This is a genomic window from Pelatocladus sp., from assembly GCF_059505505.1.
Map to the genome: position 1 here is coordinate 1 of NZ_JCACKS010000052.1, position 57,671 is coordinate 57,671.

Genomic DNA, 57,671 nt, shown 5'->3' on the forward strand with positions numbered 1-57,671 from the left:
TCCTTTTCCTGCACCCTCTTGACAAATGTGCCATTACCTTAACCTCTCACGAGTGGAAGGATCTTGGGTTGCACGTTATCAGGTACGACAAAATACTAAGAAATATTGGTACTATAAATTACAAAGTACCCAACCTTCATTTCAAAGTGCAACATCCGAAAAGCTAATTAAATACAAGCATTTGGGCAAGGCAGGTACGGTTGCCCACATAGATGCAATGATGTCTGTTATGAGACGTAGTATTTTTGATGAGCTACAGAAAGCAATTCACGTTCTGGATGATTGTTTGGTCGATATTACTGGCTCTGAACTCCAAGAGGAGGAATCGCAAGATTAATCAGCCAATTTACTTCGCGATGGTTACTCGCGAAGCCATTTTCTCCCCCCTGTGTTTTTCAAAAATTGGGATGCTCCCTTCCCAAGGTATTTTTCCAGATCATCAAGGATGGCATAAATCGCAAAAATATCTGAATTATGCCAATGTACGCCTACAACATAAACTTTGTTTTTTTGAACAACTTCAAGTTGTGACCATAAAGAACTTTGTTTGAGCTTATTTAACGTCTTTTTATCATCTTCCCTTTCCCAAGATACAACGAAGAGAGCATCCCCATCAATATCAGATATTTTTTCTTTTGAAATTATTGTGTTGATATAGAAAAAATCCCCTCTCTGTGATTTAGGACGTTGCAAACCAATATCTTTCAAAACCGACCCAGAGAAATGCTTTTCTCCATAAGACCCAATGCCATATTCTGAAGTTATATTGGCAATAGATATCTCCATATTTTTGCAACGACTCTCTTTTGAAGAGTCTGCACCAATATCCAAAGCTTGCTTCAGTTTCTCCACTCGTTGCCAATACTGATCTATCAATTGCTTGCTAACTTCCTCTTTACCCAAAACAGTAGCAAGTTCCTCTAGGAGATCTGTCCAGGGGGGTGAAGGAAAGGAGGTATTGAGTACTACTGTGGGTGCAATATAAGACAACTGTTTGTAAATACCTTTCAACTCAGAACCAGAAATAATTAGATCTGGTTTAAGTCTCAAAATCTTTTCTATGTTCGGGTTACCATAATTGCCAACAGACTCTACTTGAGCTACTTTATCTTGAAGATATTTTGGCATAGGAGAACTCGTAGAATAAGCTGATGCAATAGGGCGGACGCCTAACGCCCAGCTATTGGCTAAATTATCTGGTGCAAGATTCACTACCCGTTGAGGGTTACGAGGAACGCAGGTGCTACCCATTATATGTTGGACGGTTCGGCAATTCTCAACAGGCTGTTTATAGCTAGTTATACTGGTGTCATGAGTTGTTTTACAAGCCAAAATCAGTATGACTATTAAGATACTCAAAAGCATCAGACGGGTGAAGCGACGCAAAGAAATAATTGTGAGCATTTAGAGTATTCCAATAAAAAAATGATCCAAAAATCAAGCAGAAGAGCTAAAGATTTCAACAAACCATTTTTTCAAGTTTGGTAAACGTTGAATCTGTTGTTCAACTTCTGCCATTGCAACTTCTGTAAGTTTGACCCCTGTGTGGTAAACCTTGTCAACCAAAGTAACTACGGGATTTTTCTGCTTGAAAGTGAGGGTTGAAGCGAACTGTAGCACAGTATCAACGCTATCTAGTAAGCTACCACTCCAATGCTGTTCAAGCCAGCCAAAAGCCCGCTCAATCGGGTTAGATTTACTGTGGTAGGGTGGATAGTAAGCTAATTGAATTGTCAGTTGAAACTTGTGGGCAAACTCAAGGATACGGTACATAAATTGAGTTCGCCGAGAATGGTTTTCTGGTCCGTTATCTTGATTAATGACGATTTTGCGGATGTGGGTAATCTGTTTTTCACATATACCCACCAATCTTCGAGTCGATCAACTATACAATCAGCAGTTAATTTCGACTGCACGAAAAACAAAAATAGTTCCCCCTCAGTTGGCAGAAAAATTCCATAAGGAGTCAGCGTTGGGCAATCTGAAAAGTCATGGTCAAATGCTGTCGTCACGACACGAGTTTTTCCTCCTCTGTCAAACTCCCCGATTTTGATTCCTACCTTGGCATCCATCGAAATTCTAAGAGGATGTTTGAAAAGTGTTGAGCGGTAAAAATTTATGCCAAACGCCTGACCATGATGCGAATCATAGCAAGATAGATAAAGGTCTCAGAAGTTTGAGGTAATAGTTCATAATCTTTGTTCAAACGCCGACATCTAGTCAGCCAGCCAAAGGTTCTTTCTACTACCCAACGTTTAGGTAACAAAACAAAACCCTTGCGTTCATGGGGTCGCAGTACAACTTGGACAATCCATCGGTACAAATCCATCACCAACTGCATAAAGGGGTTGCCGTCGTAACCACCATCAACCCAGATAGGGGATCTCCAGAAAATAAAATGTCCCGCCCTATCAAATATATTTCGGCTCAACCCAAGGACTGGTGGGCGTTGCGCCCCCAGGCGCAACGCGAGGGCGGGACATTTTATTATTTGGAAGTGCCTAGTAGAAAGACGTGAAATCCTGTTTCCCATCTGTTTAACTTTCTGGAGTACTTGTTTACCACCTGAGCATTCGTCCACACTAGCAGCGCTCACTAATACTCGCAGTACTAGACCTAATGTATCCACTGTCAAAAACCGCTTGCGTCCTTTGATCTTTTTGCCTGCATCATATCCCACATCTTGATTGACCATCGCTGCTGTTTTTACACTTTGACTATCGATTATCGCTTCTGATGGGCTAACCGCCCGTTCGTTGTCCACTCTCACCCAATCCCGTAGTTGATCGTGAATGCTCACCCACGTCCCGTCTTGCCGCCAATTCCGAAAGTATGTATATACTGTTTGCCAATTCGGGAAGTCTCCCGGCAGGTTTCGCCAAGTACACCCTTGTGTCAACACATAGAAAATCGCGTTGATAACTTGCCACATATCTGCCATTCTCGGACGACCACCTTTTTTGCCTGCTGGAATTAACGGTTCTAATAATTCCCACTCGTCTTGGGTCAAGTTACTAGAGTATGCTTTACTCATCGCTCTCAATGGTGCTGTATGTACGTATTTACAGCTTATGCCCTGAGAGCTTTTTTTACTCAACTGCCGACTTTTCAAACATCCTCTTAGGTATGCGTGACATGCACCAAGTTACTGAGGAGTCGTGTGAATCTAACGACTTCATGCACGGTTTTGTAGCCGAGTCAAGAGGGTGACTTCCTGGCTTAGGCATCCATGTAGCTGCGATTTCCAATCGCCAGAGTTGGTATTGATTTAGACTTCACAAACAGCCTCTTAAATTTTTGTTCCTCAACAACCTAAAACCTCCATGAAATCGTCCCTTGAATGGTGAAAGGTTCGCCTATACCCACCAAGGTTTCAGATCCAATAGCTCGATAATACTCTACATCAAAGAGATTACGGAAATTTAGAGCAGCGCGGAATTGGTCACGTTCATAAAAAATAGCTGCATCGGTACGGAAGTAACTTGGTACCTCGAAGGTATTCGCCAAATTTCCTGCTGTTTCTCCAACATAATAGAACCCTAAACCAAATCCCAGTCCTTGTAAATCACCTTGTTGGATTCTGTAGGTTGTCCACAGGTTGAATGAGTGTTTGGGAGCAGCAAATAATCGATTACCAACTGGAATATCATTGTCTTCTGTGACTTTGGCATCGTTGTAGGCATAGCCTGCAATAATGTTCCATCCCGGTAAAATTTCACCACTGATATCTAGCTCAATACCTCGACTTTTTTGTTCTCCCGTTTGAATCGAAAAGTTAGGATTATCAGGATCGGTTGTCGTCACATTGGTGCGAGTCAGATCGTAGAAGGCGAGGGTGGTAGAAAGTTTGCTGCTCAAGTCAGCTTTGATACCAACCTCATACTGCGTTCCTCGCTCTGGCTCGAATGCTTCTCCGCTAGCTGATGTGCCAATGGTTGGTTGAAAGGATTGAGCAAAACTGGCATACAAAGAAATGGCCTGGATCGGTTGATAAACAATCCCCACTCGTGGACTAAATGCGGTGTCTGATTGGCTTGTTTCTACGTTTGTAATTCGATTCGTTTCGCGCTCCTCAAAGAAATCCACCCGTCCGCCTAAAAGAAGCTTCAAGTTCTCTGCAAGGGTAATTTGATCTTGGAGATAAATGCCAAGCGTATCTCTGGTTGTGAACCTGCTTCTATTAGGAACACCAGTAGAAACGATGGTTTGATCATAGACTGGGCTGAAGATATCTACTGGAGCAGCGGGAATTTCATCTTCATAGCTGCTATCAACTGTAAATCGATTCAAGCTAAACCCAACCAGGAGTTGATGATTGATTGAGCCAGTGTTGAATTTACCTAGTAAGTTGGTATCTAAATAGTAGGTGTCGTAAAATTGACTGCCAATAACACCGAGTCGATTCAACGTACGATTATCAGCCTCTAGACTAGTGGGGAAAAAATAAGGTTTTCCATCTCGATCATCGTCATCGTAAAACTGATAACGGAATGCATTTCGCAACTTCCAGTTTTCATTGAATTGATGCTCTAAGCGATACCCGACGTTACCAACGATGGTTAGGTTATCTGTTACTGGTCCTGTTGAGTTAAAACTACGGCGTACTTTTCCATTAGGGTTTGGTAGTATAGTACCCACTGCTGGCGGTCCGTCAGGTTGCTGTCCATTTCTTTCCATTCTAGTAATATCACCCTCTATAAGTAGGTCTGTATTTTTACCCAGGTTCAAGCTCAAACTGGGAGCAATGGAGATCTGTGTAAACTCGTTAAAATCAACAAAAGTCTCATTACTTCGATAAGCAGTATTAAAGCGATAGAGAGCAGTTTTAGAATCATTTAAAGGTCCAGAGAAATCGATTGTCCCCTGATAGTCATTAAAACTACCAATCGTTGCACTGACTTCGTAAAACGGATCGCGCAGTGGCTGTTTAGTCACATAGTTAATAATTCCACCCAGACCACCGTATAAAATTTCTCCATACAAGACGGAAGCTGGACCCTTCAACACTTCTAGCCTTTCCACATTGATAAAGATACCATCACTAGTGATGCTACCAGGTAGTCCATTTACAAGAGCGTTGCCATAATTTGCAAAGCCTCGAATAGTAAAAACGTCTCTACTTCCAGCTGCGGTAGAAATTGAGGTGACACCGCTAACATTTTCCAATCCATCTGTGATGCTTCTGGCTTGACGATCTTGCAGCACTTGTTGCGGTACCACCTGAATCGACTGGGGAATATCCCGCAATGGCGTATCTGTTCTCGTTCCCACTGAGGTATCTGGTACGCGATAGCTGTCTTGCTCTCCTGTCACCACTAACTCAATTAGTTCATCCTGCTGCGCTGCGGGTGTTTCTTCGGGTTTCTCTGTTGCTGGCTTTTCTTCAGTTTGTGGTGTTTCCGGTTGCTGTGCAGATGTTGTTGTAGATACGACTGCAAAAATCAACCCCTCATCCCCATCAAATAACTCAATCGCAGGTAAAGCCTTCTCGCCAACTACGGTTACCCGCACGGTATTTGCGTCAATATTCGTAACTGTTATCTGAGTAATTCCCTCCAGGGGTTTTTCTGATTTAAACGTGAAAGCATCACCATTCGATAAACGCAACTGTCCACCGATGACATCGACAATAAAATTATTACCCGTACTACGATTGGCGACTTGCAGTTTATCACCCCGGACTGTCTCTAAAATTACCTCCACACCTTTATCTGTGGGATTTGTCTTGACTCCGGTAATTAGTACAATTGATTGAGTATCAGGAGTTGGTGATTGCGACAGTAAATCTTTGATACTAGTAGCTGGAAACTCGGTTTCGCGGAGTGTTTTAATTCTTGTGATAACTGTATCCTGCTCTTTTTTTGATGCTAATGCCTGTTCAGGTTGAGCAAGTATACCACCGATGATCCCGGCTGCACTCACTACCAACCAGAGATAAATCTTAAGCGATCGCCAACTTTTCATACCACTCCCTACACAACCAACAATACTACTTATTGCGTATATTTCTTAATTGCAATAAACCAAAGTGTAGAAGAATACAGTTAGTCGAGTCTATCCCAAAACAGCATTTATAGTCCCAAAACAAGATTTTTGCCCAAACAACATTCTTTTGGTGTGATACCAAACTTGCGTTTAAACGCAGCTGCGAAATGTCCTAAATGAGAGTAGCCCACAATGTTAGCAACTTCCGCAACCGTTAAATCACTATTCTGTAGCAGGTGATGGGCTTGTTCCATACGCTGATTCGTCAAATAACTAAACACAGTTGTTCCAAACTGCATCTGAAACCCTTTTTGCAGGGTAGTCTCACTCACACCTACCTGTTTTGCCAACTCTGATAACAAGGGTGGATTCTCTAAACGTGCTTGTAAAATTTCTTTAGCATAATGAATTTTGGCAATAGTGTCTCTTTTTAATCGTGGTGATAATTGCGTGAGCTTACTATCTGGCAAAAAAGGAGCTAACTGCAAAGCCATCAATTCTATGACCTTACCCTGCAAATACATCCGCTTGACTATTCCCTGATAAGGACAGTTAATCATTTGCAGCACCACATCTTGAATTGCTGGATTAGTTTTGGAATGAATTAATGTTTGCCAATCGCTTTCTTTTGCCAAAAATTCCAACTGAGGTAGCATTTCTCCATCTTTTCCAGGAAAAAAAGTCCTTAGCAACTGGGGTGGCATTTCTATGTCAACACCCATCATCCTTTGGGAATGGCGATAATATGTATCATATTTTTGTTGAACTCCACTACCAGAAATAAATGTAGGTCCTCCCCTAACCTGCTCACCAGTATCTGTATACATCCCTGAAGCTAAAGCACCAAACTGGAGAGGATGATTACTTACAGGGACTTTCATTATTGTGTCGTGCTTATATTTTTTATCAATAATAGCTAATGTAAGTTCAGGATACACTTCAATTTTTCGATAGTAACCTTTACCGAGCTGTTTGGGTATTTCCTCAAGATACTCATATACTTCTAAAGCTGGGTAGTAGGTGCTACTTTCCTTGTTTGCCTCCAAAAGTTCATCGTAGTCTTTGATTGTTAAGGTGATTGTCATCGCTAGCGATTGTCAAACTTTAATGAAAATTAGTCTCAATAATTTTACCATTAAGTTGAGTGAGGGCAAGGTTTGAGAGCGAAAACGAGGGTGGATTAGCGTAGAGGCAAATTTTACGCTTCGGTTATTTTACAGACTACATCGCAACCTCATCATGGTCAGGTACAGTCTTTTCCAAATTTCGTAGCAACGGAACATTAAACCCAGCTAACCCTACCAAAAACATACATATCGAGCAAATTACGTACAACATCGCGATTCCCCCACCAGTACCAGTCCCAAATATTTCTCCCAAAATACCCACAAGGCTACCTCCCTGACTAAATGCAGGTATAAACACCTTATCTGCTAAAGGTCCTGCAATCAAAGCCGAAACTGCTGAAGCTAATTGCAGCAGCAAAGATCGTGTAGCAAAAATCCGTCCTTGTACCTTGGGAGCAACTTTAGCTAACCAAATCGCATTATCTGCACTACCACTGGTAGTAAAACTCAAAGAAAATAGAAATTGTATGGGAATCCATACCCAGATAGTTCGACCCAAACCAAATACTATTTTCAGTAATCCAATACTTATCATCCCCAGTAAAATACCCCTAATTTTGTTTTTAAAGCCTCTCCATTTATTAACAATTAATGCTCCTATTACACCACCAAAGCCAGCTGATGTAATTAAGTTACCCAGAACTAAAGTATCATCACCGGTACGTGCGAGAATCATTGGTATGTAAAGTGAAGCTCCAAGGTCGTGGGCAAACATAAATAATAAGTTAGCTACCAACAGAAATAGAAGACTTTTATTAGTATTTAAGTAACGTAATCCATACCCGATATCTTGCCAAAAATTTTCCTGACTCTCTTCTGTTTGCACTGGTTGGGGTATCGGTATCAAAAAGATACTAGAAATGGCGACTAAAAAAGTGGAAATATCAATTAACCAAATACCAACTAGTCCAATTAATTTATAAAAATATCCTGCTAAAGCAGGTGCGATCATAATTGCACTATGACTGGATAAGAAATCAAGACTACTAGCGCGATCGTAGTGTTGCTTGGGTATCATTAATGATACTGATGCGGAATATGCCAGATATTGAAATTGACCAAAAGTACCGACTAAAGCTGCTGCCACATAAAGATGCCAAATTTGTAAATATTTATTGATATATAAAAAGAGGAGAACAATTGTTGTGAGAACGGCAACAGTGTCACCTAGCATTATCAATAGTTTCCGATTCAAACGGTCTACAATTACACCACTAATAGGGGTAATAATAAGACTGGGAAGTAAACTGAAAAAACCTACCAGCGCGAGAGTTGTTGCTTTACCAGTAATTGACCATACCCAGATTTGCAAAGCAATGGCGGTCATTTGGCTACCAATCCCAGAAACGAGTTGACCTAGCCATATAATAAGGAAATTTCGCAAACTGCTACTGATTGGTTGTTTCGACATTAATCTTATTTGGTTTTAGGGAAAATTTATATAGCTTTTAACTGCTACCTACAAATAGCTGATTATCTTTGTTGTTAGCCTAATTTGCGTGTAATCAAAGTTAGCTGATGCTGCTGATTAAACTGAAGTTCCCCCGTGCAAGTGTGCTACAAATGCCTGAATTCCTTGCTGCATAGTAAATCCAGACTTTAAACCCCGAAATACTGTACCCATGTAGGTTATGGATTAAATTGCTACTTCATATTTGATGATTTCTGTCTCAGTAAAAATGGAAGTATTTTCATGTTTGGCTGTGTCAAAACCGACATTGGAGACTGATATAAACAACACATCTATATCCAGCTTTACAGTATCAGCTAGCTGGCAACTTGAATTTTATCTGCTGCAACCTCGTCAGAATCAGTAGTCATAGATACTTCCCTCCAAGCATCCAATTCTGCTTTCATAAACTTCAATGCACCTTCAATCACTTCTACTGTATCTGATCCCAGTGCCAATCTCATTGGTGGGTTATCACTATCAACGGCTTTAATCATGGCTAGAGCAGCTTTTCTAGGGTCACCAAGTGCATTTAAATCGTGATCCCACATATCTTGACGCATATTTCCAATTGATACTTCATAATCCTCAATTTGAGTATCATTTACGACAACAGAACGTTTGATAAAATCAGTACGAAAAGCACCAGGTTCAACAATAGTAACCTTAATACCGAATGAAGCTACTTCACTCGCCAAACTTCCAGAAATTCCTTCTATTGCAAGTTTACTACTGTTGTAGAATCCCCAAGCATTAGCAGTACTAAAGCAACCTATTGATGAAATATTAAGGATATGACCACTGCGTTGCTGTCGCATATAAGGTAATACTGTCCGTTGCATGTCTAAAACACCAAAAAAGTTTGTTTCAAATAGACGACGAACCTCCTCATCGCTAACTTCCTCAATAGCTCCAATAGTTGACACTCCGGCATTATTGACAAGTACATCAATGCGTCCATATTGAGCAGTTGCCTGCTTCACTGCTTCTCGCACTTCTTCGGGTTTCGCGACATCAAGTTGCACTGCGATGGCACGGTCTGGGTATTTTGCAGCTAAATCTTCAACTTTCTGGGGATTTCGTGCTGTTAAAACCACTACTTCACCCTTTTCTAGCACCACTTCAGCTAAAGCTCGACCAAGACCACTTGAAGTACCGGTAATAAACCACACCCGTTCTTGTTGATTAAAGGATGTAACCATGAAAAATCTCCATTAAGTAATACAAAATAGTGAAATAGTTATGCTTCCACTTCATTCATAACTGAGAAATGAAAATTATTTTCAAATACTTTGTACCTTCTAAGTCAACTTCTCCACTTCCGGCCATGAATGTAATTAATTCTTGACCAAATATATAACTAATAATTGTAATGAAAAAATGTTTAAACTTTAATTTAATCAAATTATCTTGAAGGATTTCGTTGGTAATTTGAGATTGTTTTTTTGAAGTCATTTATTTACTATTAATACTTAAAAAGATTGTCATAGAAATACTGGTGGGTTACTAGCCTTTTATACAATGCATACAATTTCCACTGCCACGGCGATCGCACTACAAAATATTGTCTTCTAGGCTTACGAGCTTCTAGAGCCTTTAATATAGCTGCTGTAACTCTTTCAGGTGGTAAACCTGTGATGCGATTTCCCTCTACAGATCCTTCTATACATACTTGGAAATTATTGCCATAGATAGCTTTCATTTCGGGTGACATATTAGCTAACACTTTTTTACCATCAGCTTCTACTTTGTCAGCCTGCTCTAGAGTAATTATTCCCTCTGGCAATATAGACAATACTTCAATTCCACTGGAACGTAGCTCCATTCGTAAAGAATCTGTGATTGCCTCAATTGCAATTTTTGAAGTAGATAAAAGCGACCTATACGGTATAGCATATCTACCACAAGTTGCACTAATATTAATAATTCTACCTTTAGCCTTTCGTAGCATTGGTAAGAAGGCTTGTGTGACAGCTATTTGACCTGTAACATTGATTTCAAAATTCCGTCTTATATCATCTATCGGTATACATTCTAATGGTCCGTCAAACCCAGTATATGCATTATTTATTAACGCAAATAATCCCTCATCACCAATTGCCAATGAGACAAATTCTGAACAGGATTTTATCTCTTGGGCTTTTGTGATGTCCATGATAATCGGTGTTAAATTTCCAGATGCAGCTTGCTTAATAGACTCCACATCTTTTTCTGTGCGAACTCCTGCAAATACTCGATATCCTTCCTCGGTAAGTTTAAGTGCGATCGCTCGACCGATACCTGTGGATGTTCCTGTGATAACGACCGCACCTTTATTAATCATGGTCATATTGATTTCCCCAATAATGAAATATACTTTTAACAAGCAAGCAGATTCTTCTTAATCTGCTGCCATAATAGCTATCTGAGTGTTTTCACTTTTGAAGTAGGACTATAAATTTTACTCACGTGACTTTCCTTGACGTTGACGAAGACCACGCTTGACCATCTTTACACCACTTGCAGGATAACAAATCAAACCTCCATATTTAGGGCGCTCTGGGCGTTGGCTGACTAGTTCTAATTCATAACGTGAAAGAATAGTTGCTAATATAAGTTTCATTTCAAATAAGGCAAAAGTTGCGCCGATACACACACGAGAACCACCTCCGAAGGGTAAAAACTCATAGGGAGAGAACTGTTTTTCTAAAAAGCGTTCTGGCTGAAATTCTTTTGGCTGAGGATATAAATCTTCACGCTGATGTGTTGAATAAATATTAGCAATAAGCACTGTTCCTGGATTTAACTTGTAGCCCATCACCTCGACGGTTGATTCTACTAACCTGGGAAATGCAAATAACTGAGTTGGATAAATTCGCAAAACTTCGTTACAAACCGCATTCAAGTATGGTAGTGCAAAAATGCTCATGGGGTCTAGGTTGTCACCAAGACTTTCGAGTTCTGATAGCAAGCGCGATCGCACAGTAGGTAAACGGTGAATCCAGTACAGAGCCCAAGTGATCGCAGTTGCTGAAGCATCAGCAACTGCAAATATAGGAGATAATAAGAGATCACGCACTTCTTCATTGCTTAATAGTTGGCCTGTCTCATCTTCAGCAAATATAAGATCACAAAGCATATCGGTGCGTGAAAAGTCTAATTGATTGCGACGTTCTTCAACCTCAAACAACAGTAATTGGAAAAGTTCTTGTCGAAGGTAAAGATTATAACCATGTGGACTCCACCGACCTAAATCTCTTTCTCCAAAAATAGTGAGCAGAATTTTATCTATTAGTGATTGTACATTTAATCTCAAAATGGAGGTAAATAAATGCTTAATTTTTTCATGACGTTCTCCCTTATCTAAACCCATGATAACTTCTATACCAACTTTTAAGGTAATATCTTCAATTGTTGGGTATGCGATGAAAGGTTTTCCAACTTTCTTCTGACCAATAATCTTTTCTGTTAGTTCGCAGATATGTTTTCCACAGGCTTGCATCCGTACTCCATGAAAAGTCTGCATTAATATTTTGCGTCGATTTTTGTGAATTAAACCATCAAGTTGGAGAACTCCTTGATTTCCTGTCATCAAAGCAAAACCCAGGTTCAACTCACCCCTAGCTGCAATTTCCTTAGTGTTTGTGAAAATCTCTTTTATTCCTGAAGGATTGCTGACATAAATTGTTGGTGTGGAACCAAACATGAGAGTGACAATATCACCATAACGTTTGGAAATCGCATCCATATAATTAAAGGGATTAGACTCGAATTGCAGACCTATTAACCAAGAAGGAGTTTTTGGTTCTGGGGGTAGCTGCATAATGTTTTTACTCCCATTATCAATTTAGATTGCACACAGCATTATCGATACATCTTTTCAACTGTTTAGTTAAATCTTGGATATGAGGTTCAACGAAAATCGAGAAATGATCCCCTGGAAGATCAATAGTTTGAATGGGTTGACTAGAACATTTACCCCAACCTAATAGAGGGTCACTACTAGACCATTCTGGATTATCAAAGTCATGAATTATCTCCTCACTAGCTCGAAATATAGTTATGGATTGAGGATAAACTTGGGGAACATAGTTTCGCATCGCTTGAACATGCAGTTTGAAAAGTTTGTAATAACTGAGAAAATCTTGAATTTCTGCATTACTGAAGATAAAATCCGCCTTTCTATTAATCAAATTTAATTTCTCTGTTAATGGCAAATCTCGAAGTTCTTCAAAAGGCACTGAAAAATCCACATCACTGTCAGTTTTCATTGATTCAGCGATACGAAGCAAAAACTTAGCATCGTCATCATCTGTAGGTTCAATTATTGTTTCTGGTAATATGGCATCAATGACAACTAATAAACCAACGGTGTCGCCCTGATTGTGTAATTGTCTTGCCATTTCAAAGGCTAATACACCACCATAACAATGACCACCTAGAAGATAGGGACTATTAGGTTGCACTTTACGAATTTCTTGCAGGTAGCGAGTTGCTGTTTCTTCTACCGAAATAACTTCGGGTCTATCTTGTTCTAACCTATCTTCCAAAGCATAAAATGGATAATCTTCACCCAGCCTTTTGGATATATTAAAGTATGGACTAATATTCCCACCAGCACCATGTATGCAAAAGAAAGGTATCTTGTCACCTGAAGAGTTAATTGCTACTAGATGAGAATTAGGACTTTTACGAGATGGTTGACTTACAATTGCAGCTAGTTTTTCAATAGTTGGGTTTTCAAAAAGAATAGATAAAGGAAGATTATGTTCAAATTTATCATAAATTTGAGCCATTAAGCGAATAGCTAAAAATGAGTGGCCGCCTAAGTCAAAAAAGTTATCCGTAACTCCAATATGACTAGTATTGAGCAGATTTTCCCAAGTTTTTGCTAAAGCTAATTCTGTAAAATTTCGAGGAGCGACAAAGGATTTATTTGTATTTAGCTGGATAACCTCACTACTGGGCAATGCACACTTATCTACTTTTCCATTAGGTGTAAGCGGAAGTTTATCAAGTACAATAAAAGCAGATGGCAACATATAATTAGGCAGCTTCTGCTGCAAATAGGATAATAGTTGTGTATTAATATCCTGCTTATCTGTGACAAAATAGGCAATCAAACGTTGATTCTCTTGAGCATCATCGCTAGCAATTACAACAGATTCTTGTATGTCTGGATGTTGTGCAATCGCAGTTGCAATTTCACCTAATTCTACCCGAAAGCCCCTGATTTTTACTTGCTCATCATGGCGACCCAAATATTCCAGGTTACCATCTTGGAGGTATCGAACTAAATCGCCTGTTTTATAAAGTTTATTTCCGGGTATAAAGGGATTATCAATGAATCTCTCTTGAGTTAATTCTGGGCGATGTAAATAACCCTTTGCTAATCCATCACCACCAATATAAAGTTCACCGATAACTCCTACAGGTGTTGGCTGTAAATCGCGATTTAACACATAAACTTGAGTATTTTCAATCGGACAACCGATGGGGACACTGTTTGCTTGATTATGTAATAAACTGGTGTCGTAGTAAGTAGCATTAGCGGAAACTTCCGATGAGCCATAAAGGTTGATCAGTTTTGCTGAGGGCATTAATTCTCGGAAAGTTTCAACTAACTTAACAGAGAGTGTTTCTCCGCTAGTTATCCAGAATTTTAAGTGTGATAATTTATTAACTAGATGACTATAATTATCTAAAAGCAAGCGCAGTAATGAGGGTACAAATATGATACGAGTTACTTTGTGACGCGCTAGGGTTTCTATAAATAATTGCGGATCTAGGATAGTTGCATTGCTGATAATTACTGTAGGAATTCCTCTAAGTAAAGGAGCAAAAATTTCCCAAACAGAATCTACAAAACTAATAGCTGTTTTCTGACAACAAACTTCTTCTGGAGTAAAAGGATAGGTTTTCCATAACCAGTGTAAGCCGTTGACTGTACCGCGATGAATGCTAAGAACGCCTTTAGGTGTTCCAGTTGAACCAGAAGTATAGATAATATAGGCGAGATGATCAGATGAAGAGATGTTAATGGGATTTTCTGAACTTTCTTGAGCAATTTCGTCCTTGTGGATATCTAAACAAACGGTTTTAGCCGCAGATAATGATAGTTTTTCTAATATCTCTTGCTTGGTAATTAACAGCGATGCTTGGGAATCCCAAAGCATAAAATTCAGACGTTCTACTGGATAACTTGGGTCAAGGGGAATGTATGCACCACCAGCTTTAAGAATAGCTAAAATTCCCACTACCATATCTAGGTCGCGTTCCAAGCATAGAGCAACCAGTGTTTCTTTTGTTACACCTTGTTTTTGTAAATAATGTGCAAGTTGATTAACTCTATAGTTAAGTTGACGATAAGTTAGTTCCTCAGACTCGCTAATTAGTGCTAAATGATCAGGCGTTAGCTCAACTTGTTGTTCAAATAATTGATGCAGAGATGTATCTTGAGGATAATTTGCATGAGTTTGATTAAACTTAAATAATAGTTGCTCTTGCTCAGAAGCAGTTAGTAGCGAGAATTCACTGAGGCGTTGCTCTGGATTTGCAACGATATTTTCTAATAAAGTTTGGAAATTATTTATAAATTGGGTAATAGTTGCTGAATCGAAAATATCTGTATTGTATTCCAAACATCCTGTTAACCCTTCTTCGGATTCAGACATCGACAGAAAAATATCTAGTTGAGCTGTACCACTATCAAAATCCAAAGTACGCAAGGTTAATCCAGACACTTCTTGCACAGAGGTTGGAGTATTTTGCAGGACAAACATCACCTCATAAAGTGGATTTCGGCTTAAGTCGCGTTCGGGTTGTAATTCTTTTACAAGCATCTCAAAAGGCAAATCTTGATGTGCATAAACATCAAGAGTCACCTCACGTACTCGATGTAAAAGTTCGCAGAAACTGGGATTACCACTGAGGTTATTACGTAATACCAAAGTATTAACAAACAAACCCAGCATTCCTTCTAATTCTGCACGGTTACGATTAGCAATCGGAGAACCAATTAAAATATCTTCTTGGTCTGTGTAGCGGTATAGTAATACGTTAAATGCTGCCAGCATACTCATAAAGAGAGTGGCATCTTCTCGCTGGCTTAATTGTCTGAGTGCATTAGTTAAGGTTGTAGAGAATGTAAAATATTCTTTAGCACCAGCAAAAGTCGTGACGGTAGGTCGTGGACGGTCTGTGGGTAGTTGTAGTACAGGTAACTCACCCTGAAGTTGTTGCTTCCAATAATTTAATTGGTCTGCGAGGAATTTACCTTGGATGCGATCGCGTTGCCAAACTGCAAAATCTGCATACTGAATCGGCAGTTCAGATAAGTCAGAAGGTTGATTTGTCGAGAAAGCAGCGTATAGCGTTGACAACTCCCGCAGAAACACACCACAAGACCATCCATCTGTGATAATGTGGTGCATGGTTACAAGTAAAATGTGTTCCTCTTCGCTTAAGCGCAGTAATGTTGCTCTGACTAAAAGTCCTTTAGCTAAATCAAACAGTTTTGTTGCTTCCTTAGCTACAAGTTGTTTAACTTCTCCTTCCCAATTTTTAACAGACAAATGTTCAAGGTTAATAATGGGTAAATCCCAATAAAATTGGGTTTTTATTTCTTGTACTGGCTCTCCATCTACAAGTGTAAAATTTGTCCGCCATACTTCATGACGCTTGAGAATTTCATTTAGGCTTTGCTGAAGTGCTGTAATATTCAGATTTCCTTGTATATGAAAAGCGGTCAGAATATTGTAGAAAGAACTTCCATGATAAAGCTGGTCAATAAACCATAGTCTTTGTTGAGAGAAAGATAAGGGAATATTTTTATGGTCTTGACGTTTGGGAATAATATCAGCTTTAATTTTTCCTCCCTTCCATTTTTCTAGAAGGGCTTTTTTTGCTGGTGATAAATTAGAGTATTGTTTATCCATAAATTGTACCTATAGCAATCCTAAATTTCTCAGATTAGATTGCGTGCGTGAACTATATAAAAATCCCAAATACTTGTAAAAGTCTATGTTATAGAAATGCATAAATCTAAGATGTTTACGAAGCGACATATTGCGTCTCTACATTCACAATTACGTGAGCTACTGCTTCAGACAAACAAAGCAAGCCATAGCATCATCATCTGATCCAAAATCTTTGAGCCTATAGTGATTAATATCCGTGAAACCCACTTTCTCAAGAGCCGCTTCTACTTCTGATAAAAAGAAATCCCTTCTCAGCCAAATAGTATCGAAACGCTTCCAAATATTTTCTATTAACTCAAATCCGGTGACTTTAATTTCCCAAATTCTTTCTTCTGGTTTATAATTAAATATCTCAATCATGGCACATTCGTCATTAACATTAACATGGTCGAAAATTGGTGGAGCAATTTCATGGAACCAATCTGTTAATGGTATTGTGAATACAAATAGTCCATTATCTCGCAGTGCTGTATATACGTTTCGGAAGACAGATGTTAATTCTTCAGCATTTAAGATAAAGAGTAGAACAATATGCGACAAAACTGCATCAAAAGTAGGTGGCAGTTCAAATTTACGTATATCACTAAGAATAAATTCACTCTCAGGTGAGTTTATTTGAGCATAACGCAACAGTTCTTTAGAAGCATCCATTCCAGTCGTATGATACCCCCTAAGATAAAGCTGTTGTAGCAATTTTCCTGAACCACAACCCAGATCGAGAATACGCGCTCCCTTTGGGAAATGTTGTAAAACTAAGTGTTCTAAAAGAGGTATTATCCCTTCTACTATTTCTTCGTCTGTACTCTTCAATTCGTTCTGCATCCGGGCAAAAGGTTCATAATTTGGGATAGGACTGAGTAGAGACATAAACTATTTTTCCTGTTTCAAAGTAAGGTTTAAAATTGAACAATTCAAGAATTATCTGCAATGTTAGCTAAAAAAGATTCTGCTTCTTCTTCAGATAACCCTTCAATTTTTTCCACAAGAAGTTGTTCAATCATTTCTGCTTGTTTGGCTGGTATCATTGCTTCTAATAAAAGGTCACGCAGTGGTAAGTCTACAGGAAATTTGGCTCGCAAGCGAGAAACTAATTGAGTTGCAATCAGGGAGTCTCCCCCAAATTCATAGAAATTATCGTAAATACCCACTTCTGCAATCCCAAGTACCTCTTGCCATATTTCTGTAATTTGTTTTTGCAACTCATTTGTGGGAGTAACATAGGAATTACTAAGGCTAGGTCGAGAGTAGCGTGATGATAAATCTAATTGATGAGTAGAGTTTGAATTTGTAAGAGAGTCGAGATTAAATGTATGATTTTTTCTAGCATTAATATCTGTTGTAGAAATAATAACTTGAGTTCCTTCACTTAAAGAAAATATTCGTTTCAATACTTCTACGGTTTCTCTTGGGGTAATAGCTAATTCCGATCCAGATACTTGCTCCAGTGTTGTTTGTTTCTGGTTTGAATTCAGTTGCAATTTATCCAAATTTATAATATACCACGGCAAAGAATTATTCCGAATATTCCGATTACGTCGGTTAGTAAAAGTATCTATAAATTGATTACTTGCTGAATATAAGCTTAATCCAAATCCTGCTAAAATAGAAGATAAAGAAGAAAAAATGATACAAAAATCTAACTTTATATTTTGTAAGGCTTGTTCTAATACTGTAATCTTACGACGTTGTAATTCTAAAAGATTTTCTAATTCTATTTGATTAATTTCTGGAATGGAAGCAAATATATGTTCGCGCTTTATTCCAGTTGAATAAATGACACCGTTAATTTGTCTAATATGTTCAGATGCAAGACTTTGATGCATTTGCTCATAATTAGTTGTATCTGCACACATGACCAAAATTTTTGCACCTAATTTCTCTAATGCTATAAATTGTTGAATTTTGCAACTCACTTCATCATCTTGAGTATGAGTTTCCAGCCATTGTGAGAAATCATCTTTTTCTGGGAATGTAGAATCCTCAATAAATATGAGTTTTGCTTGGAAAGTTTTTGTTAAGTATTCCGCAAGAACAACTTCAATACTTTCTAAACCACCAGGAAACAGGTAAACACCCTGTTTTCTTAAAGGTATTTTGTCTTCAGCTATTGCTTGCAAGTGAACTGGTTCAAAAGTTTGTACCCAACGGTAGCGATCGCGATAAGCAACTACCATGTCTGAGGATACAGCGGTTAACTCATCCAAAAGTTTGCCAATAATGTTAACCTCGTCTGTGCGGTTAGTTAAAGCAACATCAATACATCGACAGGTAATATTAGGATACTCTTGAGGGATGACTTTACATAAACCTAATATGGCTGCCTTCTCTGGGTCTAGTTTTTCGTTCCCATTAACCTCTTGGATGTTGTTGGATACAACCCAAAGTTGTAAGCGATCGCGATCGCTAATTTTCAGATCACTAAGACTCTGCGTTAAAAATAGTAAACTGTTAAATTCTAAATAATTCCCTGGTTGACGATTTTCAAGATGACTTACGCTCCATAAATAAGCAATTTGTTCAGGGTTTTGACCTAATGACATTAATTCTCTAAGCAAGGTATCATAGTCTTTAATTTTGCATGGGTTAATTGTATAAACACCCTCGCTTAGTTTACTAAACTGCTCTCCTTGTTGAACAGCAATGATATTTTTATCTTGATTTTTCAACGCATCAATTAGTTGTTCACTTATTCCAAAATCATCTACAAAAAACAGCCATCTTTTTTGTGTTGATTTTATTTGATCTGAGGATGAATGAGGTAGCAAAGAGCGCTTCCATGAAGGAAGATAAAACCAGTTAGCAATATCTTGTTTATTATCTAATGTTGTTGGTTTTATATTTACAGAAGGGGATAGAGATTTCGCATCAATCCAGTAGCGTTGTCGCTCAAAAGGATAAGTAGGTAAAGGCAAACGATGACGCTTCTCATGAACATAAAATCCCGACCAATCAATTTCTACACCCCCAAGCCACAACCGACCTAATGTTTGTAATAAAAAACTAATATCAGATAGTTGCTCCTTAACATGGCGTAAAGAAGTCAATACCTGTTGTTTAGTATTTTGCTCTAAATGCTGTGTGGTTAATGTGCTTAAAGTCCGCCCAGGTCCGATTTCGAGAAAAACACCTTCAAATTGCTTGATTAGTTGCGATATGCCATCTGAAAATCTCACAGTATGTCGTAAATGTTGACACCAATAATCAGGATCTTTAGCTTGTTGTTGAGTAATCCAACTACCAGTGATATTGGAAATAAAACCTATACGTGGTGGATTGAGTTTAACTGTTTTAATCGCCTCACCAAATGCTGACAATATCGGTTCCATCATCACCGAATGAAACGCATGAGATGTATGCAACTGACGACATTCAACTTCAATTGAAGATAATTGTTTTTGTAGGGTTGCAACAGCTTCATTTGTTCCAGAAACAACGCATGAAGATGAGCTGTTAATCACTGCAATTTGTAGAGACTCTCGATATAACTCGTTTCCAGAAACTAACAGTTGCACATCTTTTTCTGGAAGTCTAATTGCCAGCATACTTCCTGGGGGTACTTGTTGCATTAACTGTCCCCTTTTTGCCACAATTTTGAGCGCATCTTCCAAAGAAAATACACCTGCGATTGTTGCAGCGACATATTCACCGATACTATGACCAATCATTGCTTCTGGACGCACTCCCCAAGACATGAATAACTGAGCTAGGGCGTACTCTGTAACGAATAAGGCGCTTTGGGTGAAGGCTGTTTGTTGCAGTTGATTGGAAGCGGTTTCTGTTTCTTTTGGGTTGAGATAGAGTAAGGAGCGGATATCAAGACCGAGGTAGGGTTGCAAAATAAGGGCACAAGTATCTACGTGTTTTTTATATGTTGGTTCTACTTCATAGAGTTCTCGACCCATGTTTGCATATTGTGACCCTTGTCCTGAAAACATGAAGATCACTGGACAGTGACCTGGCTGACGTTGGTGACTAAAAATGTGCTGTGGATTTTGGCTGTTGAGTGATATGACTGCATCATTTTGGTCATTGCAAATCACGATGCGGCGATGATCAAAAGCTTGACGACCGACTTGTAGGGTGTAAGCTACATCTGCTAAAGGAACACTGGGATTTTGCTCTAAATAATCACGCAGTTGAACTGTTGCAATCTCTAATGCTGTGCTGGTTTTGGCTGAGAGCAGTAACAATTGCCAAGGGCGCGAGGGACTCGATGCTTCAATGACTGGAGCTTCTTCCAAAATCACATGGGCATTAGTTCCGCCTATGCCAAATGAACTGACACCTGCTCTGCGGGGTGTGCCGTTGCTTTTCCACTCGCTAAGTTTAGTATTGACGTAAAACGGGCTATTGGTAAAGTCTATCTCCGGGTTGGGTTTTTCAAAGTGTAACGAAGGTGGTATTTGTTTGTGTTTTAATGCCAGAACTGTTTTGATTAATCCTGTCACACCTGCTGCTATGTTTAAATGTCCGACATTGGTTTTTACTGATGCGATCACACAAAATTGCTTTTGTTTGGTGGGTGCAAATACTTTTTTCAAGGCACTAATTTCAATCGGATCTCCCAACTGTGTACCAGTTCCATGAGTTTCGATGTAAGTGATTGTTTCAGGAGTAACAGAGGCGATCGCCTGTGCTTCGGCAATCACCTCAGCTTGACCAGCCACACTAGGAGCTGTGTAACCGACCTTAGCAGCACCATCGTTATTAATAGCTGAACCCTTGATTACTGCGTAAATAAAGTCACCATCAGCAATGGCATCTTCTAATCTCTTGAGGACGACAAGACCCACTCCATCCCCGAAAATAGTTCCTTGGGAACTGGCATCAAAAGCTCGACAGTGACCATCGGGAGAAGTGATACCCCCTTGTTGATAGAAATAACCTTCCTTTTGCAGAGATGTGATACAAATACCACCTGCTAAAGCCATGTCGCACTCGTAGTTTAGCAATCCTTGACACGCTGAGTGAACGGCTACCAATGACGTAGAGCAAGCAGTCTGAACGTTGATACTTGGCCCTTTCAGGTTTAATTTATATGAAATTCTTGTTGCAGCAAAGTCCTGACTATTGCCATATATAATTGGAAGACCCATCGATTCAATTAGGTCAGTGTGGGAACTCAAATTGCTAAGAAAGTAAGAACTCATATTGGTTCCCACATAAACACCAGTCAAGCCTTTGCCGGAACAAGGATCATAACCAGCATTTTCCAATGCTTCCCAAGCACATTCAATCAGAATACGGTGTTGGGGATCTACAATTTCAGCTTCCCTTGGCGAGAAGTCGAAGAAGGAAGCGTCAAACATCTCAATATCTGAAATATTTGCACTAGCTTTTACATACTGAGGGTTACTCAGCCATGCAGGATCTACACCTGAAGCTTCTAATTCCTCATCACTGAAAAAAGAAATTGATTCTCGTCCTTCGCACAAATTTTTCCAAAATTCATCAACACTTTTGGCTCCTGGAAAACGACCAACCAGGCCAATTACAGCTATGCCTTTAAGAGAATTGTCCATTGCTTGATTAGACATTTATTTTCTCCTTTGCTTCATTAATTGTCGTTTTTCCTGCATAGCCGCTTCTTTTCTGCTGGCACGTTCATCAGCTTGTTGAAATATTGGTTCTTCAGTCTGCTTTCCACTGATATATTCAGCCAAGGTACTTATAGTTGAAAGTTCAAATAGGTCAGCAATTGATAAATTTTTATTTAATTCTTCGAGAATTCTACTGCGAACCTGGATTATTAATAGAGAATCTCCGCCTAATTCAAAGAAATTATCATAAAGTCCTACATTTTTTATCCCCAGAAGATCTTGCCAGATATTGGCAATTTTTTGCTCGACTTCATTACTAGGGACTACGTAGGAATTTGACAAATCGGGTCTGGAATGTAGTAATAAATTTGTTTTTTGACTCTCTGTCCGCTGTTGCAATGATTCCAAATTAATCCATTGATTAATTCTAACTTGAAGCTTTCCAGTAGAAACAACTATATGATTGAATCCATTGTGGTTTAAAATTCGTTTAACAGCTTTTATTCCTTCTTCCGGCTTCAGAACAAATTCTGTTAAATTTCCACCTACAGATGTGTTTTGTACATTTTTATTTGCGGCTTCAAGTTGCCAACCATCCCAACTGATACTACTCCATAAAGTTGGATAAATTTGATTGTGTCGATGCACAAAAATATCCATAAAAATATTAGCTGCTGAGTACGCAAAAAAACCTAAGCCTCCTAATATAGAGGATAGAGAAGATAGCAATAAACAAAAATCTATATTTTGATTTTTTAAGACATTCTCTAGTACTAAAACACCTTGTACTTTTGGTTTAAATTGTTGTTCACAATCAGATTTACTTAGATTTTCAATCGCTTCAATAGATTCGCCTTGAACAACTCCAGCAGCATGAATAACACCATTAAGCCGACCAAATTGCTGTTGAGCTTGAGCAATGACATTTTGCATTTGTTCAAGATTGCTCACATCAGCGGTCACTATTAAAACTTTTGCACCATTACTTTCTAATTCTTTAATTTTACGAATTTTACGACTAGTGCCATCAGTTTCGTCATGGGTAGTCAGCCATTGTTCCCACTCGTCTTTTTCGGGTAAAACCGAACGTCCTACCAATACTAGTTTTGCTTGCACACTTTGCGCCAAGTATTCTGCCAAAACCAGTCCAATACCTCCAAGTCCACCCGTAATTAAATAGACTCCTTTTTCTCTAAGTCGAGGATTTTCGATTTTAGGTTTCTCAAACCGCACAGGTTCAAAAGATTGCACCCAACGATTAAAACCTCGATAAGCAACAAGTTTTTCCGAATCAGAAACTTTCAGTTCCGCCAGCAATTGCTCTACAAGTTTTGCTTCCTGCCAACTGTCAATTTCTGGAAGTATAACATCAATACTACGACATTTTACATTTGAATATTCTTGAGGAATAACTTTAATCGGTCCAAGTAAAGTTGCTTTTTCAGGAGATATTTTTTCGTTCTCTACTACTGGGTGCAAGTTGTTAGAAATAACTAGAATTTGTAATTCATCAGCAGTTTCTTGTCTTCCCAGAGTCTGAGCCAGAAATAGAAGACTATAAAATCCTATTGATTGAGCTTTATCAATTGTTTCAAATGTTAATTCTTTGTCACTATTTGGTGTGGTATTCCATAAATGAACAATTGTTTTTGGTAAATTATTCTGTTTGCAAAGTTCTTGAATCAAAATATCATAATCCAGCTTATGGCCTGGATTGATGATATATTCACGCTCATTAAGTATGGTGAAAATTTTACCTATCCTAACAATAATTATGTCTTGATTTTGTATTTCTAATTCTTTGACTAATTTACTACCCAAGCCACACTCATCAACAAACACCAAAATACAAGATTTCTCAGATGCTAATTCTTGGTGTTCTATTTGTGCTGGGGGTAAAGAGGGTTTCCAAAAAGGAATATAAAACCAATCAGCAATATCAGGTTTTTTACTCAGTGATAATCGATGCTCGCTTTCCCCTTGCTTGTTAGGCTCAATCCAGTAACGTTGTCGTTCAAAAGGATAAGTAGGTAAAGGTAAACGATGACGCTTCTCATGAACATAAAATCCCAACCAATCTATTTCCACACCCCCAAGCCATAATCGCCCCAATGTCTGCAATAAAAAGTAAACATCCGATTGTTGCTCCTTAACATGGCGTAAAGAAGTCAATACCTGTTGCTTTGCATTTTTCTCTAAATGTTGTGTCGTTAACGTGCCTAAAGTTCGTCCTGGTCCCACCTCCAGAAAAACACCTTCAAATTGCTGTATTAATTGCGATATCCCATCTGAAAATCTCACCGTTTGTCGTAGATGTTGACACCAATAATCCGGATTTGTCGCTTGTTCTTGAGTAATCCAACTACCAGTCACATTGGAAATAAAGCGTATCTTGGGTGGATTGAGTTTGACTGTTTTAATCGCCTCAGCAAATGCTGACAATATCGGTTCCATCATCACCGAATGGAACGCATGAGATGTATGCAACTGACGACATTCAACTTCAATTGAAAATAATTGTTGTTCTAAGACTGCAACAGCGTCGTTTGTTCCCGATACGACACAGGAAGATGGGCTATTAATTACCGCAATTTGTAGAGATTCTGGAGCTAACTCGTTTCCGTTCAGTAGCAATTGTACATCTTTTTCTGGCAGTCTAATTGCCAGCATACTTCCTGGGGGTACTTGTTGCATTAACTGTCCCCTTTTTGCCACAATTTTGAGCGCATCTTCCAAAGAAAATACACCTGCGATTGTTGCAGCGACATATTCACCGATACTATGACCAATCATTGCTTCTGGACGCACTCCCCAAGACATGAATAACTGAGCTAGGGCGTACTCTGTAACGAATAAGGCGCTTTGGGTGAAGGCTGTTTGTTGCAGTTGATTGGAAGCGGTTTCTGTTTCTTTTGGGTTGAGATAGAGTAAGGAGCGGATATCAAGACCGAGGTAGGGTTGCAAAATAAGGGCACAAGTATCTACGTGTTTTTTATATGTTGGTTCTACTTCATAGAGTTCTCGACCCATGTTTGCATATTGTGACCCTTGTCCTGAAAACATGAAGATCACTGGACAGTGACCTGGCTGGCGTTGGTGACTAAAAATGTGCTGTGGATTTTGGCTGTCGAGGGATTTGATTGCATCATCAAGGGAGTGACAAATAATGATGCGACGATAGTCAAAAGCTCGCCGACCGACTTGTAGGGTGTAAGCTACATCTGGTAAGGGTCTATCGAGGTTTTGTTCTAAGTAATCACGCAGTTGGGCTATAGCACTATCTAAAGCGGTGCTGGTTTTAGCTGATACTGTTAATAATTGCCAAGGACGAGATGGATCGGAAGTTTTAATGGCTGGCGCTTCTTCCAAAATCACATGGGCATTAGTTCCACCAATACCGAAGGAACTCACACCTGCTCTGCGGGGTGTGCCGTTGCTTTTCCACTCAGTAAGTTTAGTGTTGACGTAAAACGGGCTATTGGCGAAGTCTATCTGTGGATTTGGCTTTTCAAAATGCAAGCTAGGAGGTATTTGTTTATGCTTTAATGCCAGGACTGTTTTGATTAATCCTGTTACACCCGCTGCTGTATCCAAATGCCCAACATTGGTTTTAACTGAACCAATCGCACAAAATCCTTTTTTATTGGTGCTAGCGTGAAAAGCTTGTGTGAGAGCCTTAATTTCAATCGGGTCTCCTAAAATGGTTCCTGTACCGTGCGTTTCTACATAACTAATAGTCTCAGGATCGACACCCGCTAAGGCTAAAGCCTCTAAAATAACTCCTCTTTGACCATCAACACTAGGGGCTGTATATCCAACCTTTAAAGAACCATCATTATTAACAGCTGAACCCTTAATTACTGCATGAATATAGTCACCATCAACAATAGCATCCTCTAATCTTTTCAAAACCACCACACCTAAACCATTGCCACCAACTGTTCCCTGCGCTTGAGCGTCAAAAGCTCGGCAATGACCATCAGGAGATTGAATTCCTCCCTGTTGATAGCGGTAACCAGTTTTTTGCTGCGCTCCAACGGTTATACCACCAGCTAAAGTTATATCACTTTCACCATTAAGCAAACTTTGGCAGGCTAGATGAACAGCAACCAACGATGTGGAACAAGCAGTTTGAATATTGATACTGGGTCCTTTTAAATTTAATTTGTAAGAAACTAAAGTAGGTAAAAAATCTTTATCATTCCCAATTAAAACTTGGTAGCTATCTTCTGACTCCATCAAATTTCGATTGGGATATAAGTTGGAAAGCAAGTATGAACTCGCAGCAACACCGGCGAAAAGACCTATTTGACCACTATAAGTTTCCGAATTATAACCAGCATTTTCTAAAGCTTCCCAAACACTTTCTAGAAAAAGTCGGTGTTGGGGGTCTGTAATTTCCGCTTCTCTGGGAGAAAAACCAAAAAAAGAAGCATCAAATAAATCTATATTTTCTAATATACCGTTTGCCTTGACGTAATTGGGATTACTTAGTAATCCAGAATCTACCCCAGCAGATATTAGTTCCTCATCCGTGAAAAAAGAAATTGACTCTACACCAGAGCGCAGATTTTGCCAAAAGCTATCAATTTTATTTGCTCCAGGAAAACGACCAGCCATGCCAATAATCGCGATTTCGTCTCTATCATCTAAGCTATCAATAAAACTTTCGGCTATATTCATAGGTCAAAACCTGTTCATACATATTTTTGGTCTAATATCAAGCACTCAATATGCAATTGAGATTCCTGAAGCAATCTGAATTTGGTCATTTAAAACTGCGTCAATATCTGCTTCAGTAGTTAATGGATTGGCAATTACTGCACGCATGGCTATTACAGATATTTCTTTATCCAAGTTGATAGTTGTTTTTGTCGTTCGTGAGATAAAAGTTCTACCAATCTGACGCTGCATCTTCTGTAAAAGCTCATTAAAATGATTAATAAATCGATTTTCTGTCTCTGATAATTTTTTGTTGACAACTACTTCTCTAAATTGCTCTGGAATATAACGATAAATTAACAGATTAGTATCAGGTTCTGCTAATAATTCAAATTCAGGCATTGCCGAAATCTGAGCAGCCATGTATTGAGTTTTACGGATTCCTTCGTCAATCAAAAACTCATATCCATTAAGACCAATTAGCTTTAGACCAGCATGTAAAAATAAAGCCATGCCTGGTCGAGAACCTTCTAAAGAACGCTTACCTAAATCAAATGACCCTTTACGCATGGTATAGCTAGCCTGTTTTTCAATTGAAGAAGCCAAATGAGGGTCGCGGAAAAAGACCATACCAATACCCATTGGCAAATACAATTGTTTATGTCCATCAATAGTTACTGAGTGAGCTTTTTCAATGCCAGCAAGCTTATGTTGATGTTTTCGAGAAAATATCACCGGACCACCCCAAGCAGCATCCACATGAAAATGTATATTATTTTCTTGGGCAATCTCTACTATATCTTCTAGTGGATCGACGCTACCAGAATCTGTAGTTCCAGCAATACCAACAATGGCTATGATATGTAAGTTTTGCTGGCGACAATCTGCAACGGCTCGACGTAAGGCTTGGATATTGACTCGATTGTTAGAATCTACTGGGACTCGCATCAAATTTTTAGTGCTTATGCCCATTAAATCCGCAGCTTTATCAAAAGAGAAGTGCATCAATTCGGAACCAATTACAACTGCTCCTTTGTAGCCGTAAAAATTTAAAGCTGCACTTAAACCTTCTTTTTCTATACCTAAAAACTCATTCTTTGCACCTAAAGATCTATTTCGAGCGCACCACAAAGCAGTTATGTTGGCTGTTGTGCCACCAGAAACCAAGATTCCTAATGTACTTTGATTATTTTGAATATGCTGGGCGTAGAAATTATCCGATAAATCATAAATTTGCCGATGCATCATTGCTAAAGCCTCACGTTCGCAAAAACTCAAGGCTTTAGCTGTCTCTATTTTGACAGCATTTTGATTCATCGCTGTCATTAGCTTGGCTAAAGGACGCACAAAAGCAGGAAGTGCGGAGGTCATATGACCGATAAATTGTGGTGCAGATGTGTGTATTGAATGAGCAACAACATTTTCATTTAAGTATTGAAAGTAGCTTTCAAAATTAGTAGGTTGTGCAGGTATTTTGCTCTCACCAAAATTTTGGATTATCCATTCAATATCAACATTGGTATTTGCATTGTTTGCAATTAAAAAATTTTGAGAGTACTCCTCAACCATTTCATCTATTTGAGTTTCAATTGATTTCCCTTGAATAGGTGCAAATATTTGTTTTATATACTCATAAATTTCAGTAGACAATACTTTTTCTGATGAATAAAAACTCTTTTTAGATGAAATTTCTTTTTCAGTTAATGTCATTTGACTTCCTTGAATAACTAATATTGTATTTTTCTATTGTCAGTGTAGAGTAAAGTAATGATTGTTTGGATATTCAGGAGTTGAGAGCAAACTTTAATCTTTTAGAGTTTATTCACCTGCTTAGGACGAAACTCCCCTTTCCTTTGCTGCTGCTCGATGTTCTTTTCTTGCTTGTTTCCGACGCTGTGTCGAATCTTTCGTACTTTGAGAACGATGAGATACAAAATATGTTTCTTCTGTTGATTCCTGGCTAAAATATCTAGCTAAGTGGCTTACGGTAGGATGTTGAAACATTTCCACCAAGAGTAAATTTTTCTGGAATATTTTTTGTAATTTACTATGAACCTGAACTAAAAGCAGCGAATGACCACCCAGTTCAAAGAAATTATCATGAATTCCTACATTCTCAACATGAAGTACTTCTTGCCAAATATCGGCAATAGTTTTTTCTATCTCTGTTTGGGGTGGCTGATAAACTACTTCCAATTCTGGACGTACTGTATCAGGTGCGGGTAGTGCTTTGCGGTCAACCTTACCATTAGGTGTTAGTGGTAACGCTTCTAATGTCACAAAAGCTGCTGGCACCATGTAGTTTGGCAACTTCGACTCCAAAAAGCTACGTAATTCAGTAATTTTCAGTGTTTGCTCTTTTTGAGGAACTACATAGGCAACTATTCGTTGAGAATCTGCCGATTCTCCATTAACTATAACCACAGTTTCTCGCACTGCTGGGTATTGGCTGATGATTACCTCTATTTCTCCTAATTCAATTCGCAAACCACGTACTTTTACTTGGTGGTCAATACGACTAATGTACTCTATCTCCCCATTTGCTAAATAACGTGCCTTGTCCCCAGTCTTATATAAACGCTCAGTTTGCTGACTAAAAGGATTAGGAATAAATTTTTCTGCCGTCAAGTCAGGACGGTTTAAGTAACCTCTACCTACTGCTACACCACCAATATAAACTTCACCTGTTATGCCCACAGGAACAAGGTTGAGATACTTATCAAGTAAATATATTTGGATATTTGCAATTGGTTGACCGATAGGAACTGTATTTTGATTGGTAATATTATCTTTTTCACACTGCCAAAAAGTGACATCCACAGCAGCTTCTGTTGGACCATAGAGATTATGCAGTTGAGCATTAAGTCGATTAAAGAAGCGTTGTTGCAACTGGACTGATAATGCCTCACCACTGGTAATTACTCGTACCAGTGATTGACATTTTTCTAAACTTTCTGCTTCGATAAAAACTTGCAGCATTGAGGGGACAAAATGTAAAGTTGTTATTTGCTGCTGTGCAATCAAGTTGACTAGATAGTTTGTATCTTTATGACCTTCTGGTTGAGCGACAACTAAACGCGCACCCGTGATTAACGTCCAGAAAAATTCCCATACGGATACATCGAAACTGAAGGGAGTTTTTTGTAAAACTGCATCTGCTGATGTTAATTGGTAAGTCTGTTGCATCCATAGTAAGCGATTGAGAATACCGCTATGAGCATTCATCGCACCTTTGGGTTTACCTGTAGAACCAGAGGTATAGATTACATAAGCCAAATTATCAAGTGTAATGTTGGATATGGGATTGTCTGTACTTTCATGAGCGATTTTCTCCCAATCACTATCGATGCAAATTACCTGAGCTTTATGATTTGATATATTTTCTAATAGGTATTGTTGTGTGAGTAATACACCTGCTTGGGAGTCTTCTAACATATAAGCCAAGCGTTCTTGGGGATAGCTAGGGTCAAGTGGTACATATGCACCACCTGCTTTGAGGATGGCTAATAGTCCGATGACCATAGAGAGCGATCGCTCTACGCAAATTCCTACCAAAATCTCTGGTTTTACTCCTAGCGAATCGCTACGCGACAGCTTCGCTGAACGCAAGTAGTGTGCCAACTGATTCGCTCGTCGGTTTAATTCCCGATAACTTAACTGTTGGTTTTCAAATACCACTGCGATCGCATCAGGTACTTCCTCTACCTGTGCTGCAAACAACTCATGGATACATTGCTGTTGAGGATACTCAACTTCTGTATTATTCCACTCCCGCAACAATTGATATTTCTCATATTCTGTTAACAGTGGTAAATCTAACAAACGCTGCTGAGGATTGGCAACAATTGCTTGAAGCAACGTTTGCAAATGACCTACCATTTTTTGTATATAACTTTCTGCAAATGAATCAGTTCTCTGTACTATGTTTGTGTAGAAATTAGTTACTAATTGAAGATTTTTGTTACTAAAATTATTTTCATTATAATCTATCGAACCGCAAATTTCATTATTCTCAGCAAGAAAAGAAACTGTAATATTATTCTTGAATTTTAATACATCATTTTTATTGTGAATATTTTCTAATAGTATAACTGTATCAAATAATGAACATCGGTTCTCTACTTGAGGTAAATTTAATAAATCAATTAATTCATCAAAACAATAGTCCTGATGACTATATGCCTGGATTAAATTATCTTTGACTCGAATGAGAAAGTTTTTAAATGTCATCTCATTACATAATTGAGTTCTTAAGGGAATCAGTTTACTATCATTCAAATAATCTAGATTTACACCATTTATTTTCTTATAAGCTGGTATTCCAACAATAAGGTCATTAGTTCCAAGATACCGTTGCATAAGTATCTTAAATGCCGATACAAGCATTAAGTACAACAAAAAATCAGACCCTTTAGTTAACTTGATAATTCCCTGAGATAAATAATCAGGTAGCTCAAAATAATGACTTTTATTTTTTCCAATATACTGGGATGTTCTGGCATAATACTGTATTAAATTTGTTTCTGGTAATTCTCCAGAAAGTTGATTCAACCAGTATATTTTTTGAGAAAATAGCTCTTCGACATCTAATATTTTTGTCATCATTTTTAGCTAGTTAGCGATTGCCTATAAATGTACTATTATACTTACCAGATTCCCAAATATCTAAATTCTATATTAATTAATAATACCGACATAAGAAACCCATATCTACTAACAGATTTAGAAAGTATAACTATAATAATCCATTAATTTCTAAAAAATTATTCTAGATGTAGCCGTAGGTCTAGCACTTCTTGATTTTCTCAAATCCCTGGCAACAATTATTCTTTTAAGCCAACGATGCTGACCATCATACATGGTTGTGTATGGCTTTCTTCCGTGTACTGCCTTGTAATTATCAATAAAGCAGAAATCTCCAGGTTGTAGAACGAGATCGCTTAGATTACTTTCAATCGATTTAATTAATTTATTTAGGGCTGTTAATGCTTCATTATCATCTTCTAGTTTATTCATATCCATGAAGTAAGGATCGATACGAACATATGGACATTTTGGATCGCCATAAAACACAGAAATTTTTTCTGGTTCGCTATTAATCTCGCTTATTTTATGGTAAGCAGAACTGAGTAAGTTATCATTATTAGCTTGAGTTTTTTGTAAATCAGATTGATTTTTGACTAAATGAGATTCATCTGGGCGAATTGTGAAGCGAGGTTCAAATAAAATTGCTATCTCTTCTGGATTTAGATAAGAAGTTGCATCTACAGGTGCAACAGTAGTAGCAGCTTTTTCTTTATTTCTTAGACACATCATACCTAGATAATCGCCTCTGTAAGGGTGAAACGCATCTTCGTTATGCCACCAGAGTAACTCTTTACTACTACTACCAAGTTGTTCATGTTCGTGACCTTGAATGGGTATAACATCATGAACGATATGTCCAGCTTGCTGAGTAGACCAACCAATCACATCACCTAGTAATGTGCTGAATAGAATAAAAATAATTTCTTCTTCTAGAGCTGAGGAAATTTCTTGTCTATGCTGCCAATGAGAAGGAGTTTTACCAATTTTTTCTTCTGAAATTGGATAACCTGAAATTAGACAAAGACCTGATGATGGTTCTAATAGTCTGAAATCGTTAATAAATGCCCGAATTCGCTTAGGAAGCTCGTGAGCGATAATTGATGCATCTTTTAAAAAATGCTCGTCTTCTACTGAAGAATATTGAGAGGTAATATCTTTAATCAATGACTTCATTTCATCAATTTCGCGCTCGAAAAAAATAATTTTTTCCATGATAATTACTTGAATTTTTCTTGTGTTTACTTCTCTGCTGTTTCTTTTTTCTCAGCTATATCGGTTCTATATATTATTGCTATTAATAAGAATTATTTGCTTATTTTTAAAAAAGTTATTGAACGATTTTAATGCCGTCATTATCTAACAACAGATTTAAAAATCCTAATATTACTTCATCACTATCCTCTCTACTATCTTCTTTATTAACTAAAGAGTATGAATCCTCTAAAATTATTTTGACACTCTGGATTTCTCCAGAATTGATAGTTTTAATTGCTGTCTGAATATTGGGATATAAAGGAACTACTGTAGGTATTCTATTAACCGCGCTCGCAAGATTAATAAATGAATTTTGAATTGCAAAAGTTTCTTTTTCCCAGATTTTTTCTGTGAATTGAATCCAGAATTGCTGTGATGGTTTAACTGTTTGCATATTTCTATACATCCTTAAAATCAAAAATCCGTAACTAAAGCTGTTGATAAGCGACTTAGACCTTCCTTAAGATCAGATGTAGCTCCTCCAAATCCTAATCGCACATGACTTGGATGATTAAAGCAAGTACCTGGTACAAGCAACACTTTATAAACGTTTGCTAGATGATGACAAAAAGCCTCAGAATCTGAAATGCTTCGTAAACCCATAAATGTACAAACACCACCTTGGGGACGTGACCATCTTACAAACTCTTTATGTTCTTCTACCCACTTAGATAAAATATCTAGATTAGTATAGGCTTGCTGCAAACGAATACTTAGAAGATTGTCGGCTTTTTCTACAACTCTTTGGGCAATCAGTTCAATCATGGGAGAAAGATGAAGCGTCATATAGTCACGCAAATGGACAAAACCCTCTAACAGTTCTTTTGAAGCCAAACACCATCCAAATCGTAATCCTGGTAACCCATAGCATTTAGAAAAAGTTCCCATTGAAATAGAGCGATCATAATATAAGTTAGGATTGGACAGGAGAATACCGTCGTAAACGATATCTGCAAAAGCCGCATCCCAAACAAGATAAGCTCCTACCTCCGTTACTGCCTCGATTAACTCATTTTGTTCTTGTTGACTTAATGACACACCAGTGGGATTGTGAGGGAAGTTAACAATTACCATTCGGGTGCGTGGGGTAATTAACTTTTTGGCTTCCTCAATATTAGGAGCAAAATTATCCTCACCTCGAAGTTGCCAACGCTTTAACTGGCAACCGATCGACTCAGCAATGGAAAATAGTTGTTGATAGCAAGGATCTAAGACAACTACTTCATCACCAGCATTAAGCAGCCCATTCATGATTAAGAAATTGGCTTCACTTGAGCCATGAGTTACCATAACTTGCTCTGGATCTCCATTACTCCAGCGCGAGGCAATAGCTTGACGCAACTGCAAACTTCCCAAGCTGGAGCTATCGTGGAAGACTACATTATTCAGTTCTTCTTGAGTAAGGTTAGTAAGTTGATAAAGCTCGGTGAGCGAAAAGTTTTCTACCCCACTACTACCGATATCAATTTCGGTACTGAAATAATAATCCCTCATCCAACCCTCTAAAAGAGCAGGAGCAATTTCGTTAATTGGGTTCTTGGTTAATGTTTCCATCAGTGTTGAAATTCATTTAACTTTGTTAATTACTTAGCTTCTTTTCTGATTTGATTACTTGAATTTTTTTCGATGATGGCAATTTTTTCAATATCTATAATTACTGCATTTCGATTATATTGCTTGTGAATTTACTCACTAGATTAGTATCTTTGTTAACGTATTAAAGCTAATTACTAATCAAATAATACAGCTTCTTTTTCTAAATATTTTGATATTTCCTGTTGTCTTGCTGTTGAAAACGATAACTCTTTAATTTTGACAAAAGGATTAGCCATTATATATTCTAAAGCTACTTGAAAATCTGCAAGTATTCCAGAAATTGTAGCAATATCAAATCTCCGAGAATCATATGAAATTGCCACTATCATTTCCAAATCTGGATATATAACTAAATTTAAAGGATAATTTGTTCTGAAATACTCACCTTTACTTATATCAATTTCTAAATTTCCTTTCCAGCTTAGTGCAGATTGACCACTTGGAGTGTTCTCAACCACAACAAAACTTTCAAATAAAGGTAAATTTCGGGGTACCTCACTCCAGCCTTGAATTTGTGTCAGTGAAGTGTATTCATGATGACGTAATTCGACTAATTTAGTCTGAATATCTTTGAGCCATGGTAACAAATGTTGCTCTGTATTTATTTTTAAATTTACGGGCAAAGTATTTATAAATAAACCTGTTATTGACTCTACTTCTGCTAAGTCTACTGGTCTTCCAGTGACTGTACAGCCATAGACTATGTTGCTACGACAAGTATATCGACTAAGGAGAATAGACCAAATTCCATTGATTAATGCAGCTAGAGTTAGGCGATTTGTTGCGATAAAACATAACAGTGATTGTGTCTTTTCTTTTGACAGTTTTAATTTTTCTTGATCGTACCTCTGTTCTGTCAATTTTAACTGCTTATTCTCTATAAAAATTAGAGGTGTTGGTGCTTTAATACCCGCTAATTGTTGTCTCCAAAAAGCTTCAGTTTTTTCTATGTCCTGCTCCTGTAACCAGTCGATATAATCACGGAAAGAACTATTCGATGCAAATCTTATTTCTTTACCTTCACAAAGTGCTTCATAAATTTGTAGGAACTCATCTAATATTATCGCAGAAGACCATCCATCTGTGACTATATGATGAGTACTCCAAACAAATTCATAGTAATCATGAGCAAGACGAATTAAAGTTATACGCATCAGACATGGCTGCGATAAGTCAAAATATAATTTGCGATCGCTATCATAAAACGATTTCAAACGCTCTTCCTGTTCTGCTTGTTCGATACCGCACCAATCATATTGATTTAAGGAAATTTTCACAGTTTTATAGACGACTTGTAAGGGATTATCAATGTCTTCCCAGTAAAATGCTGTACGCCAAATTGCATGTCTGTCTACAATTTTTTGCCATGCTTCTTCAAAAGCCTTGATATTTAATTTACCACGTAAACCTATAGGAGAATGAGAAAAATATAATGATAATTCTCTTTCGTACAAAGAATGGAATAGTATACCTTTTTGTACAGGTGTAAGCTCAAATATATCCTCTATATTTTCTGCTTTCATTGTGCTGAATCCTCATTTGCTTGATTAATTTTTGCTAGAAGCTTATCTAAGTTTTTTTGGCTCAAGTTTGCTTTTGGGAAGTCAGAAGTTGTAAATTTTTGTCCTTTAAGAGACTGACAGTGAGCAATTAAATTTTGTAGAGCCTCAATGTAATTTAAAGCTAATGTTTCAATTGTTTTTCGGCGATGAAATTCTGTAGTGTAAATCCAATTCAATTGCAACTGCTCTTGAACAATAACTCCATTTATTTCCAATAAGTAAAACCGATTTGCACTTGAGTTTCGATTCAGTTTAAAAGGCTGCTGGGTTAAATGAAATAAAGATGGCTGGGAAAGAAGTAGGTCAAAATTACCTAAGTATTTAAAACTCACTTGAGGTTGAGGAAATGATTTTAGCTCCGATTGAATCTCCTGATTACTGCTTATATAGCGAAGCAAATCATATCCAGCACCTCGATTGGGAATACTACGCAAATAATCTTTGACTGCTACTAATGCACTTCCTTCGTCGTCACCCTCTGTTATATCCAAATTTGCAGGAAAGCAAGTTGTAAATAAACCAACTGTACGATCCAGGAATATATTACTTAAATTTTTGAATATTTTCTCTCGGCTATTGTGTTCGAGGTCTACCCAGAGTTGTGGCTTTCCCGTCCACTTTGCAAATGCTTGCACCAATGCTGTGAGGAGAACATCATTTATTTGGGTATTATAAGCCTTGTTGACATTGTTTAATAAGGCTTGTGTTTGTGTTTTATCTAAAGAAATGGATACGATATCAAAGTTTGCCCCTGTATTTTCCCTACCAGGATAGTCCACGGGCAGGATGCAGAAAGGTTTTTGGGCTTGTGTTAACCAGTATTTTCGCTCCCGCATAACTTCTGAAGTCTCAGCGTAATCTTGGATATGCTGTGCCCATTGACTGAATGAAGTCGTTTTATCAGGTAAATATATCGCTTTTGCTTCGCTGAGTTGCTGATAGGCTGTTTGTAAATCTTCTAGCAAAATTTGCCAAGAGATTGTATCTACTAAAAGAGGATGGATGGCAATTGCTAGGTAGCTATTTCTCTGCGATCGCAATTCAATTAAAGCAACTTTTACAAGCGAACCTTCACTTAGGTTGAAGCTACTTTGTATTTCTTTAATTTTAGACTCCAAAGCATGTTCATGCTCTGTTTCTGAAAGCGAAGTCAAATCGACATATTCGTATTCTATTACATCTACATCATTGATATTAGCTTCAATTTGTTGCCACCCAGATTCTGTTTGAGTAAAGCGTAGACGAAATACATCGTGGTATTGAATTACGTATCTTACAGCCTGTTCTAATAACTGGCGATCGCAGGTTTGTTTTACCTCCAACAGTAAGGACTGGCTAAAGGAATTTACATCTCGCCGATTTTGAGCAAAGAACCGATGCTGGATAGGTGTGAGATATACTTCCCCTGCTTGTAAAGGACGTTCAGTTAGTTTTGTTTCTTGCATAGACGCTGCTGTTGCTAATTCAGCAATAGTCTGATGCTGAAACATTTGTTGAGGTGTTAGCTTGAAGCCTAATTGGTTTGCTTTGGCAACAATTTGAATTGCAAGAACAGAATCACCTCCTAATTCAAAAAAATTATCATTAATTCCTACTTGGTCTATTCCAAGACGTTGCTGCCAAATTTGAGCAAAATTTTCTTCAATTTCATTACGAGGAGCTACGTAATCATTCTCCAAGTTAGGACGGGAATGATTCGGTAAAGCAATATTTACTGAAACTAATTTCTTTTCTAATATTGCATATTCCTCTTCCACTGATTGAACGAATTTACTTTGTTCAATTAAAGCTGGAAAATCTTGTGTCGATACAACTATATTAGGTAAGTTGCTTTCTAAAACTCGATTAAAAGCATTAATACCTTCTTGAGGAGTCATTCCTACTTTGAGGGCTTCTTCGCGTACCTGCTTAATTTCATCTGGCACTACACTCTCTACAGCCATTCCTAATTGCCATATACACCAATTAATTGATGTTGTGAATTGGCGTGATTCGTAAGCACAGTGATGGGCATATGCGTCAAGAAAAGCATTTGCAGCGCAGTAATCTACTTGTCCCAAGTCTCTGACTATAGAACTGTGGGATGAACAAAGCACAAAGAAATCCAATTTAAAATCTTTCAAAACTTTCTCTATTACTAGTGTTCCCCTGACTTTTGCTGCGAATACGCTATTTGCCATTTCCTTTGTCTTGAGTTGAATCATGCCACCTGGAGCAATACCTGCTGCATGAATGACACCATCGATACGACCAAATTGTTTGCATACTTGAGCAACTACTGCTTGCATTTCCTCAAGATTAGCTACATCGGCACTGTGAACTTGAACAGTAGCTCCCAATTTCTCAAGTGCCAGAACTTTTTCAATTTTACGGCTAACACTATCTTGCTTATCATGAGTTTCTAACCATTGTTCCCATTGTGAGCGTTCAGGCAGTCCTTTTCGTCCAACAAGAATTAATTTAGTATGTGCTGTCTGAGCTAGATTTTCTGCTAAGGCCAAACCAATACCACCAAGTCCCCCAGTAATTAAGTAAACTCCTCCTTCTCTTACCTTAGATTTACTGTCAATGTCTTGATCTAGCCGCACTGGTTCAAAAGTTTGCACCCAACGATGATGACCTCGATAGGCTACTATGTCATCGCTGTCATCACTTGTTTGGGAACTAATTTCTGTGACAAGATAATCTATGAGTTTTGGTGCTGCTGGGTTTTCGTAAGAAGGAATTACTATGTCAATGGTAGAGCAAGTTATCTTAGGGTATTCTTTGGGAATTACCTTACACGCTCCTAGTAATGTTGATTTTTCAGGACATAAGCTATCTTCGCCAGTTACATCATGTACATTACTTGTTACAACTGTTAACTTCAAAGTATCGGAAATATTCCGCCTTCCCAAAGCTTGGACTAGAAATAGCAAACTCCAGAAACCCAAAATTTGGGTTTCTTCAAAAAACTGATGCGACGATTCTGTTTGTTCTATCGCCTTATAGGAGGATAAGGTATCATTTGCCGTAACGCTCCAAAAGTGAGCGATCACATTTGAATTTAAATCCAATCTGCTAAGTTCTGCCAGCAATGTATCATAATCACTACTGGATTGGGGATTAATTGCGTAAGCGCGATCACGTAACTTGGTAAATTGCTCTCCAATTGTTACATTTACGACATTATGACCCTGTGATTCCAACTGCTCTGCAACTTGCGAACCAACTCCAAGAGTATCAACAAAGACTAAGCAACATGGTTTTTGTGATGACTTTGATGGGAAATGGGGAGAACGCTTCCAGGAAGGGATGTAAAACCAGTCATCAATATTCGGTTTTTTGTGTAATGCTTGCTGCGCTTGCGTAGCCAAGTTAGCTTCAGGATTGGCATCAATCCAGTAACGCTGACGTTCAAATGGATAGGTTGGTAAGGAAATACGAGCGCGTTGTTCATTAGCATAAAAGGCAGACCAATCTACTTCTACCCCAGCCAGCCAAAGGCGACCCAATGTATTCATAAAAAAGGCGACATCTGAGTGTTGCTCGTAGGAATGGCGAAGGGTGGGAAGCATCAATAATTTAGCTCTATCCTCACTTTCTAGGCATTGCGACGCGAAACTAATTAATGCTTGACCAGGGCCAACTTCTAATAAAATCGGATTGTCTTTTTGCCACAGATGTTGCACTCCCTCAGCAAAACGTACTGCTTGACAGAGGTGCTTCACCCAATAACTGGGGTCTGTTGCTTGCTCTGCTGTAATCCAGGTGCCGGTAACGTTAGAAATATAGGGAATTTTCAGGGGTTTCAGGCTAAATGTTTTGACTAAATCACCAAAGGCAGGTGCGATCACCTCCATCATCACAGAATGAAAAGCATGAGAAGTCTGCAAACGCTTACCAATTAAATTTTTCTCGCCCAGTTGTCGTTCCCATTCTTCCACCGCATCCTTGGTACCTGCAATCACACACAACGATGACCCGTTGATTGCAGACATGGAAATTTTTTCATTCAGGAGGGGCTGTATTTCTGACTCTGAAAGCGGCACTGCCAGCATGGCCCCCTCTGGCAACTCTTCAATCATTTGCGCCCTTCTAGCTACTAAGGTTAAAGCATCTTTTAAAGACAAAACCTCGGCTAGAGTTGCTGCTACATATTCGCCGATGCTGTAGCCAATCATTGCCGCAGGACGAATTCCCCACGATATCCACAATTGAGCTAAAGCATATTCAACAACAAATATAGCTGGTTGAGTAAAAACGGTTTGATTTAGTAGAGATGTTGCCTGTAATGTCTCTGCATCTGCCTTTTCCTGACCACGACCTAACATTTTTCGCAAATCTAACCCACTTGAGGGGGTATCTTGCTTTTGCTTACTACCATTTGAGCTGTTTTTCTGAGGATACAAGACATCTCGCAAATCCAGATCAAGGAGCGGTTTAAGGATTTCGCAACATTGGTCAACAGAGGTACGAAATGTTGCCTCAGTTTGATAAAGCTCAACAGCCATATCAAGATACTGAGTTCCCAGTCCAGAAAACATGAAAGCAACAGAACGTTGCTCAGTTTTCTGGGTATTAGTAATAACCCGCCTTGGGTCTTGAAGTGCATTTACAGCATCTTGAATATCTCGGCAGACAACCGTGCGCCGATAGTCGAAAGCCTTACGCCCAACCTGGAATGTGTAAGCCGCATCAGCAAGATTTAAATCAGGATGTTCTTGAAAATAGTTAGCTAAATTTGTTGTCGCCGTTTCCAGCGCCGAACTGGTTTTGGCGGATAGCATTAATAATTGCCAAGGTCGAGAATGTAGAGACGCGAGATCTCGCGTCTCTACAACCGGGGCTTCTTCGATAACCACATGGGCATTGGTTCCCCCTAACCCAAAGGAACTAACTCCAGCACGTCGAGGAGTATCATTACTTGACCATTCGGCAAGTTGGGTATTGACATAGAAAGGACTGTTAGCAAAGTCAATTTCAGGATTAGGCGAAGTAAAGTGCAAACTCGGAGGTATTTGCTTGTGCTTCAGGGCTAGGACTGTTTTGATTAATCCCGCCACTCCAGCTGCTGTGTCCAAATGTCCAATATTGGTTTTAACCGAACCAATAGCGCAGAATCCAATATTTTGGGTACTTAAGCGAAAAGCTTGTGTCAAAGCTGCAATTTCAATTGGGTCTCCCAAAGCTGTTCCGGTTCCGTGAGCCTCAATGTAAGTAATAGTTTCCGGTTCGACCTCGGCTACTAATTGGGCTGTTCTAATTACCTTTGCTTGGGTGTCGATGCGGGGTGCTGTATAGCTAACCTTGAATGAACCATCATTATTGATAGCTGAACCTTTGATTACAGCATGAATCGTATCGCGATGCAACAGAGCATCTTCTAATCGCTTTAATACTACAATGCCGACACCCTCACCACCCACTGCTCCCTGGGCATTAGCATCAAATGCACGGCAATGTCCGTCAGGAGAAGCTATTCCCCCTTCTGTATATACATATCCAGCTTTTCTTTCCGCACCGATGGCAACACCACCAGCTAAAGCGATATCACATTCACCATTGAGTAAGCTCATGATAGCTAAATGAACAGCAACTAAGGATGTTGAACAAGCTGTTTGAACTGTGTAACTAGGCCCAGTTAGATTAAGCTTATAAGAAGTACGTGTACAAAGGAAATCTTTCTCACAAGCTATTACTAGTTGTTGTCCATCTACTGATATAGCCTTTTGATTTGAATAAACATTGAGTAAGTAGGAATTCAAGTCACATCCTGCAAACACACCTATTGGACATTTCTCGATTCCAGATTTATATCCTGCATTTTCTAAAGCTTCCCATGCACACTCCAAAAAAATGCGGTGCTGTGGGTCAGTGATTTCCGCTTCTCTGGGATTAAATCCAAAAAAAGAAGCATCAAATAATTCGGCATCTTCTAATACACCATGTGCTTTAACATAGTTTTGGTCTCTTAGAAGTTCTTCATCTATTCCTGCTTCCAACAGTTCTTCGTCACTGAAAAAAGAGATTGATTCTATGCCATTTTGAAGATTATTCCAGAATTCATCAATGTTTTTCGCTCCAGGAAATCTTCCTGACAATCCAATAATCGCTATTTCCGATCCGTTAGTAGAAGTTGATGCTGTTGGAATAGTCATTCTCTCAATTATTCCTTGAATCTTTTCAATACAATTACTTATTCAAACTTGTTTACTGAACACCTGCAACTTAAGGTTAATTCGAGATACCCAAATACCAATTAATCTTAATTAAGATTAATTAAGATTAAATATTTTAAACAGACTTAATTCTTTGCAGACGCTTTCTTTGTTGGGCTTTTCCATCTGCTATTCTTTCGTCCATACCAGCCATAATATCATGAGATGGTTGTTGATTTTCCATCTGATTAAAATAATTCGCTAAAGAGTTGATGGTTGGGTATCTAAATAGATCGAGGAGAGATAAATCTCGTTTCAAAAGTTCAAGTAACTTGCTATGAACTTGAACTAAAAGCAGCGAATGACCACCAAGTTCAAAGAAGTTATCATGCATTCCTACGTCTTCAAGTTTAAGTAACTTTTGCCAAATATCAGCAATAGTTTGTTCTATTTCAGTTTGGGGTGGCTGATAAACCGCCTCCAATTGGGGACGTATGTTATCAGGTGTGGGTAATGCTTTTCTATCTATCTTACCATTAGATGTCAGTGGTAAAGTTTTTAATTCGACGAAAGCAGAGGGAATCATGTAGTCTGGAAGTTGACGTTTAAGAAAACTCCGCACTTTCGCGATCGCTAATTCCCCTGATTTTTCAGGTACTAGATAAGCAACCAATCGTTTTTGACCTGGTATATCTTCTCGGTCAATTGCTACACACTCTCTGACTTCTGGATGTTGGTTTAATACCGCTTCTATTTCTCCTAGTTCAATGCGGAATCCTCTGAGTTTAACTTGATGGTCAATTCTGCCAATATACTCAATTTCTCCATTTTTTAAATATCGGGCTAAATCTCCTGTTTTATATAGTCGGGAACCTGGTTTAGTGCTAAAGGGATTGGGAATAAATCTAAGGGCGGTTAATTCTGCTCGATTAATATATCCTCTGGCTATTCCTGCTCCTCCTATGTATATTTCTCCTGCTACTCCTACTGGTACAGGTTGTAGATGAGAGTCTAGTAAGTATATTTGTGTATTAGCGATCGCTCTTCCAATCGAAAGGGAATTGCCTATATCTAGTGCTTCTATCTCACTGTTTAAGTGATAGAGTGTTGAGGTGACTGTTGTTTCAGTAAGTCCGTATACATGAACTAGCGGGGTCTGCCATTGCTGCCATTGTCTCAATCTTTCAGCGGAGATTCTTTCTCCCCCCACAATCGCAAATCGAACACAACTAGGTACTTGATCTTGATTTGAAGCTAGTTCTGATACCCATTGATGCCAGTAAGCTGTAGGTAACTCAAATACCGTTAACTGTTGTTTATTAATTAATTGCTGGAATTCGCTACAGGAGATTAGCTCCTTATTTTCTAGCAGGACTACTGTAGCTCCTTTTATCCAAGTGGGAAAGAGTTCTTCAACTACTACGTCAAAACCAATTGAGGCAAATTGAAGGAAGCGATCGCTCTTTTGTAGCTGAAACTGCTCGGCAATTTCTAAAGTGTAATTGACTAATGCCTGATGGTTTACTGCTACCCCTTTTGGTTTGCCTGTCGAACCTGATGTGTAAATTACATAGGCTAAGTTTTCCGAGGTGACTTGGCTGCGACAATTCTGGGTTGATTGTTGGGCAATATCTGACCAATTGCGCTCTAAATACAATAGTGATGCTTGGTGTTTAGGCAATTCAACTTCTAGATGCTGTTGAGTCAAGAGAATTTCCACTTGAGCATCTTCTAATATATATTCAATCCGCTCTTTTGGATAATTTACGTCAATGGGTACATAGGCTGCTCCTGCCTTGAGGATGCCTAAAATGGCTATACTCATCTCTAGAGAGCGTTCGACACAAATCCCGACCAATACCTCTGGTTTTACTCCCAGCGAATCGCTACGCGACAGCTTCGCTGAACGCAAGTAGTGTGCCAACTGATTAGCTCGTCGATTTAATTCTCTATAACTTAACTGTTGATTTTCAAATACGACTGCGATCGCATCAGGTGTTTTCTCTACTTGTGCTTCAAATAATTCATGGATACATTTATCCTGGGGATATTCAATTTCTATATTATTCCACTCCTGCAGCAATTGATTCTGCTCAACTCCTGTCAAAAGTGGTAAATCTGACAAACGCTGCTGCGGATTTGCAACAATTGCTTCAAGCAACGTTTGCAAGTGACCTACCATTCTGTGTATAGAACTTTGAGCAAATAAATCAGTACTGTATTCAAAACTTCCAACTAATCCTGACTCCGTTTCTGTCATCGTCAGGGTTAAATCAAACGGGACACTACCACTATCACTTTCCAACTGAGTTAAAGTTAAACCAGGCAACTCTAAAGCTGGCATTGGCGCATTCTGAAGCACAAACATGACTTGAAATAGTGGTGTATGGCTTAAGTCTCGCTGTGGTTGCAATTGCTCAACTAACAACTCAAAAGGTAAATCCTGATGTGCATAAGCTCCTAGTGCTACTTCCCGCACCTGCTTGAGTAGCTCTTCAAAACTGGGATTTCCTGCCAAGTTAGTTCTCAACACTAGGGTATTGACAAAAAATCCAATCAACTCTTCTATTTCTTCTCGGTTGCGGTTAGCAATAGGTGAGCCAACCACAATGTCTTGTTGACCTGTATAACGCCATAGCAGTATTTGAAAACCTGCTAACAGGGTCATAAATAAAGTACTTCCCTGCTGCTGGCTTAATTTATTGAGGGATACGGATAGTTCTTTCGATAACTCAAATGAGTAAGTTGCACCACGGTAAGTTTGAACTGCTGGTCTCGGGTAGTCTGTAGGTAATTCTAATACTCTTGGCGCGTTCTCTAACTGCTTTCGCCAGTAAGAAATTTGAGATTTTAGTACCTCACCTTGTAACCATTGTCGTTGCCAAACAGCGAAGTCCACATACTGTATCGGTAACGTAGGTAATGGAGAGGGTTGTCCATTACAAAAGGCTTGATAAAGTTTTGCTAATTCTTCTACTAATACGCCGATTGACCAACCGTCAAAGACAATGTGGTGGATTGTTAGCAGGACGATATGTTCTTCCTCTCCAAGACGTAACAGTTTTACCCTCAGTAGATGGTCGTTGCTAATGTCAAAGGGTTGTTGTGCTTCTTGTGCTGCTTGTTGTTTAATTTCGGCTTGTTGTTGATTTTCTGCCAGGTCGCTAATATCGAATATCGATAGCGTTATGGGTTTTTCTTCTGAGATGACAGCTATTGGTTGTCCTTCAAATGTTTGGAAATTGCTTCGCAGCGCTTCATGACGGCTTATGATTTCGTTAAAAGTTTGCAAAAGTGCAGCTATGTTGAGAGAACCTGTGAGACGTAAAATAATGGGTATGTGATGTGCAGAGTTACCTGGCTGCAGCTGGTCTAAAATCCATAGCATTTGTTGGGCAAAGGACAGAGGAAAACAGTTGGACTTTCGACCTTGGAACTTGATTTGTTTTTGTAAGAAGACATCTTCCTTTTTTTTGTTAAGCCTTTGCAAAAAAAGCTCGCGTTTCTTTGGGGAAAGATTAGCAATCTGCTGAGAAAGGTCACTCATTGTTATCTCCTGCTTCAATCAATCGCTCTTCCAAGACAAGCATTGCTTGTGCTTTCTCTTCCGAGAGTTTCTCGATTTCTGCTAGCATCTGAATCTGCTGTTCTCGATCTGTCTGCTCAGCCAATATTTGTACAATAACCTCAGCCAGTTCAGCCATGGTAGGTTTATCAAAGAAGCTTTTATAAGGCAGTTCTATCTTGAAAGTTTTACGGAGCCGAGAAAGGACAACTGTAATAAGTAAAGAATCTCCTCCTAACTCAAAAAAGTTATCGTGAATGCCCACTTGTTCAATACCAAACGTTCCTTGCCAGATGTCAGCCAGAGTCCATTCAATCTCGTTACGTGGAGCAACATAATCATTTCTTAGGTTGGGGCGCTTGTGAGTTGCTTTGGCTCGACTAATTCTACTAAATTCTTCCTCTAAAGAATCGAGAGTATCTTTCAGATTGATCAAGTTATGATTAATCAGGTGATTAAAATCACTATTTGATACAACTACCTGAGGCATTGTGCTACAAAACAGAATACGCCTAAAAGCCTCCATGCCTTCTTCAAGGCTTAATGCTGCTTCTTCAAGTGTTAATTCTGACACACGCGTTAAGTTTGTTTTAGCTATCCATTCTGCAGTATTCCATCTATTCCAGTTCATGGTTCTAATGAACATGTCATACTTGGAGGTACTATAGAATGCAAATGCGTCAAGAAAGGCACATCGAGCGGCATATTCCACTTGCCCTATTCCACCTATAACTGAAGCTTGTGATGAAGTCAGTACAAAAAAATCCAGATCAGCATCTTTGAAAAGATCATGGAGTACTAATGTTCCCATGATTTTGGGTGTAAGAATAACTCGTCCCGTTTCAAACGTTTTTTGTGCAATTAATCCTTCTTTATTTTCTACAGCATTATGGATGACTCCATGAATTTTACCAAATCGATTGTTTACTTGAGTGATTGTTGTTTTCATGTGTTCTCGATTGGTAACATCGGTGTTGATCACCAGAACCTCTGCTCCCAAAGTCTCAAGTTCTTGCAATTTCCGGATTTTATGACTTATGCTATCCTGCTCGTCATGATCTGATAGCCATTGTAACCACTCATCTCGATTAGGAAAAGCCGAACGTCCTACCAGTATTAGCTTTGCATGTACAGTCTTTGCCAAATATTCTGCATTAAGGAGACCAACGCCTCCCAATCCTCCTGTGATCAGATAGACTCCTCCTTCCCTTAACCGAGGTTTTCCTTCGGCGGCTTCATTCAATCGGATGGGTTCAAAAGTCTGCACCCAGCGATAATTTCCACGGTAGGTTACAACCCGATCAAATGGCTCGGTAGTGAGTTCCGCCAGCAGCTGATCTATAAGTTTTTTTTCTTGCCAACTTTCTGTTTCGGGAATAACAACATCAATGCTACGGCAGATTATGTTCGGGTACTCTTGGGAAATCACCTTACAAGCTCCAAGAGCTATTGCCTTTTCTGGGTACAGCAGATCTGAAGTTACTACTTCCTGAATATTGTTTGACACAATCCCAATTTGAAAGGAATCTGTCAGATTTTGTTTTTCGAGTGCTTGTGCTAGAAAGATCAGGCTGTAAAAGCATAGAACTTCAGACTTCTCAAGAGACTCGATTGACAATTCTGTGTTACCCTTCGGCGTGACACTCCATAAATGAACAATTGTTTTTGGAGTTAAGTCGAGTGTGTGAAGTTCTTCAAGCAGGGCATAATAATCTTCTTGTTGTCGAGGGTTGATGGTATATATGCGTTTAAGAGATTTGCTTTCGTTGGTAAATTGCTCTCCGATACTTACCGTAACTACATTCTGACCCTCAAGTTCAAGTTGCTTCACTATTTTCAAACCCAAACCGCACTCATCAATAAATACTAACCAGCATCCGGGCTGAACCCCCTGAACCTTAAATTTAAAAGGTTGCGGTAGCATCGAGCGTTTCCATGATGGAATATAGAACCAATCAGCAATGTGGGCTTTCTTGTTTAATGAGAATTGATGCATCTGATCAGCTTTTTTTTGCTCAACCAATACAGTAAATGCTGACGATGCTGATAAATCTACCGACGTCGAAGCCTGAGCCACCAGAACATCGTGCCCAAAAGCTTCAGTCTCAGATAGAGCCACTACCTCAACAAACCCATGATCGTATAGCGCTTCCTCCCACTGCTCTTTTGATAAAAACGGATTTCCTTGGCTGCGTTCTTCATCCTCAAGCGGATTCATGAGCAGACCTTCGGTCATGTCAAATTCTATCTGAGGTTGTGTGATTTCCCAAATCAGTAAAAAGGCTCCAGGGGCTAGCAAAGAGCGTACATGCTCTAAGGTTTGTGTCATGTTTCGAGTAACGTGCAGCACATTGACAGCTACTACTACATCAAAGCTGTGCGTTGAGTAACCCTGCTCGCTTGGAGGTCGCTCAATATCTAGCAAGCGATATTCAACAAAAGGATAGGCGCTAAATTTTTGTTCGGCTAATTGCAGGAACAAACCACCCACATCCGTAAAAGTGTAGTTAGTTTGCTTCGATGGCAAAATTGGGAGCAGAACTTCTGTAGCAATTCCGTTTCCACCGCCGATTTCCAGAATTCTCAGGTTGACATCCGGTGGTAATAACTTCACCACTTGCTCTAGACTTGCCTGGATAATTCCCTTATAGTACTCATACAGGGGTAACTTTTGATCTGAATCTTGGGCTATCTGTGCTGATCTCTTTTGAGTCAAAGCTACATACAACTCTAACGGTTCTTGTTTACCAGTCAGTATGGTTGCCAAATTTTCTCCACACTGCTGGACAACATCCACTACTTTAGGTGTATCAGCAAATTGAATTTTTACTTCTTCTAAAAGAGTATTAATATCTGTTGAAAATGATGCAAGGTTGGTAAATAGTCCCCGATCTTGCTGTAGTTGACCTTGCTCTACGAGTACATTCAGCCAACGACACAATAATTGGCGATAGCGAGGAATAATTTGACATTGCTCAAACAACTCCTCAATGGAATACTGTTTGTTTGGATTGCTAAAAGCACCTAAATGCTTTAGACCAAGGTTCATGTAAGCAGTGCATAAACCCTCCAAGCATTGTTTGTTCGCCAGATATAATTGCTCATCAAATTCCTTAACTCCTGCACAAGCTTGATCCTCAGCAGCTTTGACCAAAGATCTCCAGAGCAGGGAATTGAAAAGCTTCTCGCTCTGTTTTCTGTCCTTTGTTATCTGTTGCAAAGAAGCCTGTGGTTCAATCCAGTAACGCTGGCGTTCAAAAGGATAGGTTGGTAAAGGAATGCGATGACGGTGCTCGTAAGTATAAAAACCTGGCCAATCTACTTTCACACCAAATAGCCACAGCTTACCTAAACTATTAAGTAAAAATGCGACATCTGATTCTTGCTGTTGAGGGTGACGAAGTGATGTCAGTACTAGGGATTCTTCTTTTTGATGTTGTTTAACAAAAGTGCTTAACGTTCGTCCTGGTCCTACTTCCAAGAATAATGTTTCAGGTGTTTTCGCTAACTCAGTAATTCCTTCGCAAAAACGTACAGGCTGCCTCAGATGTTTTGCCCAATAATTAGGGTCTGTTGCTTGGGCTGTTGTAATCCAAGTACCGCTGAGGTTGGATATAAAAGGAATTTGGTGTGGATTTAGTTTAACCTTTTGTAGAAATTGGACAAAGGTCTCAATGATGGGTTCCATCATTTGAGAATGAAAGGCATGGGAAGTGTGCAAACGTCTACAGCTTACACCTATTTGTTGTAGCTCCTGTTGCAATTGGTCTATCGCTTCTGTGGAACCCGATACCACACAGGAAGAAGGTGCATTACTTGCAGCTAGAGACACTTCCTGCTCTAAAAGTTGTTGTACCTCCTTTTGTGTCAGCCCAATCGAGAGCATCGCACCATCAGGTAACTGCTGCATCAGTTTTCCTCGTGTTGCTACTATCGCCAAAGCATCTTCTAAAGAAAATACTCCAGCCAAAGTAGCAGCTACATACTCCCCTATACTGTGACCAATCATTGCCGTTGGAGATATACCCCAGGATATCAACAACAGAGCTAGGGCGTACTCAATAACGAATAGCGCTGGCTGAGTAATCTGAGTTTGTAGCAATTGTTGTGTGCCAACTTCTGTCTTATCTTCATTTGGATATAAAATCGTGCATAAGTCAACGCCAAGATGAGATTGAAGTATTTCACAGCACTCATCTATATGTTTCCGAAATACTAACTCAGTCTCATATAACTCTCGCGCCATATTCACATACTGTGAACCTTGACCAGAAAACATAAACACAATTTGTCTATTACAAGGTTCTTGGAAATGAGTAAATGTTCTCTGTGAATCTAGGTTTTCCAGAACTGTAACTGCATCTTCCAAATTCTTACATAGAAGCATACGACGATGTTCAAATGCTCGCCGACTAACTTGTAGAGTATATGCAACATCGGCTAAGTTTAACTCATGATGCTGCTTGAGGTGAGTAAGTAAATTTACTGTGGCAGTTTCCAATGCTGACTCAGTTTTTGCAGAAAGGAATAGCAACTGCCAAGAACGAGAAAGGCTAGAGGGTTGAGACGTTGGAGCTTCTTCCAAGATCACATGAGCGTTAGTTCCACCAATACCAAATGAACTCACTCCAGCACGGCGGGGTATGCCGTTAGTGTTCCACTCTGAAAGTGTGGTGTTAACGTAGAAGGGGCTATTGTCAAAATCAATTTTGGGATTAGGCTGCTCAAAATTTAAGCTGGGAGGTATCTGTTTATTTTTAAGCGCTAAAACTGTTTTTATTAAGCCTGCAACACCAGCTGTAGTATCTAGGTGTCCAATATTCGTTTTAACTGAACCAATAGCACAATAATTTTTCTTCCGTGAATTAGCAGCATTAGCATAAAAAGCTTGTGTCAGTGCTGCAATTTCAATCGGGTCGCCTAAAGAAGTTCCTGTCCCATGTGCCTCAATGTAAGTTATTGTATCGGGTTCAACTTCAGCAATCGTTTGAGCCGCTCTAATCACGCTCGCTTGAGTATCGATACGAGGTGCTGTATAGCTAACTTTGAAAGCCCCATCATTATTGATAGCTGAACCTTTGATAACAGCATGAATACAATCTCTATCGGCTAGGGCATCTTCTAATCGCTTCAAAACTACAATTCCTACACCCTCACCGCCAACAGTTCCCTGTGCTTTAGCATCAAAGGCACGACAGTGACCATCTGGAGATAAAATTCCTCCTTCTTGATAAAAATATCCATATTTTTCTGATGGGTGTGATGGTCTAATTCCAACACCACCGGCTAAGACCATATCACATTCACCACCAAGCAAACTTCGACAAGCTAAATGTACAGCAACTAATGAAGTAGAACAGGCTGTTTGAACATCTACAGAAGGTCCTTCTAGGTCTAACTTATAAGAAACTCGTGTTGTGATGAAATCTTTATCATTTCCAAAAACAAGCTGTTGAGTATCAATATAATTCCTAATATTTTGATTTGAATAAAGGTTAATTAAATAATCATCGATACCCATACCAGCATAAACGCCAATCAATCCTTTATATTGCTTGGAATCATAGCCAGCACTTTCAAGGGCTTGCCAAGCACACTCTAAGAAAATACGCTGTTGGGGATTAATAACTTCTGCTTCTCTGGGATTGAAGCCAAAAAAGGGAGCATCAAACAATTCTATATTTTCTAATACACCTTTGGCTCTAACATAATTAGGATTACTCAGTACGGCAATGTCAATTCCCAAAGATTTGAGTTCTTCATCTGTAAAATGCACTATTGACTCTACACCATCTCTTAAGTTTTGCCAAAATTCCTCAATATTTTTAGAACCAGGAAAACGTCCTGCCATGCCAACAATAGCTATTTCTAAACCCGTTTGGTGGAAATGAACTGAATTATTCATATTATTTAACCTTTTTACTAATTTTCAGAAATTGTTTAATTCTAGTTTTACCTTCCTCTAACTGTTTAGAACGATCATCCTTGTGATTGAAATCTGATGATTCATAATTATTAAATAGACAAATAAACTCAGCCAAAGAACTGATGGTTGGATATCTGAATAGTTCAATTAGTGATAAATCTTTTTTAAACATTTCACATAATTGGCTATGAACTTGAACTAGAAGCAATGAATGTCCACCAAGTTCAAAGAAGTTATCATGAATTCCTATGTCTTCAAGGTTAAGTAATTTTTGCCAAATATCAGCAATAGCTTGTTCTGTTTCAGTTTGAGGTGCTTGATAGACAACTTTCAACTCTGGGCGATTTGTATCAGCTAAGGGTAGTGCTTTGCGGTCAACCTTACCATTGGGTGTTAATGGTAGCGCCTCCAATGTCACAAAAGCTTTTGGTACCATGTAGCTTGGCAGCTTCGACTCCAAAAAGCTACGTAATTCAGTAATTGCCAGTGTTTGCTCTTTTTGAGGAACTAGATAGGCGACTATTCGTTGAGAATTTACCGATTCCTCGCTAACTACAACTACGGTTTCTCCCACTGCGGGGTGTTGATTTATAACCGCTTCAATTTCCCCCAATTCAATGCGGAATCCTCGAATTTTTATTTGGTTGTCAATTCTACCTATATACTCAATATCTCCACTTGGTAAATAGCGGGCTAGGTCGTCAGTTTTATAAAGGTGATCGCCCTGTTTGTTGCTGAAGGGATTGGGAATAAATTTCAGGGCTGTTAAGTCAGGTTGATTTAGATAACCTCTGGCTAATCCCAGTCCACCAATGTGTAATTCACCCGCTACTCCCATTGGTACTGGTTGCAAAGATTGATCTAAAATATACAATTGGGTATTAGCGATCGGCTTACCAATAGGTATAGAACCTGAAGAATGTTTACCGACTGGAACCTGATAAACACAGCAGCCTACCACTGTCTCTGTAGGGCCGTATTCGTTTACTAATATCGTATCTGGAGCTACATCTTGCCAGAAGGTGATGCTTTGGGCTAATAAATTTTCCCCACCAATAATAAAAGCTCTAGTTTTATTTGCTATCTCTTCTCTAGATAACTGTTGCTTAAGCAAGTCCAAGTGAGCAGGGGTAATTTTCAGCAAACTTAAATTCGAGCTTTTCTTTAAAGCTTGAGAAAGGGTTTCTATGCCTTTTTCTTCTGATAGTAATTCGACTGTACGACCAACTAATAAAGGAGACAAAAGACTGGTAATTGTTAAGTCAAAACCCAAAGGTGAGTGAACTAAAGTTCCTATTCCTTGTTCTACTGCGTATGCTTGAGTACACCAACTTAGATAATTAACTAATCCTTGATGAGGAATTAGAGTACCCTTTGGTTTACCAGTGGAACCAGAGGTGTAAATAACATAAGCTAAATTTAATTCGGTTGTTGTTGTAGTTGGATTGTCGATTTTTTGTTGGTTTATGACTTGCCAATCACTATCTATACAAACTACTTTAATTTCATTTATATCTAAATCGGCAATTAAATGCTGTTGAGTCAACAGCACTGGCATTTGAGAATCGTTGAGGATAAAATCTTTTCTTTCTAAAGGATAGCTAGGATCAATTGGTACATAAGCTCCACCTGCTTTTAAGGTGCCTAAAAGTCCAATCAACATTAAAGGCGATCTTTCGACACAAAGTCCTACCATTACATCTGGTTTCACACCTAATTGTTGTAGGTAATGAGATAGCTGGTTAGCAAGATTATTCAATTTTTGGTAGGTAAATTGCTGATTTTCATAAATAACTGCAATGTTGTCTGGTGTACGGTCGCACTGCTGTTCAAACCAGTTGTGGAGACATTTATATTTTAGCTCTGCTGTTTTAGTGTTGTTGAATGCAACTAAGAGTTGTTCCCGCTCTTGTTCATTGAGAAGGTTCAACTGTGATATAGCTGAAGAGGGGTTATTAATAACGCTCATTAACAAAGTTTGCCACTGGCTCGCCAAACGTTTAATATCTTTTTTAGGGAAAAGATTAGCATCATAGTGAAATTCTACTTTGACTATATCATTTTGTGTACGAACACAAGAAAGTTTCACTTTAAATCTGTCCAAGCAGACGTCATGCTGATAAATTGTAAATGCTACTTCACCAACATTATAATTATTAACTATGTCTTCAAAATCAAAACAAAATAGTAAAAATGACTGCTCTCTATCACCCGCACTTGTTTTTGCAAATGCATCCCAATTAAAACTGTCTTGCCATTCAAGCATTTCATCTGTTAACTTGTTAACCTGTATTAAGGTTTCAGTGAATGTATGATTTGCCTGCAAGTGATAAACAAGCGGTAAGTATTTGGCAAATAAACCTAGTGCTGTTTTTAATTCTTCATAGTTGCGTCCTTCACATCCTACACCCGTAATTAAATTTGATTGTCCAGTCAGACGCCAAAGTAGAATTTGCCAACAAGTAAGAAAAAATCTATCTATCGAAATTTGATATTTTTGGGATATTGCAGCAATTTTAGTGAGTAAATCGCTGTGAATCACTAACCTAATAACTTGAGGTTCAAATTCTGATTTTTGAGAAAAAGAATTCTCAAAAGGAAGCTTTAAGCTATCCAGAGCCGAAAAATCTACTTGCTGCCAGTAATTTGTTCTTATTGTAGTCCCTTCTGCCTCAACTAATTCATTCTGCCACGCAGCGACATCAGCATATTGTAATGGTTCTTCATTTAGCTCTGTATTCTGCAAACAGGTACTATAATAGTAACTAATTTCATAAACTAAATTTTTCAATGTTTTACAGTCAGAACACAGGGATAGTAAGTTTACAAATAAAATGTGTTTTTTGGAAGCAAAACTTACCAATTCAAATTTTAACCCTTGCCCAATAGACTGTTCTCTGAATTTATCAAAGAGCGCTTCTATCTCTTCCTCTTGAGAATATTTATTTCTTAAATAGTAATTTTTTAAAAATACATTGCTATTAGTATCTATTACTTGAATAGGTGTTTTAAAACCACGCAAAAAATGAAAATGTGTGCGAAGAATCTCGTTTCTATAAATAACTTTATTTAACGCTTCTCTTAATATTTCTACCTGTAAATCTCCTTCAATTAGAACAGCACATTGATTACAATATAAATTACTACCTTGCTGTACTAACCAAAGGTGCTTCTGTTGAGGAGATAGTGGAAAACCCTGAATTTTTTCTTGCATTTTGATTGTTCAATTCCAATTTGGAAATTTAGCAAAAATTTGTCAAATATTTTATTTCATTTGACAGATGTCAAATAGGGAAAATTACGAAAGTTTTTCACATCGCTTTAAGCATATAATCATCCTGATAATTAACTAATAATTTCCATAAAAATAGTGCGATTTTGTTAATTAACTTAACCTTAACAACAAAAAACTATGCTCACATTTTCTATCCAAATCTATACCAAATCTCAAGTTTGACTAAAAGTTATTAGTCCGCCCATCGCGACGAAAAGCTTGCGTTCTCCCACATAGGGATTGCGTCCATGAGCAGTTAACACATTGTCCAGTAATAATATGTCGCCTTGTTGCCAAGGAAAACATACTTCTAATCTCTGATATACTGCACAGATCTCAAGCATTGTAGAGTCTTCAATAGGAGTGCCATCTCCGTAATAGCAATTTCGTGGTAAATCTTCTTCCTGAAAATATGAAAGTAGCGACTCACGGGTTTGTGTTTCTAAACAGGCTAAATGCCAATGTTGTGCTTGATTAAACCAAGAAAATTCACCTGTTTGAGGATGCTTAACTATAGCTGGACGAATAGCAATTGTTCTCAATCCACCATCATTTTTCCATTCAAAATGAATTAAATTACTTCGACAAAAATTTTCTACTTTCACTCTACTTTGGGTTTGGAAAACTGTTTGCCAGTCCAGCCCTAATCCATTTCCATAATTACGAACATACATAACTTGATTTTCAACAAATCTTTCCCTAATCTTGGGTTTGATAAGTTGAAACACCTTACGACTATCAACTATTGGGGTTTCTCCCCCTTGTTGTGCAGGTTGACGACAGCCGAACAAAATTTTTATAGGCCATTGATAATTAAAAGAATTTTCGTTATGCCACAACAACTTGCTTTCAGCAGGGTAAAAAACTGGAGTATAAACTTTACCACTTACCGTTTCGCGGGGATGTTCACCATTTTCATTGAATAGTTCTGAGCAAACCGCTAGACCAAATCTTTCAAAAGCTGCTGCCGTAGTAATATTAAATCCTTTAAAAAGGATAGCACCATGTTTGATTAAATTTGTATCTACAAATTTTCGATTGGCTTCTGCCCAATCTGCAATATCAACATCTGATACAAAAGGTTTTATAACTAATGGTAGAGTTTGCTCATCTCCAAAATAATCTATTTTGATTATTTCGGTTTCTAAACTGATAGATTTTCTGCCAATATTAGGAAATTTATGCTGAAAATTAGAGTTATTTATTTTTACCTGTTTCATTTCTATCCTCAACTTTAATTACGGTTTCAACTACTTTGCGCTTAATGAGACTTAACTTTTGTTTATGTTCTTCTTTTCGCTTTCGTTCTTCACTCAATTGATATTGTTTTTCTGATTTAATGATAATTTTTTTTAGATGATTTATTCTTATGTCAGGGTTTACAACAATCTGAGATAAAATTATATCAAAATTCTTTAATAACTTAATCATATTAATATTATTAAACAAGTCTTTGTTATATTTTAACAAGCCAACTATTCCTTGCTCTGTATCCGTCAGTTCTAGAAGTAGGTCAAATCTTGCTACCGTATTTCCTAAATAATCTAAACGAGTCAAGCTTAAATCTGAAAATTTTAAAATATGTGTAGGAGTATTTTGAAGGATAAATTTGACTTGAAATATAGGAGTTTGGTTTAATTCTCTTTTAGGATTAAGAGCGCTAACTAATTTCTCAAATGGTAAATCTTGGTGAGCATAAGCTTCTAGACAAATTTTACGTACTTGCTGCAAAAAATCGCTAAAATTTTGATTATCTGATAGATAATTACGTAACACTAATTGATTAACAAAAAAACCAATTAAATTCTCTATCTCATTTCTATTACGGTTAGCAATATCAGTACCGACAATAATATCTTTATCACCTGTATAGCAGTATAGTAAAACTTTAAAGGCTCCGAGTAGTGTCATAAATAATGTCGTTCCTAGACTATCACCTAACTTCTGAATTGCTTGGGATAATGCCTTTGGAATCATCAAAGTTTCCTTCCCTTCCTGAGAGGTTTTAGATTTTGACAATTGGCGATTTGTAGGTAATTGTAAAACTGGTAAATTATCTCCTAATTGCTTTTTCCAGTATGTAAGCAAGGTGTCAAGTACCTCATCCTGTAGCCAGCTTCTTTGCCAAGCAGCAAAGTCTGCATACTGAATATGAATATCCGTAAGTGGTGAAGACTTCCCACTAGAAAAAGCTTCATAAAGAATTGATAACTCTCGAATAAATACTCCTTGTGACCAACCGTCAAAGATAATATGATGTATCGTTATCAACAGCACATATTGCCTATTTTTAAATCGTAAAAGAGTTAAGCGTAACAACGGGACTTGTGCTAAATCAAATGATTGTTGATAGTTTTCTTGTCTTAACCTTTGTACTTCTGTCTCCTGTTCAGTATCAGGTAAATCTTCTAAATCTACTAATGGTAAGGGTATCTCTAAAGCAGGAGCAATAATTTGAACTGGTTGCCCATTTACAATCTGTAAACACGTTCGTAAAATTTCATGTCTTCGCACTATTTCATTGATGCTTTGCTTCAAAGCTTTTATATTGAGCGAACCTTGTAGTAGCAGTGCGGCATAATCATTGTAAGCATATGATTTTGGATCTAATTGATGTAGGAAATATAATCTCTGCTGTGCAAAAGATAGAGGTAATTCTATCTCTCGTGAAACTCGTTCAATTTGTTTAGAATCAGGTTCATGCTGACCCCGCAAGCGCTTTTCTAAAATTGCTTGTTTTGCAGGTGAGAGTTTAGAACGTCGTTTAATAATTTCGTCTGCTCTGCTATCCATAATATTATTAAAAATAAAAACTTAATAAATTACTTTAAAATTTACATACAAAGGTACAGGTTGAATTCGACTTAAATCATTTTCAAAAATCACTAAATCACCATTCTTATCAATTTCTTTAAAACCAACAAATTTATAAGATATATACATCATTCTGTTGCGATTATTTTGTACAAATTCTGCTAAAAGACGGACATTACTGCTTTTAGCTAGACTCATGACATGATTCATCATAATTGTGCCAACTCCCCG

Annotated in this window: 26 protein-coding genes and 1 pseudogene (1 of these 27 running past the window's edge); 1 reads left to right on the forward strand and 26 read right to left on the reverse strand. The window is 38.4% G+C overall.

Going from position 1 to position 57,671, the window contains the following annotated elements; all coding sequences use genetic code 11:
- Window positions 1-25 precede the first annotated feature (25 nt).
- Window positions 26-337: a transposase gene (locus AC5JMK_RS05310; protein WP_495909553.1), complete on the forward strand. Its 312-nt coding sequence runs from the start codon at window positions 26-28 to the stop codon at window positions 335-337.
- 23 nt (window positions 338-360) lie between these two features.
- Here the strand turns inward: AC5JMK_RS05310 and AC5JMK_RS05315 are convergent, their stop codons facing one another.
- The 26 genes and pseudogenes from AC5JMK_RS05315 to AC5JMK_RS05440 all read right to left on the reverse strand — a co-directional run.
- A complete protein-coding gene (locus tag AC5JMK_RS05315) occupies window positions 361-1,212 on the reverse strand; it encodes an iron-siderophore ABC transporter substrate-binding protein (protein ID WP_495909554.1) in 852 nt (283 codons plus the stop codon).
- Window positions 1,213-1,437: 225 nt separating this feature from the next.
- Window positions 1,438-2,090, reverse strand: a pseudogene (locus tag AC5JMK_RS05320) (ISAzo13-like element transposase-related protein); the annotation flags it as partial.
- Between the two features lie 26 nt (window positions 2,091-2,116).
- Window positions 2,117-3,034, reverse strand: a complete 918-nt coding sequence (locus AC5JMK_RS05325) for an IS5 family transposase (RefSeq protein WP_495909555.1) — start codon at window positions 3,032-3,034, stop codon at window positions 2,117-2,119.
- Between the two features lie 278 nt (window positions 3,035-3,312).
- Window positions 3,313-5,964, reverse strand: coding sequence for a TonB-dependent siderophore receptor (locus AC5JMK_RS05330; protein ID WP_495909556.1), 2,652 nt, complete (start codon window positions 5,962-5,964; stop codon window positions 3,313-3,315).
- A 107-nt stretch (window positions 5,965-6,071) separates the two neighbouring features.
- Window positions 6,072-7,070, reverse strand: coding sequence for a helix-turn-helix transcriptional regulator (locus AC5JMK_RS05335; protein ID WP_495909557.1), 999 nt, complete (start codon window positions 7,068-7,070; stop codon window positions 6,072-6,074).
- A gap of 136 nt (window positions 7,071-7,206) precedes the next feature.
- Window positions 7,207-8,523 (reverse strand): MFS transporter, encoded by a 1,317-nt coding sequence (locus AC5JMK_RS05340; RefSeq protein ID WP_495909558.1) that lies wholly within the window; start codon window positions 8,521-8,523, stop codon window positions 7,207-7,209.
- 356 nt (window positions 8,524-8,879) lie between these two features.
- The gene (locus AC5JMK_RS05345) at window positions 8,880-9,764 is read right to left on the reverse strand and encodes an oxidoreductase (RefSeq protein WP_495909559.1); all 885 of its coding nucleotides are present in this window, start codon (window positions 9,762-9,764) and stop codon (window positions 8,880-8,882) included.
- Between the two features lie 263 nt (window positions 9,765-10,027).
- Window positions 10,028-10,891 carry an SDR family NAD(P)-dependent oxidoreductase gene (locus AC5JMK_RS05350; RefSeq protein ID WP_495909560.1) on the reverse strand — a complete coding sequence of 288 codons (864 nt, stop codon included), beginning with the start codon at window positions 10,889-10,891 and terminating at the stop codon, window positions 10,028-10,030.
- A 111-nt stretch (window positions 10,892-11,002) separates the two neighbouring features.
- Window positions 11,003-12,364, reverse strand: coding sequence for a cytochrome P450 (locus tag AC5JMK_RS05355; protein ID WP_495909561.1), 1,362 nt, complete (start codon window positions 12,362-12,364; stop codon window positions 11,003-11,005).
- 19 nt (window positions 12,365-12,383) lie between these two features.
- The gene (locus tag AC5JMK_RS05360) at window positions 12,384-16,478 is read right to left on the reverse strand and encodes a non-ribosomal peptide synthetase (protein ID WP_495909562.1); all 4,095 of its coding nucleotides are present in this window, start codon (window positions 16,476-16,478) and stop codon (window positions 12,384-12,386) included.
- Window positions 16,479-16,637: 159 nt separating this feature from the next.
- Window positions 16,638-17,387, reverse strand: coding sequence for a class I SAM-dependent methyltransferase (locus AC5JMK_RS05365; RefSeq protein WP_495909563.1), 750 nt, complete (start codon window positions 17,385-17,387; stop codon window positions 16,638-16,640).
- Between the two features lie 44 nt (window positions 17,388-17,431).
- Window positions 17,432-22,057, reverse strand: a complete 4,626-nt coding sequence (locus tag AC5JMK_RS05370; protein ID WP_495909564.1) for a type I polyketide synthase — start codon at window positions 22,055-22,057, stop codon at window positions 17,432-17,434.
- Window positions 22,058-26,743 carry a type I polyketide synthase gene (locus AC5JMK_RS05375; protein ID WP_495909565.1) on the reverse strand — a complete coding sequence of 1,562 codons (4,686 nt, stop codon included), beginning with the start codon at window positions 26,741-26,743 and terminating at the stop codon, window positions 22,058-22,060. It abuts the gene before it with no gap.
- Between the two features lie 45 nt (window positions 26,744-26,788).
- Window positions 26,789-28,432, reverse strand: coding sequence for a pyridoxal-dependent aspartate 1-decarboxylase PanP (panP, locus tag AC5JMK_RS05380; protein WP_495909566.1), 1,644 nt, complete (start codon window positions 28,430-28,432; stop codon window positions 26,789-26,791).
- Window positions 28,433-28,552: 120 nt separating this feature from the next.
- Window positions 28,553-31,327, reverse strand: a complete 2,775-nt coding sequence (locus AC5JMK_RS05385) for a non-ribosomal peptide synthetase (protein WP_495909567.1) — start codon at window positions 31,325-31,327, stop codon at window positions 28,553-28,555.
- A gap of 150 nt (window positions 31,328-31,477) precedes the next feature.
- Window positions 31,478-32,521: a guanitoxin biosynthesis L-enduracididine beta-hydroxylase GntD gene (gene gntD / locus AC5JMK_RS05390; protein ID WP_495909568.1), complete on the reverse strand. Its 1,044-nt coding sequence runs from the start codon at window positions 32,519-32,521 to the stop codon at window positions 31,478-31,480.
- A 115-nt stretch (window positions 32,522-32,636) separates the two neighbouring features.
- Entirely contained in the window at window positions 32,637-32,957 is a 321-nt protein-coding gene (locus AC5JMK_RS05395) for a hypothetical protein (protein WP_495909569.1), read from the reverse strand.
- A 20-nt stretch (window positions 32,958-32,977) separates the two neighbouring features.
- A complete protein-coding gene (gene vioD / locus AC5JMK_RS05400) occupies window positions 32,978-34,117 on the reverse strand; it encodes a capreomycidine synthase (RefSeq protein ID WP_495909570.1) in 1,140 nt (379 codons plus the stop codon).
- A gap of 176 nt (window positions 34,118-34,293) precedes the next feature.
- Window positions 34,294-35,682 carry a condensation domain-containing protein gene (locus AC5JMK_RS05405; protein WP_495909571.1) on the reverse strand — a complete coding sequence of 463 codons (1,389 nt, stop codon included), beginning with the start codon at window positions 35,680-35,682 and terminating at the stop codon, window positions 34,294-34,296.
- A complete protein-coding gene (locus AC5JMK_RS05410; RefSeq protein ID WP_495909572.1) occupies window positions 35,679-41,861 on the reverse strand; it encodes an SDR family NAD(P)-dependent oxidoreductase in 6,183 nt (2,060 codons plus the stop codon). The genes AC5JMK_RS05405 and AC5JMK_RS05410 overlap by 4 nt, the downstream gene beginning before the upstream one ends.
- A 136-nt stretch (window positions 41,862-41,997) precedes the next feature.
- A complete protein-coding gene (locus AC5JMK_RS05415; RefSeq protein WP_495909573.1) occupies window positions 41,998-45,408 on the reverse strand; it encodes a non-ribosomal peptide synthetase in 3,411 nt (1,136 codons plus the stop codon).
- Window positions 45,401-51,331: an SDR family NAD(P)-dependent oxidoreductase gene (locus AC5JMK_RS05420; RefSeq protein WP_495909574.1), complete on the reverse strand. Its 5,931-nt coding sequence runs from the start codon at window positions 51,329-51,331 to the stop codon at window positions 45,401-45,403. The genes AC5JMK_RS05415 and AC5JMK_RS05420 overlap by 8 nt, the downstream gene beginning before the upstream one ends.
- A 1-nt stretch (window position 51,332) precedes the next feature.
- Window positions 51,333-54,566, reverse strand: coding sequence for a non-ribosomal peptide synthetase (locus AC5JMK_RS05425; RefSeq protein WP_495909575.1), 3,234 nt, complete (start codon window positions 54,564-54,566; stop codon window positions 51,333-51,335).
- A 233-nt stretch (window positions 54,567-54,799) separates the two neighbouring features.
- Entirely contained in the window at window positions 54,800-55,846 is a 1,047-nt protein-coding gene (locus AC5JMK_RS05430) for a TauD/TfdA family dioxygenase (protein ID WP_495909576.1), read from the reverse strand.
- Entirely contained in the window at window positions 55,824-57,419 is a 1,596-nt protein-coding gene (locus AC5JMK_RS05435) for a condensation domain-containing protein (protein WP_495909577.1), read from the reverse strand. Before AC5JMK_RS05435 ends, AC5JMK_RS05430 begins: the two co-directional genes overlap by 23 nt.
- Window positions 57,420-57,440: 21 nt before the next feature.
- Window positions 57,441-57,671, reverse strand: partial view of an HAD-IIIC family phosphatase gene (locus AC5JMK_RS05440; RefSeq protein WP_495909578.1) — the 3' portion only. The gene runs 840 nt beyond the window's last position; 231 of the gene's 1,071 nt are visible here — the last part of the coding sequence; its start codon lies off the right edge, out of view — the gene reads right to left on this strand; it ends in the stop codon at window positions 57,441-57,443.

Bases quoted from the DNA above. Each gene is read 5' to 3' on its own strand.
- AC5JMK_RS05370 (WP_495909564.1), bottom strand. From the start codon at position 22,057: ATGTCTAATCAAGCAATGGACAATTCTCTTAAAGGCATAGCTGTAATT.
- AC5JMK_RS05375 (WP_495909565.1), bottom strand. From the start codon at position 26,743: ATGAATATAGCCGAAAGTTTTATTGATAGCTTAGATGATAGAGACGAA.
- AC5JMK_RS05310 (WP_495909553.1), top strand. From the start codon at position 26: ATGTGCCATTACCTTAACCTCTCACGAGTGGAAGGATCTTGGGTTGCA.
- panP (WP_495909566.1), bottom strand. From the start codon at position 28,432: ATGACATTAACTGAAAAAGAAATTTCATCTAAAAAGAGTTTTTATTCA.
- AC5JMK_RS05410 (WP_495909572.1), bottom strand. From the start codon at position 41,861: ATGACTATTCCAACAGCATCAACTTCTACTAACGGATCGGAAATAGCG.
- vioD (WP_495909570.1), bottom strand. From the start codon at position 34,117: ATGGAAACATTAACCAAGAACCCAATTAACGAAATTGCTCCTGCTCTT.
- AC5JMK_RS05325 (WP_495909555.1), bottom strand. From the start codon at position 3,034: ATGAGTAAAGCATACTCTAGTAACTTGACCCAAGACGAGTGGGAATTA.
- AC5JMK_RS05415 (WP_495909573.1), bottom strand. From the start codon at position 45,408: ATGAGTGACCTTTCTCAGCAGATTGCTAATCTTTCCCCAAAGAAACGC.
- AC5JMK_RS05340 (WP_495909558.1), bottom strand. From the start codon at position 8,523: ATGTCGAAACAACCAATCAGTAGCAGTTTGCGAAATTTCCTTATTATA.
- AC5JMK_RS05335 (WP_495909557.1), bottom strand. From the start codon at position 7,070: ATGACAATCACCTTAACAATCAAAGACTACGATGAACTTTTGGAGGCA.
- AC5JMK_RS05385 (WP_495909567.1), bottom strand. From the start codon at position 31,327: ATGATGACAAAAATATTAGATGTCGAAGAGCTATTTTCTCAAAAAATA.
- AC5JMK_RS05425 (WP_495909575.1), bottom strand. From the start codon at position 54,566: ATGCAAGAAAAAATTCAGGGTTTTCCACTATCTCCTCAACAGAAGCAC.
- AC5JMK_RS05350 (WP_495909560.1), bottom strand. From the start codon at position 10,891: ATGACCATGATTAATAAAGGTGCGGTCGTTATCACAGGAACATCCACA.
- AC5JMK_RS05330 (WP_495909556.1), bottom strand. From the start codon at position 5,964: ATGAAAAGTTGGCGATCGCTTAAGATTTATCTCTGGTTGGTAGTGAGT.
- gntD (WP_495909568.1), bottom strand. From the start codon at position 32,521: ATGGAAAAAATTATTTTTTTCGAGCGCGAAATTGATGAAATGAAGTCA.
- AC5JMK_RS05430 (WP_495909576.1), bottom strand. From the start codon at position 55,846: ATGAAACAGGTAAAAATAAATAACTCTAATTTTCAGCATAAATTTCCT.
- AC5JMK_RS05435 (WP_495909577.1), bottom strand. From the start codon at position 57,419: ATGGATAGCAGAGCAGACGAAATTATTAAACGACGTTCTAAACTCTCA.
- AC5JMK_RS05360 (WP_495909562.1), bottom strand. From the start codon at position 16,478: ATGGATAAACAATACTCTAATTTATCACCAGCAAAAAAAGCCCTTCTA.
- AC5JMK_RS05395 (WP_495909569.1), bottom strand. From the start codon at position 32,957: ATGCAAACAGTTAAACCATCACAGCAATTCTGGATTCAATTCACAGAA.
- AC5JMK_RS05355 (WP_495909561.1), bottom strand. From the start codon at position 12,364: ATGCAGCTACCCCCAGAACCAAAAACTCCTTCTTGGTTAATAGGTCTG.
- AC5JMK_RS05345 (WP_495909559.1), bottom strand. From the start codon at position 9,764: ATGGTTACATCCTTTAATCAACAAGAACGGGTGTGGTTTATTACCGGT.
- AC5JMK_RS05405 (WP_495909571.1), bottom strand. From the start codon at position 35,682: ATGAAAGCAGAAAATATAGAGGATATATTTGAGCTTACACCTGTACAA.
- AC5JMK_RS05365 (WP_495909563.1), bottom strand. From the start codon at position 17,387: ATGTCTCTACTCAGTCCTATCCCAAATTATGAACCTTTTGCCCGGATG.
- AC5JMK_RS05420 (WP_495909574.1), bottom strand. From the start codon at position 51,331: ATGAATAATTCAGTTCATTTCCACCAAACGGGTTTAGAAATAGCTATT.